Genomic DNA, 54,244 nt, shown 5'->3' on the forward strand with positions numbered 1-54,244 from the left:
GGCCGTCTAAACCAGCTCCCGTAAGAGCGGCATCGGAGATAATCTAACCTCTCCGCACGTCGCTGTTTACGCCAGAAGCTTCTCGATCAGTGCTGTCGCCGCTTCCGCAATCACGGTTCCGGGCGGGAAGATCGCGTCGGCGCCCGCTGCCTCCAGCGCCGCGAAATCCTGCGGCGGGATGACGCCGCCGACCGCAATCAGAATATTGCGGGCATGACGCCGGATGAGCGCCTCCTTCAATTCCGGCACTAGCGTCAGATGACCGGCGGCAAGCGACGATGCGCCGACGATGTCGACGCCTTCGCGCACGGCGACGTCGGCGACTTCCTCAGGCGTCTGGAACATCGCGCCGACGACGACATCGAAACCGAGATCGGCAAAGGCCGTAGCGATGACCTTCTGGCCGCGATCGTGTCCATCCTGGCCCATCTTGGCGATGAGGATGCGGGGCTTCTCGCCCCGCGCCCTGCGGAACGCCTCGATTTTGGCCACTGCTGTATTGAAGACTGGATCTTCGGAGCCGACTTCCTTGCGGTAGACGCCGGAGATGGTCCTAATCTCGGCGACATGACGTCCATAGGCTTTTTCGAGCGCCAGCGAGATTTCGCCGACGGTGGCTCTCGCCCTCGCAGCCTTGACGGCAAAATCGAGCAGATTGCCGGTGCCGTTTCGCGCGGCATCCGTTAAGGCATCCAGGGCCGTTTCGACGACGGCCGTCTCGCGGGTGCCCTTCAGCTGCTGCAGCTTGGAAAGCTGGCGTGCCCGCACCTCGGAATTCTCGACCTTCAGGACATCGACTTCGATATCCTGCACTGGTTTGGAAAAATTCACGCCGACCACGGTCTGATGGCCGCTGTCGATGCGCGCCTGAGTTCGGGCCGCGGCTTCCTCGATCCGTAGCTTCGGAATGCCCTTCTCGATCGCCTTCGCCATGCCGCCGAGCGCCTCGACCTCCTCGATATGGGCAAGGGCGCGGGCCGCAAGATCATGGGTCAGCCGCTCGACATAGGCCGAGCCGCCCCAGGGATCGATGATGCCTGTAGTCCCCGATTCCTTCTGCAGCAGGATCTGCGTGTTGCGGGCGATGCGGGCGGAATGATCCGTCGGTAGCGCCAGCGCCTCGTCGAAGGAATTGGTATGGAGCGATTGCGTATGCCCCTGCGTTGCCGCCATCGCCTCGACCATGGTGCGGATGATGTTGTTCATCGGATCCTGCGCCGTCAGCGACCAGCCGGAGGTCTGGCTGTGGGTCCTGAGCGCGAGGGATTTATGGTCCTTCGGCGCGAAATTCTTCTGCATCAGCGCCGCCCAGATCAGCCGTCCGGCGCGCATCTTGGCGACCTCCATGAAGAAGTTCATGCCGACGGCCCAGAAGAAGGAGAGGCGAGGGGCGAAGCTGTCGATATCGAGCCCGGCTGCGACGCCCGCCCGCGCATATTCGATGCCGTCGGCGATCGTATAGGCGAGCTCCAGATCCGCCGTCGCGCCTGCTTCCTGCATATGGTAGCCGGAGATCGAGATGGAGTTGAACTTCGGCATCCGCTGGCTGGTGTAGCTGAAGATGTCCGAAACGATCCGCATCGAGGGTTGGGGCGGATAGATATAGGTGTTTCGAACCATGAACTCCTTGAGGATGTCGTTCTGGATCGTGCCCGACAGCTTGTCTTCGGAAACGCCCTGTTCCTCCGCTGCGACGATATAAAGCGCCATGATCGGCAGCACCGCGCCGTTCATGGTCATCGAGACGCTCATCTCGTCGAGCGGAATGCCATCGAAGAGCTGGCGCATGTCGAGGATGGAATCGATCGCCACACCCGCCATGCCGACATCACCCGCCACCCGCGGATGATCACTGTCATAACCGCGGTGGGTGGCAAGATCGAAGGCGACCGAGAGCCCTTTCTGACCGGCGGCAAGATTGCGGCGGTAGAAGGCATTGGATTCTTCCGCCGTGGAGAAGCCGGCATATTGGCGGATGGTCCAGGGCTGCTGCACATACATTGTCGGATAAGGGCCGCGCACAAATGGTGCAGCGCCAGGATAGGTGTCCAAAAACTTCAGGCCGGCAAGGTCGCTTTCGCGGTAGGAGCGCTTGACGCTGATGCCTTCGGGAGTTTCCCAGGCTGGGGCGTCGATTGTTGGCGCCGTTGCCCGTGGCTTGGCCCAGGGGATGGTGGTGAAGTCGGGGATACGGGTCATTGAACCGGTGCCTTCGTGAATATGGAGGCTGCGTTACCCCCCTCTGTCGCTTTCGCGACATCTCCTCCACATGGGTGGAGATCAGAAGCCTGCGGAGCGTTTCTGCCGCAGAAAAATACCGCATCTGCGACAGCGAAGGTTGTCATTCCCGCTGGGATTAAATTCAAGCGTGAAACGATCTCTCCCCTTGTGGGGGAGATGTCACGCAGTGACAGAGGGGGGTGCGCAGTCTCCGCGGATGCGATATTCATTCTCATCCCTCCACCCCCTCATCCAACCGTACCGGCATCAACCCCATCCCACCGGCAATCGAACCCAAAGACCCCAAAACCGTCACCGGCGGTTCGGTCTTCATCGCAAACAGCGTCGTCCCCACGATCGGCTTGGCGATGCGGCTCTCGCGCGCCTCCGCAACCATCGCCGCCAGGCGACCGCTGGAAATGACCTTCGCCAATCCACCCTGGCCTTCGATCTCGATAAAGATATCCCAGGCCCGCTCGGCCAGTGCGTCGGTCAGCGTCTCGATGCCACCGGCTCCAGCGGCGGGATCGATGACATGATCGAGGTGGCTCTCCGCCACGAGGATCGTCTGCGTATTGCGCGCCAGACGCCGCGCCAGTGGATCGGGAATGCCGTGTGTCAGGCTGTGCGGCAGAACGGAGATCTCGTCGGCGCCGCCGACGCCGGCTGAAAAGACCGCGATCGTATTGCGCAGAATGTTCGTCTCCGGATCGAGGCGGGTCAGCATGCGATAGCTCGTCTCCGCAAAGAGATGCGCCGGCTGTGGATTGGCGACGCCGCAGGCCTCGGCGATCCGGGTAAAGATCAGCCGTGCGGCGCGCATCTTCGCAATCGTCGTGAACTGGTTCTGATCGGCCGAAAGGCAAAGGCTGGTTGCCGCAAGCGCTGCTTCCGGCGAAAGGCCGGCCTCTTCGAGCAATCTCAGATGACCGACGAGGCTTGCGGCCATGACCGCCAACTCCTGCACTTCGGTCCCGCCGGCATTATGCACCATGCGACCGTCTGCATTGACGATCGTCTCAGCCGGCTTCACTTCTTTGAAGTATTTGATGTCGCTCGAAAAATTGGCAAAATTTTCAGCTGCCAAGAAAGCGTCGAGTCCAAGATGCAAACTTTGGGAACCCCCATCAACAATCGAGGCTGCCATCATTTTCGCGACGCTGGAAGAAAAGCCATCGAGGCGCAGAGTTGTCGTCTTGGCGGATGCTGCCGCCAGCACTTCGGAAAAGATTGGCAACTGAGCATCCATGCCGATGCCGAAGGCCGAAGGGGAGCTGCTGGAGACGAGGCTGATACCGCTTGCGCCATTGGCAAGATCATCGCTGAGCTGCACCATTGCCCGCTCGAGGTCCGGATCGTCCATGCGCTGCATCACCGTCCAGGGCAGCTCGGCCCGCTGACGCGAGAGCGGAGCATAATCGCGCCGCCGCTCGTAAAGCGGCTGGATGGCGATGCCATCGTCCGTTCGCGATACCAGCGCTTCCTGGAAATCCTTGCCTTTCAACGCCCGTTCCACCAGCTTCAGCCAGGTCTTTTGGTCGGTGTGGCCGAAGATGCTCGGGTCGAGACTGTCGATATTCATGCGATCCTCCGTCCAACAATGATCTAGCTCATGATGCCGCATGGGAAAACAGAAGTTTGGTCGATCCGTGCAATATCTTCGCTCGCGCTATCTGGTGCTCGACGCCAGCCTCGCTCCAGCCGCGGCGGTCATTATGCGGCCGATCCGATGTGTCCCAACTGGTTTCCGAGAATGGTCGATCTGCTGCCCGTTTCCTATCGCCTGCTCGCTCTTGCCTCTCTGGCAGCATTGTCCGCCTGCAGCATCATTCCTGACACGGGCGCCACCGACCCTGATCGTTTCGTGCAGGAAACCACCCCGGTCTTCTATCGTCCCGAGGGTATCGAGCCGAACAGGGTAAAACGTCTGCCGGTGCAGCCTGTGCCGCAGGCGCGCGATCTCTTCCAGACGCAATTCCATCAGACCTATGGTCTGCCGACCTTCAATCCGGTGCATCAGGCCATGTATGCGCAGCGCAGCGAGGACGATTTCACGCTGCCGGCCATCCCGTATAAGCGCATCGACACGCGCTTCCTACGGCAGGAAGTGGACTACCAGACCAAGGAGCGCCCCGGCACTATCGTTGTCGATACGCGCGACCATTTCCTGTATTTCGTCGAGCCGGGTGGCAAGGCAATGCGCTATGGCGTCGGCCTCGGTGCTGCTGGATATGCCTGGCATGGCAGGGGCGTGATCCAGTGGAAGCAGAAATGGCCGCGCTGGACTCCGCCAGCCGAAATGGTCGCGCGCGACCCGCAGATCAGGCCGCTATCGGCCGAGCGCGGCGGCATGAATCCGGGGCCGACCAACCCGCTTGGCGCGCGTGCTCTGTACATCTATCAGGGCGGCCGGGATACGCTTTATCGGGTTCACGGTACGCCGGATTGGCAGTCGATCGGCAAGGCCGCATCCTCTGGGTGCGTTCGTATGCTCAACCAGGACGTGATGGATCTCTACAATCGAGTGCCTGAAAAGGCGGAAATTGTCGTTCTGTAGCAGTATTTTACCACAAATTTTCGTGATGTTGCATAAGTGCGATAGTCGGGATGATTAGCGCTCTTTAGTTTTGCCTCTGTCTCTGCGAACCTCTCGGGGAACCGAATCAGCCTGTTGATGCGGGTTTTCGCTTCCTCCACCAAAGGAACTATGCTGTCGACATGAGCCTTCCTTCATCCTTATCCCGACGTAATTTCCTCGCTCTTGCTGGTCTCGGCGCTGTTTCGACGCTTGCCAGCTGTGCCTCCACCATCAACAGCGGCCCCGTCGTCAGCCCGGTTCAATATACCGGCTCGCCGAGGCCGTTCCGCACCTGGTTCTCCAGCTATGACGGCGAGCAACCCGATCCGGCCGTAATCTACGCTTCCGTCGAGGATGGCGGCTTCATCATTCCGGCGGTTCCCTACCAGCAGATCGATCCGCGCTTCTATCGTCAGCGGGTGGTCGACCCCACCGGCGAGGCACCCGGCAGCGTGATCGTCAACACAACCCAGCGCATGCTCTATGTCACAGAGCAAGGGGGCACGGCGATGCGCTACGGCATCGGCGTTGGCCGCGAAGGCTTTGCCTGGCAGGGCCGGGGCGTCATCCAGTGGCGCAAGAAATGGCCGCGCTGGAATCCGCCGGATGAAATGGTCGCCCGCCAGCCGGAGCTTGTGAAATATTCCATCGCCAACGGCGGCATGGACCCGGGCCTGAAGAACCCGCTAGGAGCGCGTGCTCTCTATATTTTCGAGGATAAACAGGACTCGCTTTACCGCCTGCATGGCAACCCCGACTGGCGCTCCATCGGCAAGGCCGTTTCCTCTGGCTGCGTCCGTCTGCTGAACCAGGATGTCATCGATCTCTATGATCGCGTTCCAGAGCGGGCGCCGATCCTGGTCACTGCCTGATACCGCATCATTGAAAAAAGGGGCGTCACTGGCGCCCTTTTTTGTTTGCCGCCCTGACCGGAATTACCCGGTGCCCCAAAACCGCTGCCAACTTGACCCTCGGCTGCAGGCGCTGGTCGCGTAGACCGGCTCTCCGTTATATCACGCCATCGCTATCCTCGTATTGACGACATTGTCGCATTCACTTTCTCGAAACAATTGCAAAATATATATTGCGCGCGATTAAATCGCGATGTATATGAAATCCATCCAACCGAAGGAGACATGACATGCCTATTCTCTATACGACCAAAGCTTCCGCCACCGGTGGCCGCGCCGGCCATGCAGTTTCCGAAAATGGCGTCCTTGACGTTACGCTTACTGTTCCTAAGGAGCTCGGCGGTGATGGCGCTACCGGCACCAATCCGGAGCAGCTTTTTGCAGCCGGCTATTCCGCCTGCTTCCTGGGCGCTTTGAAATTTGTCGCAGGCCAGCAGAAGGTCAAGATTCCGGAAGATGCCAAGGTCACGGCCACTGTCGGCATCGGCCCGCGCGCAGATGGCACCGGCTTCGGCATCGAAGTGTCTCTGGCCGTTCATATCCCCGGCATGGACAAGGCCGAGGCTGAAAAGCTCGCCGCTGCCGCCCATATCGTATGCCCCTATAGCCACGCCATGCGCACCTCGACCGAAGTGCCGGTTGCTGTTGTTTGACGCGAAACGCGCCGCCGGTCGATTGAAGGCCGGAAATACGGAGCATATTGAAAAGGAGCGGCAGTTTGATCTGTCGCTCCTTTTCTTTTGCAAGAAAAATGCTATATCTTTTCTTAAGAAAGGAAGTAGCCATGATGAAAACCCAGGCAATAGGCCAGACGATGCCCGGCGAAGCACTCGTCATGACCAAGGCCGTCGTCAATGCTGCCGAAAGGCTGGGATTGAACGCCCGTATCCTGGCGGCCATCATCGGCGTGTCGGAGGCGACGGTGTCGCGCATGAAGCGGCAGGATCATCTGTTGGAGCGCGATAGCAAGCCTTTTGAACTTGCCGTGCTTCTTGTTCGTCTCTTCCGTTCGCTCGACGCTATCGTCGGCGGCGACGAGGCTGTGGCGCGGCAATGGCTGCGTAACGGCAATATCGCCTTTGGTGCAGCGCCGATCGACAAGATCGTCTCGATTTCTGGTTTGACCGATGTCCTTGCCTATCTGGACGCCCGCCGCGCTCTCGTCTGAGGCAAGGGCTATTTCCGGCCAATATTGGCGGCTGGTGGAATCGCAGCATCAGGTCTCGACGCTGAAGCTCGTGGACACGTTGGAGGAGCAGGCGCTCCTAGAAAGCATCCTGGAAGAAAGCAAGCCGGTTCTACCGCCTGAATGCGCCGGGCTTGACTATCTCCTTGCCACGCCCTTCCGCTATGGCGCGATCTATCCCCACGGTTCCCGTTTCCGTCGCGCCGGCCGCACGCTCGGAGTCTTCTACGCCTCGGAGCAGGTGGAGACGGCCCTGGCTGAAATGAGCTTCTATCGGCTGCTCTTCTTCCGTGATTCCCCCGATACGCCGTTGCCCGCCAATGCCGCCGAATATACCGCCTTTGCTGCTGCGATTGCGACGAAGGCAGCGATCGATCTGACCGCGTCTCCCTTGGATCGCGATCGGAAGCTGTGGACCGATCCGATCGACTACGAGGCTTGCCAGTCGCTTGCAGAGGCTGCGCGAGCCGGCGGCATCGAGGCAATCCTCTATCGTTCCGTCCGCGATCCCCGCGAAGGCATGAACATAGCGCTGCTGACGGCCAGAGCCTTCTCTGCCCGCGAACCCGTTGAACGCCAGACCTGGCGCATCCGGCTGTCGCGCGTCGGGGTACAGGCGCTGTGCGAATTCCCACGCCGCCGCATCGGCTTCGAAAGACAGGATTTCGAGGGCGATCCACGGCTATCTGAGGCGCAATTCAAAGCAGAATAGCAAGATCGCTGCGCAGGCGGTCACCGCTGCCGTCGGGCAGCCGCTCTTCGAGCGCGGCGTGCGTCGTCTTCCAGATTGGCACGGCGGCGGCGAGTGCTGCCTTGCCGGATGGGGTGAGGCTGAGCAGGCGGGCGCGTCGATCTTTTGGATTCGGCATGATATTGACCCACCCCCGCCGTTCCAGTGGCTTTAAGGCGGCCGTCAGCGTCGTCTGGTCTATTGCCAGGAGTGCTGTGACCGATCCCATGGATGCCGGCACGGGCCGGTTCAGGGACATCATCAGGGAGAACTGGCCGTTGGTAAGGCCGAACGGCCGCAGCGCCTCGTCAAAGCGACGGGCAAGAGCGCGCGCTGCTCGCTGAACATGCAGGCATAGGCAGGTGTCGCGCACTAACAGCGTGGTTTCAAAGGGGATTTCGACTGCGTTTGACATGATTCATTAATATTGATATCAATATATTTGTCAAGATTTGGGAATGAAAACGCCGGAGGAGGGCGCGGACAATGAACCAGGTCGTTTCCAGGGACGTGTGGCTGGATGCCCGCCGTCAACTGCTCGCCAGGGAAAAGGAGGCCACGCATCTTCGCGATCGCGTCAATGCGGAACGCCTGGCCTTGCCTTGGGTAAAGGTCGAGAAGGACTATGTTTTCGACACATCGGCCGGCAAGAGGACACTTGCAGATCTCTTCGACGGCCGCAGCCAGCTCATCATTTATCACTTCATGCTCGGCCCGGACTGGGATGCCGGATGCACCGGCTGCTCCTTCCTTGCCGATCATTTCGATGGAACGCTTCCGCATCTCAACCATCACGATGTCACGCTGGTCGCCGTTGCCCGCGCGCCAATCGAAAAGATAGAGGCCTACAAGAAACGCATGGGCTGGAAGTTCCCATGGGTGTCGTCCTTCTCCAACGATTTCAATTTCGACTATCACGTCTCTTTCACCAAAGAGCAGCTTGCCGGTGAAAAGGTGTTCTATAATTTCAACGATATGAACGCCGCCGACGGCAACGACGAGTTGCCTGGTCTCAGCGCCTTCTACAAGGATGAAGCCGGCAATATCTTCCACACCTATTCCAGCTATGCCCGCGGCGGCGAGGAAATGATCGGTACGCTGATGATCCTCGACAATGCGCCGAAGGGCCGGAATGAAGGCCACACCATGGATTTCGTGCGACGCCACGACGAATATCAGGAGGCGGCGAAGGCGGGCTCCTGCTGCCATTGAAGCATGACGAGACTGCCAAATTTACGTCATGCGGCGCAAGGGGTCGAATTATTTCTCCTTGCGCCTAGTTAAGACCTGGAGCCTGCTCGCCAGGAAGCGACGGATCAACCGATTGACCATCGTTCGGCCGTCACGTTCATCGGCCATCATGTACCTGCGTCGACATCAGGCTCAGGATGAGACGGATGACCGTCACAATCACAATAGGGAGAGAGATCATGGCAGAGAAGGGATATTTTGTCTGGTACGAGCTGATGACGACGGACATGAAGGCGGCGGAAGCCTTCTATACCAAAGTCGTCGGCTGGGATGCGGCGGATGCCGGCATGCCTGATGTCGGCATGGACTATACATTGTTCAGCGCCGGCGCCGGCCCCGTTGCCGGTTTGATGATCCTGCCCGACGAGGCGAAGGCCATGGGCACGCCGCCCTGCTGGACCGGCTATATCGGTGTTCCCAATGTCGATGAAGCCACCAAGACCGTTGTCGCCAAGGGCGGCAAGACCTATCGCGAGCCCATGGATATTCCGGGCGTCGGCCGATTCTCCGTCGTCTCCGATCCCTACGGCGCTGCCTTCTGCCTGTTCACGCCGCTGCCGGGCCAGGATTGGGAGCCGCCTGCTCCTGCGACGCCGGGCTATTTCGGCTGGCACGAGCTCTATTCCAACGATGGCCCGAAGGCCTTCGATTTCTATAGTGCGATGTTCGGCTGGGAGCTGAGCTCCGATTTCGACATGGGGCCGATGGGCAAGTATAAGATCTTCAAGATCGGCGATCGCGACTTCGGCGGGATCATGACCAAGCCCGCGGAAATGCCGATGGCTGCCTGGAATTTCTATATCAACGTCCCGGCGATCGACGCTGCAATCACCCGTATCACGGAAGGCGGCGGCAGGATCGTCAACGGCCCTATGGAGGTCCCCGGCGGCAGCTGGATCGTCCAGGCGACCGATCCTCAGGGCGCGTTCTTCTCGTTGGTTGCGCCGGTACGGTAGTTTTTAACCTCCTCCTTGAGGGGGAGGGTTCGCCCATAGGGCCGGGGTGGGGTGATCACCAAGTTTGCGGTGTGTCACCCCCACCCGCGGCGTCGCCCTCAAGGGGGAGGTGTTGACCTACCGCTTCAGGCTGCCGAGGATGCCGCGCACCAGCGCCCGCCCCACCTGCGTTGCCACCGTGCGGGCCATGCTTTTCATCGTCGCTTCCAGGATCGTCTCGCGCTGATAGCCCGAACGGCCGCGGCTTGCCGGCTTGCTGCTGTCGCCGCCGAAGCCGGGCAAGGTCCAGCCGTCGCCGGCACTCTCGCTCTCCGACGCAGCCGCTTTACGTGCCCGCTCGGTCAGGATCTCATAGGCGGATTCGCGGTCGATCGTCTGGTCATAGACGCCGGCAACCGGACTGCCGTTGATGATGGCCTGGCGCTCGCCATCGGTGACGGGGCCGATACGGCCCGATGGCGGGCGGATCAGCGTGCGTTCGACGACGGACGGCGCACCCTTGCCCTCGAGCATCGACACCAGCGCCTCGCCAGTGCCGAGCGTCGTGATGACGGTGGCGCAATCGAAGGCCGGATTGGGCCGGAATGTCGAGGCTGCTGTCTGCACGGCCTTCTGCTCGCGCGGCGTATAGGCGCGAAGCGCATGCTGCACGCGATTGCCGAGCTGCGCCAGCACCGTTTCCGGTACGTCGAGCGGGTTCTGGGTGACGAAATAGACGCCGACGCCCTTGGAGCGGATCAGGCGCACCACCTGCTCGACACGCTCGATCAGCACCTTCGGCGCGTCGTTGAAGAGCAGATGCGCCTCATCGAAGAAGAAGACCAGCTTCGGCTTTTCCGGATCACCGACTTCGGGCAATTCCTCGAACAGTTCTGAGAGCAGCCACAGCAGGAAGGTGGCATAGAGGCGCGGGTTCATCATCAGCTTGTCGGCTGCAAGCACCGAGACCTGCCCGTATCCGTCATTGCTGACCCGCATGATGTCGGAGATTTTCAGCGCCGGTTCGCCGAAGAAGTTTTCCGCGCCCTGCTGCTCGAGCACGAGCATTGCCCGCTGGATTGAGCCGACAGAGGATTTTGAGATCAGGCCGTATTTGCTGGAAAGCTCGCTTGCATTGTCACCCATATAGTTCAGCAGCGCCTGTAGGTCCTTGAGATCGAGCAGCGCCAGGCCGTTCTCATCGGCGATCTTGAAGGCGATGTTGAGCACGCCTTCCTGTGCCTCGGACGCATCCATCAAGCGCGCCAGCAGCAGCGGCCCCATCTCGGCGATGGTGGTGCGCACGCGATGGCCTTTTTCACCATAGAGATCCCAGAAGATGACCGGGAATTGATCGAATTCATAGGGTGAGAGACCGATTTCTTCGGCGCGCTTCAGCAGGAAATCCTTTGGCTCGCCCTTGACGGCGATGCCGGAGAGATCGCCCTTGATGTCGGCACAGAAAACGGGCACGCCGGCCTTGGAAAATCCTTCCGCCAGCACCTGCAGCGTTACCGTCTTGCCGGTGCCGGTCGCGCCGGTGACAAGACCGTGGCGGTTGCCGAATTTCAGCGTCAGGAACTCGTCCTTATTGATGCTTTCATCGGGGTTGCGGCTCGCGCCGACGAAAATCTGTCCATCCTGCTGCTGCATAGTGTCGTCTCCCTTAGAGCATGGTGCCGAAAAGTGTCACCGGTTTTCGGCTTTATGCTCTACCTATTTGATTCTAGTACCGGATGATTTTGGATCGAATCGATCCAAAATCATCCGGTACTAGGGCGGCGGCACAGCAGCGTTTCAAGGCTGCCAGGGCCATTCATCGATTTGTCCTGACACTGTTATAAGAACTCGCATGAAGAGGGACAACCATTCGCTTCAAGGTTCCGCTTCTGGTAGAATGTTGACCTCCGGCGCGGCTTGTGTCGGTTGCTTCATTCAGTTACGTTGACGTTAACGTTATAAAGGCAGGAGGCCACAGTGAACGAAGTTATTGATCAGATTGCGACCAAAGCCGGCATCGCTCCCGACCTTGCGGAAAAGGCCGTTGGCATGATTCTCGGTTTCCTGCAGCGCGAAGCTCCGGATGGTCCCGTCACCAAGATGATCGAATCCATTCCCGGCGCCTCCGATCTCGTTGCGCAATATAACGGCGAGGAAACGGGTGGCGGTGGCCTGCTCGGCGGCCTCCTCAGCGCAGTCGGCGGCGGTGGCGGCCTGATGGCGCTCGGCCAGCAGCTGATGAGCAGTGGTCTCAGCATGGGTGAGATCAGCTCGCTCGCCAAGGAAACGATCGCAACCGCCCGGCAGCACGCCGGCGACGAGGTAGTCGACCAGGTCGTCAATTCCGTCCCGGGCCTGCACCAGTTCATTTGAGGCCGCTATTGCCTTGAAAAGAAAGCCGCCGGCCAAATCCCGGCGGCTTTTTGTTGTTCAGAAAGCAGGACCGACCTCGCCACGCTGCGCCCCATAAAAGGCAGGCAGTCGGCCTCTATCCGCTGATCTTCTTCAGCGTTAGAATTTCCTGCCTTTCGGTATCCCATCGATCTCATGCCATTTGCGGCCGTCGCGTTCGATGAGTTCGTCGGCGCAGGCCGGGCCTGTGCTGCCGGGGGCGTAAGGATCGGGTTTGCCGCCTTCTGCCCAGAGGTCGAGGAAGGGCTGCACGGCCGCCCAACCGGCTTCGATGCCGTCGGCGCGCTGGAAGAGCGTCTGGTCGCCAACGAAGAGTTCGTAGAACAGGCTTTCGTAGCCGGTCTGCTTGCCGATGTCGAAACTGTCGGCATAGCGGAAATCGAGCGAAACCGGCGCGGTTTTCAGCACCAGCCCCGGCGATTTGATCGAGATTTCCATATCGAGCCCTTCGTCGGGCTGCACCTGGATGATGAGCCTGTTCGGCGGCAATTCGGGGCGGGATTCGTGGCGCGGGAACTGGGCGAAGGGCACCGGCCGGAAGGTGATGACCACTTCCGTGTCCCGCGCCTTCATCGCCTTGCCCGTGCGCAGGTAGAAGGGCACGCCGGCCCAGCGCCAGGTATCGACTAGGAGTTTCAGCGCCACGAAGGTTTCGGTGTTGCTGTCGGGCGCGACATCGGGTGTCTGGGTAAAGGCCGGCAGATCCCTGCCGGCAATCGGGCCGGCCGTATAGGCGCCGCGTACGCCGTTCTTGATTGCCTCATCCCGCGAGTACACGCGCAAGGCCTTCAGGACCTTGCCCTTCTCATTGCGGATGGATTCGGCATCGAAGCTGTTCGGCGGTTCCATCGCCACCATCGCCAGCAGCTGGAAGAGGTGGTTCGGCACCATGTCGCGCAGCGCGCCGGTCGCATCGTAGAATTTGCCGCGCGTGCCGACGTCCACGAGTTCTGCCGCCGTGATCTGCACGTGGTCGATATAGTTGTTGTTCCACAGTGCCTCGATCATCATGTTGGCGAAGCGCGTCGTCATGATGTTCTGCACCGTTTCCTTGCCGAGGAAATGGTCGATGCGATAGATCTGGCTTTCGGACACATGGTTCAGCAGCCGCGCATTCAAAGCCTGTGCCGAGGCAAGGTCGTGGCCGAAGGGTTTTTCGATCGCGATGCGACGGAAAGCCCCGGTTGCTTCATTCATCAGTCCGTTTTCGGAGAGTTTCTCGGCGATATCGCCGAAGAAGCGCGGTGGCACGGCGAAATAAAAGGCTGCGTTGGCGCTCGGCGCATGCGAGAGATAATCCGAAATCTCCTTGTAGACGCCGTTCTGGGTGAAATCGCCGGAGATGTAGCTGATGCGCTTGCGCAGGCTCTGCCATGCTGCCTGCCGCTCCGGATCGTCCATGTCGCCTGATGTCTTCAGGAACGATTCCAGACGATCGAGCAGCATGTCGGCGCCGCCGGTCTCGATGCCGACGCCGAGAATATGCAAGTCCTCGCCGATAAGCCCGCTGCGGGTCATGTTGATCAGCGTCGGGATCAGCAGGCGCCGGGTGAGATCGCCGGCGGCGCCGAAGATCACGAATGTCAGCGGCGGGGCCGGTGCGACGTCGGGGGTGCTCATGCGCGGATCTCCTTCTGGAGGCCATATTCGGGGCTTCTGGACGACATCGACTATCTCCTCGGAGCTGTTGTTGTTTCAGCTTTGGCTTGTCATGTTCTAGCTCGGGCTGGCGCCGGTTGTCGATGGGATCGACGCACCGCCGCCAACACGCATTTCGGGGCTGATAGATAACCTATTTCTTCACCGCGACCAGGAAGAGCCGCGGGAAGCGCAACAGCACCTTGCCGTCGACAAGCGGCGGATAGGCTTTTTCGATATGCTTCAGATATTCGGCGATGAACGCATCGCGATGCTCGTCGCCGGCATGGTCGAGATAGGGGCGCAGGCCCGTGCCCTTCACCCATTCGACGATCGCTGCTGCGTTTTCCAGCACGTGATTGTAGTTGGTGTGCCAGATATCGACCCGGACGGACTTGCCGATCAGCCTGTTATAATAGACCGAGGGCGCAGGCAGAGGATTGCGGCGTACGCTCCTCTTCGCAAAGGCCTCGCTCCAGGGACCATTCTTGGCCGTTTCCTCCATCATCAGATGGCTCTGTTCGGTCAGATTGTCGGGCATCTGCACGGCAAGCACGCCGCCGGGCTTCAGTCCGTCCATCAGATGATCGAGAATATTGAGGTGGTTCGGAAGCCACTGAAACACGGCGTTGGCGAAAAGCAGGTCCACGGGTTTTTGCGGCCGCCATGTGGCGAGATCCGCCTTGACGAAGCTTGTGCCGGGCAAGCGCTTGCGCGCCGCCTCCAGCATGTTGTCGTCGCTATCGAGGCCGGAGACGCCGGCAGCACCATAGCGCTCGATGATCAGCTCGGTCGAATTGCCGGGGCCGCAACCGAGGTCGATCGCGCGTTCGATACGATCCAGCGGCACCTGCGCCAAGAGATCGCGTGCCGGGCGCGTGCGGTCATCTTCGAATTTCAGATATTGGCCGGCAGACCATGCCATGAGCGTTTCCTCTTTCTGGATTGCCGTTTCCCCCGATGCGCATAGCACCGGGATATATCAGAACCGTGTAATGACGCTGATCCCCTTGCCCTCAGCCTTATCGAGCGACATCAGCGCCGGAACGGCTTCTTCCAGGCTGATCCTGCGGCCGATAAGCTTCTGCGGCGCGATCTTGCCCGCGGCGAGCATGTCGAGCATGGCATCATAGCGCCAGGCCTGCATGCCGTGGCTGCCGTAGATTTCCAGCTCGTGGCCGATGACCTGAGCCATCGGAATCTGCGGCGTCGCATAATCACCGAGCATGAGACCAACCTGCACATGCCGGCCGCGGCGACGCAGGTTTTTGATGGAATTGAAGCAGGTCGTGGGATGGCCGAGCGCGTCGATTGAGACATGCGCGCCGCCCTTGGTGATCTCGCGTACGGCCTCGGCCACATCGGCGACCTCGGCCGCATTGATCGTGGCGACAGCACCGCATTCGCGCGCGAAGGCGAGCTTCCCGTCGGAAATGTCGATGGCGATGGCGTTGGCGCCAAGGGCGCTCGCGATCATGATCGCCGACAGGCCGACGCCGCCGCAGCCATGAACGGCGATCCATTCACCGGGACGGGTCTTGGCTTGGTCGGCAACAGCGCGGAAGGAGGTGGCGAAGCGGCAGCCGAGGCTCGCCGCCGTTGCGTCATCGACTGTGTCTGGCAGATGGACGAGATTGGTGTCGGCATAGTCGATCGCGACATATTCGGCAAAGGAGCCCCAATGGGTGAAGCCGGGCTGGAATTGGCTCGGGCAGACCTGCTGGTTGCCGGAATGGCATTCGGCGCAATGGCCGCAACCCGACACGAAGGGAACGGTGACGCGATCGCCGACCTTGAAACGGACGACGCCGCGCCCGGTCGCGACCACCTTGCCGGCAAGCTCGTGGCCCGGCACATGGGGCAGCTTTATATCCGGATCATGCCCCATCCAGCCATGCCAGTCGCTGCGGCAGAGCCCCGTCGCGCCCACGGCGATAACCGCGCCATCTTCGCCCGGTGTCGGATCTGACAGGGTGCGGATTTCGGGCGTTGCCTCGAAGGCCTCGTAATACATGGCTTTCATGGGGTTCTTCCTGTCTCTTGACGTTTCCTACGGTTCATCACTTTTCCTGATGGATCTATTCGTCAAGTTGTTGTTTCGACGCATGAAAATTGCGTTATGAATGCGGTATCGGGCGCTTTGTTGCAAATGAATTTTACCGCGTAGTTTCCGCTTGACCCTAGGATTATGCGGCTATTTGGTCTTTGCCACCTAAAGCAATTCCAGGAAAAGCGCTGAGCGCTTTTCCTGGAATTGCGAGAAAACAAAAAGATGGAGCGGTTCCGCGATCCGGCGAAAGCTGAACCGATCAAAGGGAGGAAACCACCATGGCAGTCGATACGTCGCCCCGAACCACCACCTGGACCTATGTCGAAGGAGAATGGCTTTCCGGCAATCCGCCGCTGATCGGGCCGACTTCGCATGCCATGTGGCTTGGCTCGACCGTGTTCGATGGTGCCCGCTGGTTCGATGGCATCGCCCCTGATCTCGACCTCCATTGCCAGCGCATTAACCGCTCCGCCATTGCGATGGGCCTGAAGCCGGTGAAGACGGCTGAAGAGATCGAGGCGCTCGCCTGGGAAGGCATCAAGAAATTCGACGGCAAGACGCCGATCTATATCAAGCCGATGTATTGGGGCGAGCATGGTTCGCCGGGCAGCGTCGTTGCCGTCGATGCGGAATCGACGCGTTTCGCGCTCTGCCTGTTCGAGGCGCCGCTTGGTGGCAATGGCGGCATCACGCTCACCGTCTCGCCCTTCCGCCGCCCATCGCCGGAGACGGCGATGACCGACGCCAAGGCCGGCTCGCTCTATCCGAACAGCGGCCGCATGATCCTGGAGGCGAGGGGCCGCGGTTTCAACAATGCGCTCGTGCGCGACATGAACGGCAACGTCGTCGAGACGGCATCGTCGAACGTTTTCATGGTCAAGGACGGCATCGTCTATACGCCGGTCGCCAATCGCACCTTCCTTGCCGGCATCACCCGCGCCCGCGTCATCGGCCTGCTGCGCCAGGAAGGCTTCGACGTGCGCGAGGAAACCTTGTCCGTCGAGCAATTCATGGGCGCCGACGAAATCTTCACGACCGGCAACTATTCCAAGGTCGTCAGCGTCAATCGCCTGGATGATCGCGAATTCCAGGAAGGGCCAGTCGCCCGCAAGGCGCTGGAACTCTATATGGATTGGGCGCACGGACGCAGCGCCAGCGAAGAATAGTCAGGCCTGACAGGTTACAATCTATCGAGCTTCGAAAGCGTCCCTGGTCATCTGATAGGACGCAAAGGGCTGGCCGAGATACGTTGTCTCGCGCGTCGGGGACAGGCCGAGCTTTTCGGCGACGCGCATCGAAGCGGTGTTGCCGGGTGCGATATCGGCAATCAGCCGTTCGAGGCCAAGTGTTCCGAAAGCATGCGTGAGAACCGGCCTTGCCGCTTCCGTGGCATAGCCTTTACCCCAGGAGAACCTGTTTAACCGCCAGCCAATCTCGATGTCTGGCCCTACTGCGTCGACAGGGATCAGTAAAATCCAGCCGAGAAATTGCTTCGGATCCTCCTTGGCGAAGATTGACCAATAGCCGAGGCCATCACCGAAATCAGCCTCCATGCGGCTCGTCAGGAATAGTCGGTGTGCCTCCGGATCGCCCCACGGCCCCGGAATGAATCTCGTCACCTCCGGATCGCGATCCATGGCGAGGCAATCGTCGATGTCCGCCAAGGTGCGCGGGCGCAGGATCAGGCGGCCAGTTTCAAAAGTCGGAAGCACTGCTGTTCTCCAAGACTATCGAGATAAGGCGAAGATCCCAGACAGATATTATTGAAGCGCAAACCCAATCCAAATTAAACGGCGCGAAGGGGGCTTTTGTGATATTGTGATCTCGGTTGGCAAAACCCTTAAGGAGGCCGCCATGAAAATCTCTCTTCCTGCGTCTGTCTATCTCTTCGACTATTACAGGGCTTTCCTCCAGCTCTGCGTCGTGTTGGCGATTGCCTTCGTCGTCTATTCGACGCTGTTCGGATTGACCTGGTGAAGTCGGAAGCAATTGAAACCGTCGGCCTTAATCAGGCCGCCGGGTCCGTTTTGTTTAGAGGTAGTCGACGATGAGCCTGAGCTTTCCCAATCGCAGCCGCAGTTACGACGCTTCGGCGAGGCGTATCCGTTTCACCGGCTATGACGGCATGTTCGAGGTTTCGTTTCTGGTCGACGCGGATGTTTTCCCGGGTTCGCATACCGAAGCCGGATATCTTGCCGCCTTCGATGACGGACGAGACGCGATCCAGAAGGTCGCCGCCAGAGCCTACGGCCATGCCCGACGGCGCCTGTACGTCCTGACCGCTAGCGATTTTCGCTGACGAGACTATTCCGCCTCTTTCTTCGGGCTGACCCACCAGCAATAGACCGCCCCGATCGCCAATAGCACGCAGGTGCCGAGGAAGACGGCGCGCATGCCGATATGGCCGCCGACGAAGCCGCCCAGGACCGGGCCTGCCACCTGACCGACATATTGCGAGGAGATGGAGAGCCCGAGAATGCTGCCCGTCGCCGCATCGGGTACGTTATGCCGGATAACGGCGGTGATGCAGGGCAAGAGGCCGCCGAGCGCCACGCCCATCAGGAAGCGCAAGCCGATCAACTGCCACGCAGAAGTGACGAAAGCCTGCGGTATCAGCAGCAGCGCAGCGGCGGCGAGGGCAGCCATGATGACGCTCCAGTATCCGATGCGATCAGCGAGCTTGCCGAGCCACGAGGACGACAGGATGCTGCCGAGCGCCGCAGCGGCCATCACAACGCCCGATACCATCGTCACCCTGGCGTCGCTAACGAACTGCGCGACATAGACCGTGATGATCGGCTCGATCGACATATTGGCGAGCATCAGCAGCAGGCCGAGCGACAGCATGGCGATGACGGGGCGCTTGTCCGGAATGGAGGCCCAGCTGCTGCTGGCCTTCGCAGCCTTCTTGCGCGCGGTGGATTTCTCCTCCTTGATCAGGAAGGTCGTTGCCAGGAAGGTCAGGAAGATTACGCCGCCGGCCAGCAGGAAAGTACCGCGAATACCGATGACAGGCGGCAGCGCGCCGCCGATCAGTGGCCCGACGAGATTACCCGCCATGATACCAGCCGAAAGCGTACCCAGCGCCCAGGCCGAGCGATGCTTCGGCGTCTGCGCGGCCACCAGCACCATCGAACCCGAGGCATAGCCGCCGGCGAGACCGGTGAACAGGCGCAGCGCCACCAGTTGCCAGACATTGCCGGCCATGCCCATCAGAGAGATGGCGACCGTCATGCCGAGGCTGGCGCGGATCAGCATCAGCTTGCGGCCATAGATATCGCCGAGCCGCCCCCAGAGCGGCGCGACGAAAGCGGCGGCGAAGAAGGTCGCGCCATAGGCAATGCCGGACCATTGTACGATCGCGGCCTTGTCGCTGACACCGAGTTCCTCGACATAGAGCGGCAGGAACGGGAGCAGCAGCGTCATCGCGACGATCGTCGTGAACGAGCCGGCGAGGCAGATGATCAGGTTCCGCATCCAATGCGCGGTTTCCGGCTCGGCCGGTGCGGCTGCATCCCATCTCGTCTCGGTCATTTCGCGGCCTTTGCATTCAATGTGTAAAACAGTTCCTGGCTGCCCGATGCGAGGATATGACCCTTCGCGGCGGCGATGAGATCGGCGCGGGTGAAGAGATCCGGAAGGTTCAGTCGGTCGACATCCAGCGCATAGACGGTGACGTGGTAGCCATGAACACGCTCGTCGTTCCAGGGCGGGCAGGCGCCCATATAACCGCCATGCGGCCCGTCCTTCAAGTTGCCGCCACCGGCGCCATTCTGGCCGCGTCGCCCATAGGCCGTGCGCTCGAGCGGCAGGCCATTGGCTGAGGGACCGCTTCCGTCCGTGCCTTCGGCAAGGCTGGTGCGCGATGGGGGAATATCGGCCAGCACCCAGTGAACGAATTCCATCCGCTTGAAATCCTTCGGGATGGTTTTGTCCGCCTTATTGAACAGCGAGAAATCGGCGGGCACGTCGGGATCGACCATCGTCAGCGCATAGGATCGCGTGCCCTTCGGCCCTTTCGACCAGGAGACGGCAAGGCTCTTGTTCGGACCGGGTGCCGACTTTTCAGGCCCTGCCGAAATGCAGGAAGCATTTTCGGGCAGCAGCATCCGGCCATCGCTCTTTGCAAATGTCACCTTGAGGTCGGCCGATAGGGCTGGGGTGGCGACAACTGCTGCGATGACGGTGGCATTCAGAATTTTGAGCATGGTTTTCATGATGTTGCCCTTTCATGTTGCAGCTCCTATGAGCCTTCGAGGGCAGGATGTAACAAATTCGTGCCGAGCGGCTGCGCACGCAAACGCTCAAAATGCTGTCGCAAACGCTCACGCGCTGCGAAGTCGATCGGCGAAACGGCGCGGCGAGCGATAGCCTGTCGCAAGCGCGGCTTCCCGCAGCGACAGCCCGTCCTCCGCGAGAAGGGCCGTTGCCAGCGCCACACGTTCGCTTGCCAGTACCTCTCGCAGGGAAGCGCCCTCGCGTGACAGGCGACGGCGTAATGTCGCGTTGCTCGTGCAGAGTTCGGCGGCAATGAGATCGGCTGTCCAGGCACGGTCCGGCTGCCAGCGCACCAGCGCCCGTACCGCCTCGGCGGTTGTCTCCGGCAAACCGGGCAGGGCACCGCGCATGCCGAGCACCATGAGTACTTCCACGAGTCTGTGCTCGATCAGTGGGATCGGCAGGCTTCCACTGGCAATGCCTTCGCCGGCATGGCCGATGGCAGCGGCCAGTAACGAATCGAGCGGCAGGTCGATCTGCGATGCGGTTTGGGCTGGCGGAAAGGCTTTTGCCGCCCGCCGTGTCAATTCCTCGGGAAAGGTGATGAAGATCGCCCGATAGACGCCGGTCTGCGGATCGGGGTCGTTGACGACATCGCCGCTCCACCCGGCCGGCAGCACGAGCACCGTACCGGCCGAAAAATGCCGCTGCCGTCCCATGCTGACGATTTCCTTGGAACCTTCGAGGATGGCGACGATTGAAACCTGAGAAAAGGCCGAGCCGGCAATGCGCTCGCGTTCGCGCGTGACGAAGGTAAAAAGCGTCGAATAGCTGCCGATGCCGGTTGGCTCGACCGCCGGACGATTGTCTTTGGCCGCCAGCCGATGCAGCTTTTCCAACATGTGGTGATGAGCCTCGGACACTTGCGATGGCTTTCTGCTGATTGGGATGCTTGAGGAGTTTGGACCACGCGGGCGGCAATGCCAAGTCTGCAAAGCGCCTTGTTGGTTCGCCGGGCTGATGTTATAAACTGATTGCATTATAAAATCAGTTTATGGTTGGCGGATCAAAGCCCGTCCTGATGCAAAGGAGGAGGCAGATTATGAACTCTCTCGAAAATGCCCGTTGCGATACGGTCAAGCGGCTGTTTGCAGCCTATGTCGCTCAGCATCCCGATATTGTCGACCCGATGCTGACCCGGGATTTCACCTTTTCCAGCCCGCGCGACGATCACATCGACCGGAAGCGGTACTTCGAACACTGCTGGCCGAAGGAGAAGGTGTTTCGCGATATTCATATCGAACATCTGGTCGCGGATGGTGACGATGTGATCGTCGGCTATCGCGCCGAGAAGATGGATGGCGCCAGCTTTCGCAATGTCGAGCTGATCCGCTTTGCCGGCGACCGCATAGCCGAGGTGAACGTCTATTTCGGGCGGAATTTGTAATGCTTCAGCTGCCCGTAATCTTCGCCATCGCGGCTGCAAGTGCGGTCGCCGGACCAGTCATAGGTTGCGGGCAGTTTTCCGGAAGAAGGTGAACTGCATCCGTCATCGAGGCTTGAGCGAAAGCGATCGTGACAGCGCTTTCGCCGCTGAACGCTTTCATCGCATCGGCAATAGCCGCAAGATAGGCCGAGAGATCCCCGGCCCGGAAGTGCGTCCATGCGCCCGGCACCAGCCGAACCTCGATTTCGGCACCCGTCGCCTTAGCCGCTGCTTCGAAAAGTGCAGTCGTCGGGGCGATGGTCGTTTCGACGGTGCACAGCACGATAACCTTACCGCCCGCCTTGACCGCCTGCTCTGCCAACACTGCATCTGCCTGGATGATCGGGGCTCCGGCGCCGGCCGCGATCTTCGACGCTGCTGGGCCTAGTGTCGAGCAGTTGAGCACGACGGCATCGGCATCCTCCGCCAGATGCCAGAGAAGCGCTGCCGTTTCGGCCGAAATCTCATCCGTCAGGCGTCCCACCTTTTCGGCGGCGAGAAGGAGATCAGCGCGGACATGATGACGCAGCATGCCATCAGGCAACCCGAGCGCTTTCGCCGCCGCTTCATAGACGGTGATATTGCTTTCGGCGGTGTGCAGGCAGGCGATCGTCACAGATGTTCCTCATCACGACAGGAGATCCGTAAACTAGCCTTGGGGCTATGCCTTGTCGATGTTTTGCCGCGGCAGCCCGCCCTGTATCGAAACATCATCATATACAATAAGGTAAACTTCTAAGCCGATGCTATACCTATTTGAAAAGTAGGGCAATTTTTGCTCCTACGTGCAACTTTTTTGGCATGTCGCCGGTTGCTCTTCCAGGCGACGGCTCCTATGTTCCGCTTCACCTGCCGACGCAATTTTTTGCCAAGAGGAGATATGACCATGGCTTTCGAATTGCCTGAACTTCCTTATGATTACGATGCACTTTCGCCCTTCATGTCGCGTGAGACCCTCGAATATCACCACGACAAGCACCACAAGGCCTATGTCGACAACGGCAACAAGCTCGCTGCAGAAGCAGGTCTTGCCGATCTTTCGCTCGAAGAAATCGTGAAGAAGTCCTTCGGCACCAATGCCGGCCTCTTCAACAATGCTGCCCAGCACTACAACCACATCCATTTCTGGAAGTGGATGAAGAAGGGCGGCGGCGGCAACAAGCTGCCGGGCAAGCTCGAAGCAGCGTTTGCTTCCGATCTCGGCGGCTACGACAAGTTCAAGGCCGATTTCGCTGCTGCCGGCGCAACGCAGTTCGGCTCCGGCTGGGCATGGGTTTCCGTTAAGAACGGCAAGCTGGAAATCTCCAAGACCCCGAACGGCGAAAACCCGCTCGTTCACGGCGCCGACCCAATCCTCGGCGTCGACGTATGGGAACATTCCTACTACATCGACTACCGAAACCTGCGTCCGAAGTACCTCGAAGCCTTCATCGACAGCCTTATCAACTGGGATTACGTCCTGGAGCGCTACGAAGCCGCTACGAAGTAAGTTCGCCGCACAGGCTGGCTTTCGCACCCGGCGTCTTTCTGGCGTCGGGTGTTTTCTTATGAGCAGCCTTATTGATATATCCGTGTGCCGCTTGGCGGCCCAGGAGATCGCCACAGGAGGCTGAATGCCATCAGCACCGCTCTTCCGCTTTGGTGTCATCGCCGATCCGCAATATGCCGATCTCGCGCCCAATCTCACCCTCAATCGCTATCCCGCGAACAGTCTCGACAAACTTCGAGCGGCGATCGAGGAGTTCAATCGGCACGATCTCGCCTTCGTCGTCACGCTCGGCGATATCATCGACCGCGAATGGAAGAGCTTCGACGCCGTTTTGCCGGTCTACCAAGCCTTGCGTCATCGCAAGCATTTCCTGCTCGGCAACCATGATTTCGCCGTTGCTCCGCAACATCTCGGCACGGTGCCGGCGCGGGTCGGCATGCCGTCGCCCTATTACGATTTCAGCCTTTCCGGCTATCGCTTCATCGCGCTTGACGGCAATGAAATCAGCGTCTTTGCCCCGCCGGAAGGCGATCCGCGGCGGCAGGAGGCGAAGGATCTGATGAAGGCGCTGGAGATCGCCGGCGCGCTCAATGGCCAGCGCTGGAACGGGGCGATCGGCGACACACAATATGACTGGCTCGCCGCGAAACTCAAGGAAGCAAAGGCGGCAGGCGAGAAGGTCATCGTCATGAACCACTATCCCGTCTTCCCAGAGAATGGACATAATGCCCTGAACAGCGACCGCTTGCTGGCCCTTTTGGCAGAGCATGGCCATGTCGTCGCTTACCTTAACGGTCACAATCATGCCGGCAATTTCGGCGTGTCGGATGGCACTTACTTCGTTAACTTCAAGGGCATGGTGGACACCGAAGACACGAGCGCCTACGCGATTGTCTCGGTCTGTGAGGACCGGCTCGAAATCAGCGGCTTTGGCCGCGAGACGAGCCGAACCCTGGCGCTACGCTGAACCTATTCCGCTGCGGCATGCGGATGGGAGATGAGGTTGTCTGGTTTACAGGATCTGGCCTTGCGATCGATGTTGCCAACGCCTCAGCCGGCGGCGGCTGGGGTGTTTGTCTGCCAGCCATTCACCCAGATCTGCCTCAAACCGTCGCCTTCGCCCTTGAACCATAATCCCGTCGCCTCGCAGCCTTCGATCCGATCGCTGCGGAAGTTGCGGATAGCCTGGCGCAGCTCGCACCAGGCGACGACGTTGGCCGTTTCGGCATAATAGATCAACGCGATCGGCCGGATGATGCGTTCCGTGGCGCGGCCGAGCTCGTCACGATAGGCAAGGTCCAGCTTTTCCTCGTCGCGAATGGCGCGACGAACCAGCGAGAGGTCGATCGCCGCGGCCGAAGGCGCGGCAAAGCCCCAGGCATGCAGCGCATTGGCATCGAGGGTCTGACGTAGCGGTGGCGGCACGACGCCGGCGATCTTGGCGGTGACGCGCTTGGCCGCCTGCTTGAGCTCGGCATCGCCGGTGCGTTCCAGCAGCGCCAGCGACAGCACGATCGCCTCCATCTCCTCGATGGAAAACATCAGCGGCGGCAAGTCGAAGCCGGGCCGCAAGATGTAGCCGATGCCGCGCTCACCCTCGATCGGCACTCGCATCGCCTGTAACGCGGCGATATCGCGATAAACCGAACGCACCGTCACCTCCAGCCGGGCGGCAATGTCGGCCCCCGTCACCGGCCGCTTTGCCAGCCGCAGGATCTGGATGATCTCGAACAGGCGCGATGCCTTACGCATTTCTTGTCCCAAAGATAAGGCTACTGACAATACCCCGTCAGTTGGCTCGATTTATAAAGCCGCCTATTCACTTGAAAATCAACCATTTCCTCTCCTGTTTCCATGGAGAGCTCGATAGGCAACTGACATGGGTTACGCAGAAAATCTCTGGCTCTTCTTCATCCTTCTTTTGGGCATCATAATCGTACCGGGCATGGACATGCTGTTCGTGCTCGCCAATTCCCTCGCCGGCGGCAGCAACCGCGGCCTTGCCGCGACGGGCGGCATCATGCTGGGCGGCGCGGTGCATTCGCTGAACGGTGCCATCGGCATCGGCCTGCTCACGCATTTCGTGCCCGTTCTCTTCAATCCGCTGCTTGTGATCGGCGGAGCTTACATGGCTTACATCGGCTATACGCTGATGCGCAGCTCCATAACCGTTGGGGAGAGTGGGCCTGCTGGCAGCCGCTCCGCCTGGAAAGCCTTCCGGCAGGGGGCATTGACTTGCCTCATCAATCCCAAGGCCTATCTCTTCATCTTTGCCGTGTACCCGCAATTCCTGAAGCCGGATTACGGCCCGATGTGGATACAGGCCGTCATCATGGGAGCCATGACCATCGCAACGCAATTTGCCGTCTATGGCGGACTTGCCATCACGGCAGGGCGCAGTCGCGAGCTGCTGGTTGCCAATCCCAGAGCAACTGCCTTTGCGGGCCGCGCAGCCGGGCTGCTGCTTGTCGCAGTTTCGGTGTTTACTGTCTGGGAGGGCTTGAAATTAGCGTGAGGGCTGAAGCGGCGAATGAGTGTGTCGGTAGCATGACACTGATTTCACTTGCATCTCACTACTTTGTGACTTCATTGCCGGAAAGGAAACCGGCAAACATGTCGCCGTAATCATGCGCCCGGCCGCGCAAGCGGTCCGAACCATTTGCGAAGAGGTAGGAGAACGAAATGAAGTGGAAAGCGATTGTGATGGCGACGGCTCTGGCCGGCATCGCATTGGGTTCGGTCGTCGCGGCCGACGGCACGCATGACACCCGCATCGGCATGATGAAGAAGATCGGAGGCGCAGCGGGTGCTCTCGGCGCGATTGCCAAGGGCGACAAGCCCTATGACGCCGACATCGTCAAGGCATCTCTGACGACGATCGCCGAAACCGCCAAGGCGTTTCCGGATCAGTTCAATCCGCAGAGCGACAAGACCGATCCCGAGGTCAATCCGAAGATTTGGGACAATCTCGATGACTTCAAGGCGCATGCCGCCAAGCTTTCCACCGATGCCGAGACGGCGCTCGCCCAGCTCCCCGCCGATAAGGCCGGCGTCGGCGCGACGCTGAAGACCCTCGGCGGCAGCTGCGGCGCCTGTCACCAGGCCTATCGCATCAAGAAGGACTAGCGGTAGGTCGGCCTAGTTTGAATATCGATTTTGGCCTCCGCACAATTCTACCGCTGCGGAGGCTTTTGGCTTTGGAGCTGGGCTAAGGGGTGGAATGATGGCGCGGTTTATTCGGTGGCTGCTTTGCCTTTTTGGCGTGATCATTCTCGGCGGTGGTGCATTCTATGTCATCACCGCGCCGTCGCCCTTGCCCGCCAGCCATTGGGCCAATCTCGGTGACCCAGATGTTAAAAACGGTCAGCTGGTCTTCTGGGCCGGCGGCTGTACGAGCTGTCATGCGGCACCCGGCGTCCAGGGCGATGCCAAGCTGGTGCTTTCGGGTGGTCTCGCCCTTACCAGCCCATTCGGAACCTTCCATGTCCCGAATATCTCGCCGGATGAGAAGGCGGGGCTTGGCAGCTGGACGCTGGCCGATTTCGGCAATGCCATGAAGCGCGGCGTCGGCAAAAACGGCGAGCACCTCTATCCGTCCTTTCCCTACGGCTCCTATACCCGCATGAGCGACAAGGACATCAACGATCTCTGGGCCTTCCTGAAGACGCTGCCGAAAAGCGACAATGTCGTTCCGCCGCATGAGCTGCCCTTTCCCTTCAATATCCGGCTCGCGCTGGGCGGCTGGAAGTTCCTATATCTCAACGATCAGCCGCGCATCGTGCTTGCCAGTGCCGACGAGAAGGTCAAGCGTGGTCAGTATCTTGTCGAAGGGCCGGGACATTGCGGCGAATGCCATACGCCACGTGACAGCCTCGGCGGCTTCGTGAGCGGCCAATGGCTGGCGGGCGCGCCCAATCCGGAGGGCAAGGGCCAGATCCCAGATATTACCCCGGGCTCCAAGGCAATCGGCAACTGGAGCGCCGGCGATATCGCCAACTACCTCGAGACCGGCTTCACCCCGGACTATGACTCGGCCGGCGGTTCCATGGCCGAAGTCCAGCAAAACATCGCCCACCTGCCTGCGACCGACCGCGAGGCGATCGCGGCCTATCTCAAGGCGCTACCGGCGAAGTAAGCCGCAAGATGCTCAAACCGCGCCCGCGCGTCTGGCGAGATAGAGATGCGTTTCGTAATGCAGCTCGAATTTGCCGCCGTGTGTGTTTATCGCATCGGCAAGCTCGAAAAGCAGCGCTTCTCTCCGATCCTCGCTCAAAAGCCGGTAGCTGGAGAGCGTTCGCAAGAGGTCCGTATAGCTCTGCGCAGTGTGCGACCGACCCCAGGAATAATGGTGGTGTACCGGAGCTTCAAAGTGGTCTGATTGCTTCAGCTCCCGAGCAAAAGGGCCATCAGGCAAATACCAGGCCTCCACGGGCGGGCCGGCAAGCTGTGGGGCATGGCGAGCGTAGATCCCCGCGAACTTTTCTGACAGCGGCGATTCCGGCTTCATCGGCACATTGCCGAAGACGGCGAGTGTTCCTTCCGGCGCGAGGAGGGCGGCCGTCCGGGCGAAGCGCAGTTCCGGCGAAACCCAATGGAAGGATTGTGCCGCGAATATCAGCCTGAAGCTCTCCGGCTCGCCCGGCCATGCTTCGAAGGTGGTTTGCTCGAACCGCACTCGCGGAAATTCCGCCAATCTTTCCTGCGCAACTGCGATCAGTTCTGCGCCGGGATCAAGCGCGAGAACGGAGAGGCCACGGCGAGCAAAGCTCTCTGTCGCTTGTCCGGTGCCGCAGCCGATTTCGAGGACCTGATCCTTGGCTTCCAGCCTGGCAAAATCGATGACATTGGCAAAAAGCGCATCGGGATAGAGCGGGCGGGAAGCATTGTAGAGGCCGGCGACGCCATCGAATGTGAACCGCTATTCCAAGTCGCATCTCCAGTTGCAGATCGAAGTCGACAGCCATTTTTCTAGCGCATTTCCGATCAAGCTTGTAGCCATGGGATTCGGCAACAGGAGAGGGTGGTCGTGGACGCAAGGGTGGCGCGGAAGGTTCCTTATTTCAGCCAATGGGAAACGCCTGACATGACGCTGGCGGTCGTCGCCGAGGGTGCACAATCGGCCTTGCTGAAGGACCCGCTCTGGGCGTCATCCGGCGCAAGCAGCGTCGAGGATTATGCCCGCTGGGCCGGCAATCTCTGCGGCATGGCCTGCCTGAAGATGGTGCTCGCCGCCCGCACCGGCAAAACCATCCCTATCATGGATCTGGCCATGGGTTGCTGGGAATATGGCGGCTATGTCGAGGAGGCGGATGGCCGGATCAAGGGATTGATCTATGCGCCGTTCGTCCCATTCGTTCGGGATCGCTTCGGTCTGAATGCTCGCGTCGTCACCGGCATTTCCGTCACTGACATCGCCGATATCCTCGCGCAATCGGAGTATTTCATCGCGTCGGTGCATCATTCGATCCGCTGGCCCGAGACCGAACCGCCGGCCAAAGGTGGCCATCTGGTGCTGGTGACGGCCATCGACGGCAATAATATCCGCTTCCACAATCCATCCGGCCACATCGATGCGACGCGCGAGAATGCCGAAATGCCGCTGGAGATATTCGAGAGGTTCTTTGCCGGCCGCGGGATCGCCATCGATCGCTAACATCGAGCGTCAGACGGCGATCCTCTTAAAGGCCGGCATCAGGCCAGAGCCTGAAGGTAGCGCATGCCGGTGACCGGACGCGGCTTGAAATCCATGTTTTCGTAGAAGCGGTGGGCCTGGAAATTCCCCGTCGCAGCGCCGACCGAAAGATAGCTGCAGCCCGCCTTGCGGGCGATATCGCGGGCGCGGTCGACGAGATGCTGCCCGACGCCATGGCCGCGATGGCCGTCGCGCACGAAGAGATGGTGCAGATCCATGCCTCGCTGTCCCTCTTGCGCCTTGTAGAGCGGCACGAGGATGGCGTAGCCGATCAGCCCCTGTTCGCCTTCGGCAACAAGCGCCGTGATCCACGGCATAGGACCGAAGAGATCGCGCTCGAGCTGTTCGGGTGTCGTGCCGGAGGGGTCGCCATGATGGGCGGCCAGCAGCCGGATCATGTCGTTGAGCTCAGGCAGGTCGCGTGGCTGGGCATTGCGGATGGTCAGAACCGGAGGGCGGAGAAGTGAGATGTCGCTATCGTCTAGCATGGCATTTTGCGTCCTTGTTTTTTGAATGAGCCGTCAGGACGCTGCCGATACAACAAAGCCGCCTGACGGCGGCTTTGTTGACAATATGATCTGTCTTGGCCGCCCGTTACAGGTACAGCCAAAAATACGAGCAATTATGGAGCGCGTTCGTGATCATGGGCGCATCAATGATCCGGTTCAGCGTATTTGTCAATGGGGGCTCAGTGCTCGTGTTCGCATAGGCCGTGATCGGAAAGCGCGCGGATCACATAGCAGTCTTCGATGCTATGGCCGTCGCAATGCGAGACGATGCGCTCCAGCTCGTGCTCCAGCTTCTTCAGCCGTGCGATCTTGGTGCGAACGTCATCCAGATGTTCCTTGGCGATACGGTCGGCGCCGACGCAGGGGCGGTCCGGATGTTGGCTGAGCGAGATCAGCTCCTTGATGGCATCGATCGTCAGACCCAAGTCACGGCCATGTCTGATAAAGGCGAGGCGTTCAAGATCGGCTTTGGAATAACGCCGCTGATTGCCTTCGCTGCGTTCCGGTTCCGATATCAGGCCCATCTGCTCGTAATAGCGGATCGTCGGTACTTTAACGCCGGTATGTCTCGATAGATCGCCGATGGTCAGCATTAAGCGGCTCCAATACCTCTAGTCTCTAGAGCAATATATGCGGCCATCATCGCAAAAATGCAAGGCCAGGTAGGGGCTAATCATTCCAGGATAGTCCTCCGGCTTTCTCATTGCCCAGGCAGTCGCCGCAAGAAGGTGCTTCCAATTTGCCATCATAGATACTATACCCCCCTATATTATAATCGAGGCCACGATGTCCCATACCATTCGTCAGCAAGCCAAGCTCCTCTCACGCGTCCGCCGCCTCAAAGGGCAGATGGAAGCGGTGGAGCGGGCGCTCGAGGCCGAGCGTCCCTGCGGAGAAGTCTTGCAGTTGCTCGCCTCCATTCGCGGCGCCCTGACGGGGCTAACCGGGGAGGTTCTGGAGGACCATCTGCAGGAGCATGTGCTCCATGCCGAAAGCGAAGAGGCCCGCCGGCAGGCAGTCGATGAGATAGCCGACGTGCTGAAGACCTATCTGCGGTGACAGCGTCAGACGAACAACGAGAAAGTAAAGTCATGAGCATTTCCTCCGAAATGGGCCACAGCCACGTTTTTCTGGGCTCCGATCATCAGCGCAATGAGCGCCGTATCTGGCTCGTCATCGCGCTGACCGCCGTCATGATGGTGGTCGAGATCGGCGCGGGCACGATTTACGGCTCGATGGCGCTGCTCGCCGATGGCTGGCATATGTCGACCCATGTCAGCGCCATGCTGATCTCGGCGCTCGCCTATCTCTACGCGCGCCGACATGCGCACAATGCACGCTTCACCTTCGGCACCGGCAAGTTCGGCGATCTCGCGGGCTTTGCCAGCGCGATCGTGTTGGCGCTGATCGCGCTGATCATGGGCTGGGAGAGCATACTGAGATTGCTCGATCCGGTGGCGATCAATTTCCGCGAGGCCATCGCAATTGCTGTTGTCGGCCTTATCGTCAATCTCGTCAGCGCATGGCTTCTGCGCGACGACCACAGCCATCATCACCACGGTCACGCCGGCCATGGGCACAGCCATGGCCACGCCCATACTCACGATCACGCCCATCATCATGAGCATCATGACGATCACCATCACGACCATGGCCAAAAAGGTGGCAGGGACAACAATCTGCGCTCGGTCTATGTCCATGTCATCGCCGATGCGATGACCTCGGTTCTGGCGATCGCTGCCCTGCTGCTTGGCAGCCGTTTCGGCTGGACCTTCCTCGATCCCGTCATGGGCATCGTCGGCGGCCTGGTCATCCTGCAATGGGCCTGGAGCCTGCTGCGCGCTTCCGGCGCCGTTCTCCTCGATTTCATTCCGCAAGGCGAGGATCTGCCTGAGGAGATCCGCGAGGCGATCGAAACGGACGAGGATCGGATTACCGATCTGCATGTCTGGCAGGTTGGGCCCGGGCATCATGCGGCCATCGTTGCGGTCGCAACAGCCGTCTCGCGCGAGCCCTCTTTCTATAAGGCGCGGCTTGCCAGTATTCACGAGCTCTCGCATGTAACGGTCGAAGTTACCGTCGACAAGGCTGCATAAAATCCGCTAGCAATCGGTAAGGTCAGAGGCTTGCCATATTCCTCGCATAGCCCAAAATCTGCCCGATTCTGCTGGAGGCCTCTCGCATGCCCACATTGCTAACCCGCCGCCGCCTCATGGTAGGCTCGGCGCTGCTTCTTCCCGCCTTGACGCTCGGCCCCGATGCGCTTTTTGCACAGGATAGCGGCACATCACCCCAGACGCCTGTGACAACGGATAATTCGGCGGCGCCCGGCGCCGGCAGCCAGGGAATGGAAAGCGACCGCGCAGCGCCGGATAATTCGCAGCTGTCCGACGATGTCGACAAGCAGCTTGCCGATCTGGAAAAGAAGACCGGCGGCCGCCTCGGCGTCTCCGTACTCGACACTGAAACCAATATTTCTCTCGGCCATCGCGAGGAGGAGCATTTTCCCCTGTGCAGCACCTACAAGGCGCTTGCTGCCGGCTTTGTGCTGGCGCGCGTCGATCAGGGCACGGAAAAGCTCGACCGCCGCGTCACCTACGGCAAGGACAAGATCGTCACCTATTCGCCGGAAACAGAAAAGCACGCCGACGGCGATGGGATGACCATTGCCGAGCTGTGCGCAGCCGCAATCACGCTGAGCGACAATACGGCTGGCAATCTTCTGCTCGAAAGTTTCGGCGGACCCGCCGCTTTGACCTCGTGGCTGCGCACCACAGGCGACACCGAGACCCGCCTTGATCGCAACGAGCCGGATGTCAACCAGGCCGTCAAGGACGACCCGCGCGACACGACGACCCCGGATGCGATGCTGGATTCGATCGGCCTTCTGACACTCGGCAATACGTTGTCGGAAACATCGAGGGAGCAGCTGGTCAACTGGCTCGTCGCCAATACGACGGGAAATAATCGCTTGCGGGCCGGCCTGCCGAAGGAATGGAAGGTCGGCGACAAGACCGGTACCGGCAATAACGGCTCCTATGCCGATATCGCCGTCATCTGGCCGCCGGACCGAGGTGCGATCCTGGTCACGACCTTTGTTGCCGAGGCGACTGCGCCTGCAAAGGACGTCGAGGCAGTGTTTGCTGAGATCGGCAAGATTGTCGTCGACATGGTCGGACAATAGCGAGATATCGATAATGAAAACAAGACGATAAGAGAGAGATGTGAATCAGGTCCGTATCGTCTTCAAGTGGTTTGGCAATTGACTTAGACCAGCGCCAATGCCGCAGCTGCGCTGTCCGTTTCCTGATCGCTATCATCATCAGTGTTGCCGGCTCCGAGCTTCTGCTTGATCTCATCGGCAATCTGGTCGTTGATTGCCTTCTGCTCGTCGGCCGGCAAGGACTTGAACGAATCTTCCGTCAGGCCATGCGCCTCGAGATATTGCGCGCGGATCTTCTGAGCCGGCGTCATGTTCGCCCATTTGGCAAACTCGTCGAGAATGTCCTGATCGGATTGCCCGCTTGACGATGCCGAGCTGCTTCCGTCCGCGGCCGCCACGCTATCCTGCTCGCCGCCGTCGGCCGAGGTCGAAGACGACGTGCTGCCGAACTGGCTGAGCCAGAAGCCGGATGAAATCGAGGAGGGGACGCCGCTGGACGAGATGGACGGTCCCTGCGAATCCTCCTGCTGGCCGTCGCCGTCGTCCGGCAGCGAGAAGGGTGTGCTGTCGTCACTGTCGCTGCTTTGCTGGCTGCGGATCGGCGTGCTGAAATAATTTTGGGTGCTGCTGTGCACTTTCATCGTCATATCTCCCGATGGGTTGCGGGGACGATGACTCTGCAAACCTGTCCGGAGCTTATGTGCTCAAGCTTTCTCAGGTGCCGCAAAAGGTTTGGAGCACTCGTTCCGCCGGCAATGGCGGTTCGGCATAAGGCGCAAAAGCAGGCTGATCCTGGTAAGGAGTTGCCAGCACCTTCAGCAGGGCCTCAAACAACGAGAAGTCACCATCCTCAACGGCAGCTTCGATGGCCTGCTCGATTCGGTGATTGCGGGGAATGAAGGCCGGATTGACCTTGCGCATCGCTTCAGCTCGCGCTGCCGGCGCCTGCGGATCGCGAGCAAGCCGCTCGCGCCAGCGTTCCAGCCATGGCGCAACAGATTGCGGATCGTTGAAAGTGGCGGCGAAATCGCCGCCGTCCCCGTCCCCGTCCCCGTCGCCGGCAAGTGCGGCTAGGCGGCGAAACGCCAGCGTGAAATCCGCATTCTGCTGCTGCATCGTCGCCAGCAGCGACTGGATCAGGTCCAGATCGCCGTCCTCTTCGCTCACAAGCCCGATCTTGGCGCGCATGCCGGCAAGCCAATAGGCCTGAAAGCGTTCGCCATAGGCTTTGATGACCGTGTTTGCCAGGTCGATCGCCGCATCGACGGACGAGTCGATCAGCGGGATCAGCGTCTCGCCGAGGCGCGCAAGATTCCATTGGCCGATAGCTGGCTGATTGGCATAGGCATAGCGGCCGTTGCGGTCGATGGATGAGAACACGGTCGCCGGATCGTAGGCATCCATGAAGGCGCAGGGACCGAAATCGATCGTCTCGCCAGATACGGTCATATTGTCGGTGTTCATCACCCCATGGATGAAGCCGACATGGAGCCAGCGCGCGATCAATGAAGCTTGCCGATCGGCCACGGCTTCTAGCAGTGCAAGATAAGGGTTCTTGCGGTCTCTGATTTCCGGGTAATGCCTGGCAATGACGTGATCCGCCAGGGTCCGCACGCTCTCCGTATCGCCCCGCGCCGCAAAGAACTGGAAAGTGCCGACGCGGATATGGCTCGCCGCCACGCGGGTAAATACCGCACCGGGCAATACTTCCTCGCGATAGACAGGCTCGCCTGATGTCACGGCCGCGAGCGCCCGCGTCGTCGGAATGCCGAGCGCATGCATGGCCTCGCTGACGATATATTCGCGCAGAACCGGGCCAAGCGCGGCGCGTCCATCGCCGCGGCGGGAAAACGGCGTCGGTCCCGGACCCTTGAGCTGAATGTCCCGGCGCTTGCCGTTGCGATCCTTCACCTCGCCAAGCAGGATCGCGCGGCCATCGCCAAGCTGCGGAACGAAATTGCCGAACTGGTGGCCGGCATAGGCCATGGCGATCGGTTGCGATCCCGGCAGCAGCTCGTTGCCCGAAAAGATTGCCGCCGCATTTTGCTTCAGCGTCTCCACATCCAGCCCGAGTTCCCGTGCCAGCACCTCGTTGAACTTGATCAACTGCGGCGCAGCAACCGGCGTCGGCGCCTGGTCCGCAAAGAACTGCGGCGGCAGGCGCACGTAGCTGTTGTCGAAGGCGATCGGAGGCGCCCGAAGCGCGGTGTCATCGTGAAGAGGAGAGCTCATGCTCCTAAGGTAGGGCCGGTGCGTGGGAGGCGCAAGGCGGATATCGTAATCGGCTTTGCTGTTGCCGATTTCAAAGTCCGCTGTCCTCCAGCTCCCGTGCCATCTCCGCAAGCTTGCGCACCGTATTGAGATTTCTGGACGTGCCCGCCTTCAAGGCCGGCAGCTTCAGCTTCGAGCGCCCGGAGCCATCGGGGTAATGCACGTAGATTTCGCGGCCGGCGATATGCACTTCCTCGCCCCCGGGTGCGACGAGCTTGGTGAGTGCATCTTCCGGTGCCGCCTCCTGCAGGAAAGTCACCAGCAGGTAGTTCGGCTTGGCATGCGGGAAGGGCGAAGTATCAGCCGCCCTTTCCAGAGCCTCGCGGCTGCGTAGGATCACGCCCGGAGACTTGCCCATCTTGTCCGCCAGTGCCTTTTCAAGCCGAGCCTGCACCGTTGCCTCGTCCTCGTCGGCGCGGAAGACCACATTGCCGCTCTGGATGTAGGTGCGCACATCCTTGAGGCCGATCTCTTCGCAGAGCGCCTTGAGATCGGTCATGGACAGCATGCCGGTACCGCCGACATTGACGGCACGTAGCAGGGCGACGAAGATGGTCATGATTTCCTCCCGCCGTTCCGTTTACATCTTTTCAGCGACCTTGACGGCGAAGGCGTATTCGAACGCCACTTCCTCCAGCCGCTGGAAGCGGCCGGAAGCGCCGCCATGGCCGGCATCCATGTTCGTCTTCAGGAGAATAGGCGCATTGCTGGTGGTTTTCTCACGCAGCTTGGCGACCCACTTGGCCGGTTCCCAATAGGTGACGCGCGGATCGGTGAGGCCGCCGAGCGCGAGGATCGGCGGGTAGGGCTTCTCGCCGACATTGTCGTAGGGACTATAGGCGGCGATCTGCTCGTACTCTTCCTTGCTCTCGATCGGATTGCCCCATTCCGGCCATTCCGGCGGCGTCAGCGGCAGCGTGTCGTCGAGCATGGTGTTCAGCACGTCGACGAAGGGCACGGCGGCGATGATGCCGGCGAACTTCTCCGGCGCCATGTTGGCGATCGCCCCCATCAGCATGCCGCCGGCCGATCCGCCCTCGGCAATGATCTTCGCGTAAGAAGTGAACTTCTCCTGATTCAAATAGTCGGCGGCCGCGATGAAGTCCTTGAAGGTATTGGTCTTCTTTTCCATCTTGCCGTCTTCGTACCAGGCAAAGCCCTTGTCCTTGCCGCCGCGGATATGGGCGATGGCATAGACGAAGCCGCGATCGGCGAGCGACAGGCAATTGGTATTGAAGCCGGCCGGGATGGTAACGCCATAGGCGCCATAACCATAGAGCAGACAGGGGGCCGAGCCGTCGAGAGGCGTGTCCTTGCGATAAAGCAGCGTTACCGGCACGGTCTCGCCATCCCAGGCGGGTGCGAAGACGCGGCGCGTCACATAGTCTTCCGGATTGTGGCCAGAGGGCACTTCCTGCGTTTTCAGCAGGGTGCGCTCGCGCGTCACCATATTGTAGTCGTAGAGCTGGCTCGGGGTTGTCATCGAGGAGTAGGAGAAGCGGATGACATCCGTATCGTATTCTGCCGCACCCTGCAGGCCGAGCGCATAGGCCTCCTCCTCGAAGGCGATCGCGTGTTCCTCGCCGGTACGACGGTCGCGGATGATGATGCGCGGCAGGCCGTCCTTGCGCTCCAGCCAGAGGAGATGGCGGGCATAGGCGAGATGGCTGAGGATCAGCGTGCCCGGCTTATGCGGCACGACTTCACGCCAGTTTTCCTTGCCTGGGTTCTTCGCCGGCGCTTCCATGATCTTGAAATCCTTGGCGTCGCCGTCATTGGTGAGAATGTAGAAGACGTCGCCGCCTTCGCTGATCTCATATTCGATCTCGGTTTCGCGCTCGGCCACGATCTTGGGCTCGGCGGTGAGATCCGAGGTCGGGATGATGCGGTATTCGCTGGTCTCGTGATCGTGGATATCGATGAAGATGTAATCGTCGAGCAGCGAGCCGCCGACGCCCATGAAGAAGCCCGGATCCTCCTCCTCGTAGACGAGCCGGTCGTCCGACTGCGGCGTGCCTATGATGTGATGGAAGATCTTCGAGGGGCGATGGTTCTCGTCCTGATGCGTGTAGAAGAAGCTCTTGCCGTCGGGCGCCCATACGGCGTCGCCACCGGTATTCTCGATCACGTCGGGCAGATCTGCGCCGGTCTCGAAATTGCGGATTTTCAGCGTGAAATATTCCGAACCCTTGTCGTCATAGCCCCAGATGCCGAGGCTGTGATCGGAGGAATGATCGAGGCCTGAAAGACGGAAATAGGATTTTCCCTCATTCTCCTTGTCACCATTCAGCAGCAGCTTGCGTTCGCCGCCGTTGCGCGGTTCGCGGAAGAAGTGGGGCTGCTCGCCGCCGGTGACGAAGAGCGTGCCGTAGGCATAGGGGCCATCCTTCATCGGTATCGAACTGTCGTCTTCCTTGATACGGCCCTTCATTTCGCCGAAGAGAACCTTCTGTAGCTCTTTCGTGTCCGCCATCGCCGCGTTCATGTAGGCGTTCTCCGCCTCCAGATGCGACCGGATTTCCGCCGCCAGGATCGACGGGTCCTTGAACATGGCCTGCCAGTTGTCGGCCCGCAGCCACGCATAATCGTCGGTGCGGGTGATGCCGTGACGTGTATCCGTAAACGGCTTCTTCGGAGCGGCAGGCGGGGTGGGAAGATTCTTGAAAACTGACACGAGGGGCGCTTTCTCTGGAGTGAAAGTCGGATGTGAAGTGAAGAGAGAAATAGAGGGCAGCGACGTGAGGTTCAAGCGGCAAGTCTGTTCCTCAAGCTCCATGCAAGCAGCCGATATTAGTCTTGCTGAACCGTGCAGCGTGTGGGAGGCCGCATCGGGGCGTGCCTTGATGAGACCACATTCTTTCTCGAAGTCGGCATACAGTGCGTCGACACGAAGGCAACCAGCCTTCTCCGATGGAGCGAACGCACTCAAATCCAAAACAATGCAAGGGACCGGTCTTCATGCTGAAACTCTTCGCCATCCTGATTCCATTGGCCAGTATTGCCACCTCCGCCTTCGCGGTCGATGCGGCTATCAAGAAGCAGTTGGAGAAGCTCGATCCCTCGGAACGAATGGAACAGGCGTGCGACGCAGAGGCCATGAAGCGGATCGGCACGGACAAGACGGGTTTCAAGCCGGACAAGGTGATCGCCTATACATTCGGCGATCCGGATATGCAGCCGGATGCCATGAATGCGCCCGGCGCCGTCTTTCGCAGCAAGGGTGACTGGTATCACCTCTCATATACGTGCGTGACCGGGCCGCAGCATATTCATGTCCGCGATCTGAGCTATCAGATCGGTGACAAGGTGCCGCGCGACGCCTGGCAGGAGCATTATCTTTACGATTGAGCGTCCGGGTGAGACACCAAGGGCCTCCGGACATCACTTCATGGCGGCCATGTTCTATCCTGAGCTAGCTCGCTGCCTTATCGCCGTCTCAGCGATTCCTCACGGGTTAGCTCCGCTAGGATGTGGTCCTGCACATCGGGCGGCTGCCGGCATACGGCATCCGTCAGGTCGCGTAATGTCGCCCTGAGGCTGTGAAGCTGATCGACTAGATCCATGACGACATCGACGCCCGGCTCATTGACGCCCATCGCGCTGGCGAGATCGAGGATGAGCCGGCCGCGGGCAATGTCGGCGTCACGGAAGTTGCGGCCCTGATCGGTGACTTCGGGGACAACCCAGCCCTGAGATATCCAGACTTCCAACACCGTGGTTTCGATCCGGAGGTGAAGTCGAAACTCGTTCTCGTTCATCGCTTATCCTCCCATGGTCTTTCTGGGATCTTGCGCCTTGCCTGCCTCCCATTCGGAAACGAAGCGCGTCAGCTCGGGGTCCGGCGCCTCTGGGAGGACGATCTTCAGCGAGACATAGGCATCGCCATTGTCTTTGCCGCGGACAGGGGCACCCTTGCCCTTCAAACGCAGTACTTTGCCCGTATTGGAGTTCGGCGGCAGCGTCACCGTAACTGCGCCGGATGGCGTCGGAACCCGGATCTTGCCGCCAAGCACTGCCTCGCTCAGCGAAATCGGCACTTCCATCCGGATATCGTCGCCATCGCGAGTGTAGACGCTGTGCGGGCGGACACGCACCGCAATCAGTGCGTCTCCGGGCTTGCCACCGTTGAAGCCTGGATCGCCCTTGCCCTTTAGCCGAAGCGTCTGCCCATCACGTGTTCCCGGCGGGATTTGAACGTCCAGGGCGGGGCCGTCCGGCAGACTGATCTGCTTCTTGGCACCGTTGATGGCGTCGAGAAAATCGACCTCCATCGTGTAATGACGGTCTTGACCCTGCATTTGCGATTGGCCCCGGCTGCGCCGCGAGAAGAAGCTGGAAAATATATCGTCGGCATCGCCGAAATCGGCAAAGCCGCCCGCATTCTGATAGGGACCGCGATGGCCTTCCTGTGCCGCATAATCACGGTAGTAGTTGCGCGGCGCCTGTTCGGCGCCGCTGTTGTCGATTTCACCGCGGTCGAATCGTGCACGCTTCTCCTCGTCGCCGAGGATGCCGTAGGCTGAGGAGACATCCTTGAACTTGTCCTCGGCTTGCTTGTCGCCGGGGTTGAGGTCCGGATGCAGCTTCTTGGCAAGCTTGCGATAGGCGCTTTGAATATCCTTTTGCGGGGCGTCCCGCTTTACGCCCAAAACTTCATAGGGATCGCGACTCATACATGTCTCTCTTTGGGAGCACGGAAAAATATGCAGATAGTGTCACGCCAATCTCATATCAATCGTAGCATAGACGCGATGAGGTTGAAGCCCGTTTCACGCCTGATGCATTTCCGATGTGAAATGGCATAATCCCGCCAGTCTGCCATATTTCCGGCGTGTTGCCGGATGATGGCGGGCATTGCGGCCGGGAATGGCATCATCTTCCTGCCGCCAGATTTCGTTTGCTTGATCGATCCGGTGGCCGCCTGATGAAACGCCTTTTGCTGACATCCATGCTCTTGTTTGCCGCAAAGCTTGCTTTTGCCGCCCAGCCGGAGCAGCCGCCTGCCGGTTGGCCGCAATTGCCGCCGAAGGCCCCGGTTTCGAAGGTCAAGCTCGTCGAGCCACATCTGCACGTCGATCGTGCAGGTAAGGGCACACCCCGCATTGCGCTTACCTTCGATGCCTGCATGGGCAAGACGGATCCGCGCATCTTGAGCACGCTTGTCGATCAGCGCATCCCGGCAACCATCTTCGTCACCGCGCGCTGGCTTCGGACCAATCCGGACGCATTGAAGGTTTTCCTTGCCCATCCTGATCTCTTCGAACTGGAAAACCACGGGCAGAACCATATCCCGGCTGTCGATGTCCCGACCAAGGTCTATGGCATTGCTGCCGCCGGTTCGCCGCAGGCGGTTGCCCAGGAAGTTCAGGGCGGCGCCGATGCGATGACTGCCGCAGGCATCCCGCAGCCGCGCTGGTTCCGCGGCGCGACCGCGAAATACACACCCGCTGCCATCATGCAGATCCGCGGCATGGGCTATCGGATCGCCGGCTATTCCGTGAATGGCGACAGTGGGTCGCTGCTGCCGGCCAAGATGGTGGAAAAGCAATATGCCTCCGCGAGGGATGGCGATGTCATCATCTCCCATATCAATCAGCCGACGCACGCGGCGGGTGAGGGGGTAGCGGCCAGCATCCTTACGCTAAAGGCAAAGGGCGTTAATTTCGTTCGCCTGCAGGATATCGCTGAAAAAGGCGATGACGACACGACGAACTGATCGCCAGACCGGCCCGAATATTTCCAGGAATAGTGCGCGGCACTTTTCCGTGCGGAGCGGCAAAAGACAATGCTCTAACCCGGCAATTGCGGCTGGGCTTTTTCCTCGATGAAAAGCTCGTCGATGACCGTCATGACGATCAGAGACAGTGGCAGGGCCAGCATGGCGCCGACGGCGCCCCACATCCATGTCCAGAAGATAATGGCAAGGAAGACGATAAAGGGATTGAGCTCCAATTGGCGTCCCATGATTGCGGGAAAGACGAGGTTTTCCACGGCCATATGCACCCCGAAGAAGGCTACGGCCGGTGCCAGACCGAAAATGATATCCGAATGGGTGACGATGCCCGCGATCGCGAGCGAGAGCGTCATCGTGGTCACGCCAAGGAACGGAATGAAGCTGGATACAAAGGCGAAAACGCCCCAGAGAATCGGCAGGCTCATGCCGCCTACATAGGCGATAACAGTCATGGCCACGCCGATCCCGACATAGATCAACGAAGCGGTTGCGAAGTAAAATCCGAGCACCCGCTCTACGGCATTGATGATGCGGATTGCAGCGAGGCGGGATGCTCTCGTAGAAAAGGTCATGATGATGGTCTTGCGCAAGCTCACCCTGCCGGCGAGGAACAGCAGCAAGGCAGCAAAGAAGATCAGGATCTGTACGATTGCGGGCGTGAGGCTCGTGGATACGAGGTGCAGCACATTGCCGCTGTTTTCGAGCACGGTGCTGATCGAGACAGGGCTGCCCTGAAATGTTTCGGACGAGATATGCAGCCATTTGAAACGGCCGAGATAGGGCATCAGCCGGTCGGAGGTCCGTTGGACGAAATCGGGCAGCTCCTGTGCGAGCGTGGCCACAGGTCCGGCAAGCGCATTGACAATGAGGAAGATAGTCAGCGCGACGCCCGATGAAAGGAGGACAGCGTTCAAAACGCGAGGCACGCCGAGCTTGCTGAGCTTTTCTGCCGCAAGCCCAAGAATCATGCCGACGACGACCGCCAGCGTCACCGGAATGAGGATCAGCGACATCATGTAGACGCCCGCCAAGGCGAACATGAGGAAGATGCCTATGGTAGCCCAGGAGGCGGCGACATCAAGCCTGCTGCGCCTCCAGCCATGGGACATGCCGAAAATACTGTCCTCGCCGCCGTCATCGTCGGATGCATTGCGTTCCGCGTCGGGCCTGCCTTCGCGTACAATTGTTGCTTCCGATCGCTGCGTGACGAACTTATCGACTTCCATGCCCTGCGGGTTCCTGAAGGCACGATTGCCTCACCATTTAAACGCGGAAAGGCTTGTTCCGGTTCCGTAACGGGCATGAAGCGATAGCGAATAGAAGCAAATCAGGCGATCAGGTTCAGCCCAATGCCCCAGGGGTCGCGCAGCGATATGCCGCCATCACGTTTCTCGGTCTTGATTTCGTGCTTCTCCAGAGCCGCTGCTGCCTTATCGAGCGCAGCTTTGTCGTTGAACCGCAGCGTATAGTCGGAAAGGCCGGTCATATGTTCGCTGCGCACGCCGGCGCCCCGGCTGTTCCAGGTATTGGCGCCGAGATGATGGTGATAGCCGCCGGTGGCAAGGAAGGTCGCGCCCGGATAGCGCGCCGCCATGACCTTCATGCCGAGCACGTCGCGATAGAAGGCGTTCGCTTCGGCCACGTCGCCGACCTGCAGGTGGATATGGCCGATGGCCGAGCCCTCTGCCATGCCGTCCCAGCGATCCTGCGGGGCGCTTTCGTAGAGCTTCTGCAGATCGAGCCGGAGCGTTGCCATCTCGACCGTGCCGTCATCGTGAAACGTCCATTGCTCATGCGGCCGGTCGGCATAGATCTCGATACCATTGCCTTCCGGGTCGGACAGGTAAATGGCTTCACTGACGATATGGTCCGAAGCGCCTTCCAGCACGACATTGTTTTGGGCGGCATGGCGAAGCCAGCGCGCCAGCTCGATGCGGCTCGGCATCAGGAAGGCGGTGTGGAACAGGCCGGCGGCCGTTGCCGGTGCACGCGTCGCGGCCCGATCCGTCGTCAGCGTCAGAAGGGGATGACCGGTGACGCCCAAAACCTCGCCGCTTGCCGTCTTCTCGATGACCTTCAGGCCAAGCATATCCTGGTAGAAGCGCGACACGAGCGGTAGATCGGTAACGACAAGATGGGATCCGCCGACATAGGCGGGACGGGTCAAGGCGTAGGAGGGGGCGGCTTCGGTCATGGCGTAAGTTCCAACCTCGATAATCTTGAAAAAGGCAACCGGCGTCGGCGGCAATGGCCGCCAGCGGCGGGCAGGAGGGTTTCGCCGGTTGATATGCCTCTTTGATCCCCTGGCCCGCTGTACTTGCACATTCATATGGCGGATTTCGATTGTTCACAGAAGGCCATAAATTGCGGATTGAGCGTTCGCTTTCCATTGACGGGGGCGAGCAGACCGGCAGCACGCCATTCACGAAGATTGATCGATGCGCGCGTTTGGCGCAGTTGCGTCCTCTTCGCTCCGGTGCAAGGATCGATGCGCTACGGAAACGGAACCGGATGAAATGACCGAGTACAGAGGCATCCGTTGGGCCTATGACCGATATGAGATTATCGCGGACGGCATCGTCAATGGCGTCGGCGTGGTCTTCGCGCTGATCGGCGCCACCGTATTGATCTTCTATGCGACGGTTTGGAGCTCCTATGGCGGTATCGCCGCCGCCTGGATCTACGGCGTCGGTCTGGTGCTGACGCTCGGGATGTCCTTCACCTACAATTTATGGCCCGTGTCTAGGACGAAATGGTTTCTCCGCCGCTTCGATCATTCCTTCATCTATGTCCTCATCGCCGCCACCTATACGCCTTTTCTGGAGCGGGGGGCCGAAGATCCGCTGCTTTTGGGCGTGCTGATCGCCGTCTGGGTCTTTGCGGCCTTCGGCATCATCCTGAAGGTCCTTTTTCCGGGACGCTTCGATCGGCTGGCGATCCTGCTCTACCTTGCGATGGGCTGGAGTGGCATCCTCGTCGCCAAGCCCGTTTCCATGCATATCCCGTTTGCCTCGATGCTGCTCATCGTCATCGGCGGCGTGATCTATTCGCTCGGCGTGGTCTTTCACGTCTGGGAAAGGCTGCGTTTTCAGAACGCCATCTGGCATGGCTTCGTCGTTACCGCGGCCGCCGTACACTATTCTGCGGTGCTGACCTGTTTCAGCCTGTCGCCGGAAAATTTTTGACGATCTCGGCTGTGGGCGCGCATTTCTTCGTCGAACGCAGGCTGCGCACCAGGCGCATGACGACGGCGTCGTAGCGCTGCATATCAGCCTTTGAATAATCCATCTGGAAGAAGGCGGCGCCTCCGTTGCAGAGCGCGACCCCACGCACATAAACGATGCGCCCCTGCCTCGTGCCGGAAAAGCTGATGCCGCGCGAGTTCGATTTCGAATAGGAAATTTTCCAGCCCTGGTCCCTGGCGAGCGCCACGCGCCCATTCGCCTCTGAAATGAAATCGCCATTGGCGATCATCGTGCCGAAGACCTGCAGCGAAGCCGAGCGATCTGCCGGCGATAGCGAAAGCCGGTCGGTATCCTCGGAAGGGGCGGTAAGACGGAATTCCGACGGCAGCTCGATCGCATAGCCAAGACCTGCATTGTCATAGGACCACCAGTCCGCGGCAGAGACCGGGATGGTCGAAAGGAGCAGGAGGCTAATGACGCGGGTGAGCATTGCGGTTTCCGGGAGGCAGGGTCTGCAAACCGGTCAAGAGTAGCGCTTTTTTGAGCGCAATTTCCATAGCGGTTCAGAAAATACCGATAAATTAGCGCAAATTCATTACAACTTCATTGCGAGCCATGCAGTAATGACGGGAATTCGGCAATGGTGCGATGTCCAAACCGGCATCGTGGGCTTCCGGACGATCCGTTATGTCCCGCAACCGCTAAGGCCGCTGGCAGCAAAAATCGATTTCAGTGGTTTAAGTCCGGTTTTCCCTCGGCAGGGCTTGAGGCCATGTGCCCTTTCGCCTATCCCTTCAAGACCGCTACGGCTTTGCCGGATTCTGCATAAACGTTCAGTTTGGGGGGAACATGGCCGCCGCCGCCGCGGGCCTGACATTCCTGGCTCTATGCCTGCCCTTTCTCGGTGCGCTGATCGCGCCGGTTGTCGTTCGGCGTTTGGGCCACAATGCAGCGTGGCTCCTGGCGCTGCTTCCCGGCTTCGCCTTCCTTCATTTTGCGAGCCTCCTTCCCACTGTCGCCGCCGGTCGCGTCCAGCTTGGCGGTTTCGATTGGGTGCCGAGCCTTGATCTTAGGTTTTCCTGGCTGATTGACGGCCTGTCGCTCACTTTCGCTCTGCTCATCACCGGCATCGGCACGCTGATCGTCCTCTATGCCGGCGGCTATCTGAAGGGGCATGTCGATCTCGGCCGATTCTTCTCGTTCATCTTTCTTTTCATGGGCTCGATGCTCGGGCTCGTGGTTTCGGACAGTTTCCTGACGCTCTTCGTCTTCTGGGAGCTGACCTCGATCACCTCCTTCCTGTTGATCGGCTTCGATCATCATCGGGAAGCGTCACGGCGGGCGGCGCTGCAGGCGCTCGTCGTCACTGGCGGCGGCGGGCTTCTGCTGCTGGCTGGCCTGCTGCTGATCTGGCAGGCGACCGGTATCGGCGCAATGTCCAATCTCCTGAAGGCCGGCGATATCATGCGCGCAAGCCCGTTCTATCTTGCAGCCCTCATTCTTGTGCTCGGCGGCGCCTTTACCAAATCGGCGCAGTTCCCATTTCACTTCTGGCTGCCGAATGCCATGGAAGCGCCGACCCCGGTCTCGGCCTATCTGCACTCCGCAACCATGGTAAAGGCAGGCGTCTACCTTCTCATGCGGCTCAATCCGGTCATGGGCGGGACAATGGCCTGGCAGACGATCCTGCCGGCCTTCGGCGCGGCGACACTGCTCGTCGGAACTCTACTTGCCATTCGCCAGACCGATCTGAAGCTGAAGCTTGCCTATACGACAGTCTCCTCGCTCGGCCTGCTCGTGATGCTCACCGGTTTCGGCACGGATTATGCCGTCGAGGCCGCCGTCCTCTATCTCGTCGCGCATTCGCTGTTCAAGGGCGCCCTGTTCATGGTCGCCGGCATCGTCGATCATGAAACCGGGACGCGCGATATCACCCGGCTTGGCGGCCTGCGTTCGGCCATGCCGCTGACCTTTGCAACCGCGCTTGCTGCGGCGGTGTCGATGGGTGGTCTGCCGCCGGCTTTCGGCTTCCTTGCTAAGGAAGAAATCTATGCCGCGCTGGCGCAGTCATCGCCGGCTGCGATCATCCTCGCCATCATCGCCGTGGCCGGCAATGCGCTGATGTTTGCCATCGCCTTTGCCGTGGCGTTGAAGCCCTTCATAGGGCCGCGAACCGAAACGCCTCACCGGCCGCATGAGGCGCCACCATTGCTCTGGCTGGGGCCGGCGGTGCTCGCTCTTCTCGGCCTCCTGTCGGCTTTGTTTTCGGCCCCTTGGCACGCGTATGTCTCTTCGCCAATGGCGAGCGCCGTTGGCGGTAAGGCACTGGAAATCTCTGTCTCTTTGAGCCCGCATATCGGCTTGCCCCTTGCACTTTCGCTGGTCACCGTGCTGATCGGTATCCTTGTATATTGGCAGCTCGATCGCGCCCGCTTCCTGATGTCCGTTGTCCTGCGCGCATTCGGGCCGGGACCGGATCGCGGCTTTGACGGCTTCATTTTCGGCCTGGTGCGGCTGTCGCATGGCGTCTCCCGTCTCCTGCAGCCCGGCCGGCTGGAAATCTATGTCACCGTCACCTTCCTCTGCCTGGCGGCAATGCTGCTGATTCCTCCTATGATCCATGGCGAACTGCCCGCCATGCCAGCCTGGCCGAATCTGCAATGGCATGAGGCGACGATCTTCCTGATCGCGGTCATCGGCGTTACGGCGGTGGTCTTTGCGCGCGACCGGCTGACGGCGATCGTTTCGCTCGGCATCCAGGGCTTTGCCGTCGCCGTCATTTTCCTGCTGTTCGGCGCGCCGGATCTTTCCTTCACGCAGTTCATGGTCGAGACGCTTGCGGTGGTGATTCTGGCGCTTGTCATGACGCGCCTGCGGCTTTCGCCTTCCGATCGCCGGCCACCGCTCGCCAGGATCGCCCATGCCGTGCTTGCCACTGCCTGCGGCAGCGGCTTTGCACTCCTGCTGCTGAAGGTGACCCAGGCGCCGTTCGATCTGACGCTGACCGCCTTCTTCAATCAATATTCGAAGCTGATCGCGCATGGCGACAATGTGGTGAACGTCATCATCGTCGACTTCCGCGGCACGGATACGCTCGGCGAAATCGCCGTCGTCGCCATAACCGGTCTTGCGATCCTGGCGCTGATCCGTATCCGGGCGGGCGGCGAACGCAAACTGGCGACGAATGACCCTGATCTTGAGGAGAAGCTCGGCTTCGAGGAAGGGATGGAGGCCAAGCGCTAATGAATACGCTGATCTTCCGCACCGCCGCGCCGTTTTTGACGGCCCTGATGTTGCTCTTCTCCGTCTTCGTGCTGCTGCGCGGCCATAACGAGCCCGGTGGCGGCTTTATCGGCGGCCTGATCGCGGCTTCGGCGCTCGCGATCTATGGCATCGCCTGTGGTGTGACCGCGGTCCGGCGCGCGATTGTCTTCCATCCGCTGTCGATTGCCGGCTTTGGGCTGCTTGCGGCCACCATCGCAGGCATCCTGTCCTTGTTGGCTGGCGTGCCGTTCATGACGGGGCTGTGGATCTATCCGCATCTCTTCGGTGTCGAAGTGCCGCTTTCCACCGTCATGCTCTTCGACACAGGTGTCTATCTGGTCGTCGTCGGCGCCATCACCTCGATCGCGCTCGCGCTCGAAGAGCGGGAGGTGGATTGATGGAGGCCGTCTTCGCCGTCGTCGTCGGCATCTTCTTCACCGCTGCCATCTATCTCATGCTGTCGCGGTACTCCATCCGCATCATGCTCGGCATCGCGATCCTCGGCAATGCCGTCAACCTTCTGCTGTTCACGGCAGGCCGCGTCACGCCCGAAGTCCCGCCCATCATCCAAAGAGGGGCAACCACGCTCGATCTTGCAGCCGCCAATCCGCTGCCGCAGGCCTTGATCCTGACGGCGATCGTCATTTCCTTCTCGTTCCTGGCCTTTCTGCTTGTCCTGACCTATCGGGCCTATCAGGCCTTGAAAACCGACGACACGGACGAAATGCGGCTCGCCGAACCGGAGAAGCGGCCGCTGCCGCCCTTGGGGTACTGACGCCATGGCCGGACCCACGGATACCGCAGTTGATCTCTCCCAAGCGCTGGTTGCCGCGCCGATACCGATGGGACATTGGCTAGTCATTTCGCCGATCGTCTTGTGCATCGGGCTCGGTGCGATCCTTCTGATGCTGCGCAATCGCACCGAATGGCAGGCGGCGGTCGCCATTCCCGGCCTTGTGCTGCTGGTTCTGATCGATGCCGCCTTGCTCTATAGGGTTGTCAGCGACGGCGCCGTGACCATGGTCATGGGGCGATGGCTGCCGCCCTTCGGCATTGCCTTCACCGTCGATATTTTCGGCGCGCTCATGGCCTTGACGGCGGCGGTCGTCGCGCTCGCGGCAAGTTTCTATTCGCTTGGCGAAATCACCGGGAGCAGCCGGCGATATGGCTTCTTTCCATTCCTGATGCTGCTGCTGGCCGGCGTCAGCGGCGCCTTTCTGACAGGCGACGTCTTCAATCTCTACGTATGGTTCGAGGTGCTCCTGATCTCTTCCTTCGGCCTGCTGATCCTCGGCTCGGAGCCGGAGCAGATCGACGGCGCACTGAAATATGCCGTATTGAACCTCATCGCGACCACGCTCTTCCTCGTTTCCGTGGGTTATCTCTACGCTGTTTTCGGCACGCTCAACATGGCCGATATCGCGGTGAAGGTGCGGGCGGGTGACAGTAACGCGCCGCTGATGACGCTCGCCGGCCTGTTCCTGCTGGCTTTCGGCATGAAGGCCGCCGCCTTCCCGGTCAATTTCTGGCTTCCGGCCTCCTACCACACCCCGCGCATCACCGTTTCGGCTTTGTTTGCCGGCTTGCTGACCAAGGTGGGCATCTATGCGCTGATCCGGATTCTGGTCATGCTGTTGCCTGTCGAGCGGGCAGGGCTCGGCCCGCTTGTTACGATCATCGCCATCGTGACCATGCTTGTCGGGGTGATGGGTGCGCTGGGTGCAAATGATATCCGCCGAATGCTGGGCTACATCGTCATAGCCGGCATCGGCACGATGCTGGCGGGCGTGGCTCTTGGCAGTGTCGACGGTCTCAGCGGAACGATCTTCTACGCCTTGCATTCGATGGTGTTGATGACGGCGCTTTACCTGATTGCCGGGCAGGCGGCGCATCTCGGCGGAGGCTTTTCACTGACAGTTCTTGGCGGCCTCTATCGCCAAAACGGTTGGTTTGCCGGCCTCTCGCTGGTCCTGTTCTTCGCCATTAGCGGCCTGCCGCCATTTTCAGGCTTCTGGCCTAAGGTCGTACTCGTCAAGGCGGCGTTTGCGGCAGGGGCCTGGTGGCTCGCCGCGGCAATCCTTCTGGTTGGATTCCTGACGACCATCGTTTTCGGGCGGGTGTTTCTTCTTGCCTATTGGCGTTCCGCCGCAGCCAGCGCCACGGCGGAGCGGATGAAATGGCATGCCGCGCTGCCGCTTCTTGGTTTGACCCTGCTTGTCGTGGGCTTCGGCTTGTTTCCGGAATGGCTCCTGCGCTTGACGCATGCGGCCGCTCTCGGCCTCGAGCAGCCGACGGCCTATCTTCAATCCGTCTTTCCGGCGGTGGGAGGCGCTCAATGATCCTGTTTATCTTCAACCTGCTGCTTGCCATTGTTTGGGTGGCCATCACAGGCAGCGCCTCTTTCCTCAACCTGCTGTTCGGCTTCGCCCTTGCGGCAGTTGCCCTGTCGATCGTCCGGGCGTCCTATGGAGGCGGACTCTATCTGGGCCGGGTGCGCAAGATAATTTCGCTGTTGCTGCTGTTTCTGGGTGAGCTTGCCAAATCGGCCTGGGCGGTCGCTGTGGCGGTCATGAGCCCGAAGATGGACGTGAAGCCTGGGGTCTTTGCATTTCCGCTGACGGTCGACCGCGATTTCGAAATCACTCTACTTGCCAATCTGATCACGCTGACGCCCGGCACCCTATCCGTCGATGTTTCCGACGACCGTAAGATACTCTACGTGCACGCGCTCGATTGCTCCGATCCGGAGGCCATCCGGCGCAGTATCGCGGATGGTTTCGAACGCCGGATCATGGAGGCTTTCCGATGATCGCCGCATCCGTTGTTTCGGCCGGTGCCATGGTGGCGCTCGGCATTCTGAGCGTGGCGTTCCTGCTGACCGTCTATCGTGTCGTTGCCGGCCCGACATTGCCGGACAGGGTCCTGGCACTCGACATGCTGGTCGCGATCGCCATCGGCTTCATCGCTGTCATTGCCATCAAGACCGGGTTCACGCTGTATATCGATATCGCCATTTCGCTCGGTCTTGTCGGCTTTCTCGCCACCGTCGCCTTCGCGCGGTTTATCCTGACGCAGGCACAATCGAATGCGGCCGAACGGGTCGGCGCCGTGCAGAGTGCGGACGTCGCTGCCGAGGGCAGGAAGATACGAAGGCGCAAGCGAAAGAAGGGGGGCCGATAGTGGATATGCTTTGGGCCGTCATAGTAACGGCGCTTCTACTTTCGGGTGCGTTGTTCTCGCTTATCGCGGCGATTGGCATCGTGCGCCTACCCGATCTCTACAGTCGCATGCATGCCGCGTCGAAGGCGGGCACCGTCGGCTCCGGCCTGTTGTTACTTGCCGTCGGCGTCCACTCGCAGGACATGTCTATTCTGGCGCGGGCATTGGCCGGGTTTGTTTTTTTCATCTTGACGGCGCCCATTGCGGCGCATCTTCTCGCGCGTGCGGCACACAAGGCAGGCCATCGGCTAACGCCGCCTTCGGTAAGGGATGAACTCCTCGCAAGAGAGCAAATCGCAGTACGAGGGTATAGAAAAAAGGGCTAACAAACGCGGAAATTGTTCTATTAGGAATAACTTTTCGCGTTATTAGTTACCTGCTTTTTAATAGATGAATTTTTTGCAAAGAAATGTAGGGATTAAAAACTGGACATTTGGGTAAAGAGTGCTAATTCAGATTCAAGTAGAGTTCTGATGTTAAGTTAGTCTCGACCGGGTTTAAGCTCTCGATGCTTTTATCTTTCTTTGATGAAACGCTGAGCAAAACTTTCTTCCGGTAAGCGATTAAAGATCACTATCGCGGGTCACTAATTTTGATATCAGGCGGCAAGGGGCGGTTTTCTCTCGCATGAGGTCTAGGGGTGGATTTCATGCTGCGGGAAATTTGGCTTTATCCACCGTTTTCTTGCTGTCGACTGCTACGAATACGGGCAGTGCGTTCGCGCGGATTGCTCGGCGCTGGGAGATAGCGAAATCAACAGATTTCTTTAGCCAGGCGCAAAATCATTTTAGCAACGTTGCGTCCTGCGTGCTCTTCGTAGGCGTGGACGCAGCAGGCAAGCCGATGAACAGGAGAACACAATGACAGATGCGGCCCTCGGCAACGGGCAGGAGTTACTGGTTGAACTGACTGCCGACATTGTTGCGGCCTATGTCAGTAACCATGTCGTACCGGTCAGCGACCTTCCGAATTTGATTTCCGACGTACATTCCGCCTTGAGCAGCACCTCGGCTCCGGCACCTGCCGTAACCGTGGTCGAAAAGCAGAAGCCGGCCGTATCCGTTCGTAAATCCGTACAGGACGACCAGATTACCTGCCTCGAATGTGGCGGCAGCTTCAAGTCCCTGAAGCGCCATCTCATGACTCATCACGGCCTCTCGCCGGAAGAATATCGTGAAAAGTGGGATCTCGCTGCCGATTACCCGATGGTAGCACCGGCTTATGCGGAAGCCCGTTCACGCCTTGCAAAGGAAATGGGCCTCGGCCAGCGCCGTAAGCGCGGCGCCCGCTAAGGTCTTCATGACAGACTGAAGATAATCCGGCTTTCGGGCCGGGTTATCCGCAATGATTGCTGGAAATCCAACCTACGCCGCGGTCCTGACCCGAGCCTCTTCGCGAATACGCTTGATCATCGAGCGCAATCCATTGGCGCGCTGCGAGGAGAGATGCTCCACCAAGCCGATCTTGCCGAAGACGTCGAGTGCGTCGAGAGCGGCGATTTCCGAAGCCGGCTTTCCGGAATAGGTTGCAAGCACGATCGCCACCAATCCCCGTACGATATGCGCGTCTGAATCGCCTTCAAAGGTCAATATCGGATTGTCCGGATCGCCAGACGCATGCGTGACGAGCCAGACCTGGCTCGCGCAACCCTGGACCTTGTTTTCAAGCGTCCGCTTTTCCTCCGGCAGATCAGGCAAAGCCTTGCCGAGCTCGATCACAAAGCGATAGCGGTCCTCCCATTCGTCCAGGAAGGAAAAGTCTTCGATGATCTTCTCAAGCGGTGTCATTGCAGCAGTCCAGATTGTCCATTGTCTTGGATATAGGCGAAACGGTGCCCGATTTGAACCCAGCACGACAAAGAACGCCACCGACCATAGGGATCGGCGGCGCTGAAGTTGGGGCCAATGGAAGAAATGTCAGATATGTGGGCGCGGCATCGGCAGCGGAATAGAGGACGGCAGCTTGACCGTGCCGGTAACGACGACGTCAGCCGTTTCTGTACCAGTGACGCGCTTGGCCGGCAGCGGCTGCGCCATGGCAGCGACTTGATCGGTGTTAGCGCGAGGCGCCGCGACATTGGCTTCGGCGGCAGACTGCTGATCCTTGAAGTGACGGCCGAGCATGTCGTAGGCGACGCGAGCGCCGTCGCCAACCTGATAGCCGAGCGCCGTCAGTGTTTCGCCGCCCTTGGCGCAGACATCCGGCTTCTCATTGCACATGGCGCCGACATATTGCACGACACCGGAGGCGGCTGAAATCGCATCGGAAACCTGTAGCGTCGTTTCACCTGCCGGCCGGGGAGCACCCTCGGGCTTTGCAAAGATCGGCAGGAACATGAGAACCAGCGAAAACCAGAACCCTGCTCTAATCAGAAACCACATCGCCTAGCCCATCCTCTCTGTCGATCGGCTCGATCGCCGATTCGGACTTGCCCGCCCGATCTGGTTCGAACCTACCCGGCAGAGGACAACAGCGCTTTTCAAAACTCGGCAGCATTTTCTGCAATTTTGATTCAAATTTTAGCTTTCCGACTTTGAAGAACACTTTGGTTCAAATTGTAGCAATTGATGTTAAGCATGTCTCGCCCGATGCCGTTGATATGCAGGGCTTTGCGGAGGCCGGCCTCGTCACAAAAGTTAACGCGCAGCGGAAATATGAATAAAATCCGTTGCTTACCTGCTGTTAACCACAAAAAGCAAAGGTCGCTCGTTCTGCGCCAAAACGGGATTTTGAAGGCTTTTCGGCCGCCTGGCCCGTTCCTTCTTTATTCTTTCCTTAAGCCGGCGGAGCCTATTGTTCAGTCCGATAAGTGACCGTTTTGACGGGTTGTAGCGTGCGCGTATTGAGTGACATTTCTGTCGGGGCTGAAGCTCTCGTGGACCGGGTAGGCCGAAGCTGGCTCTCCCGGACGAGCGGGAATGGCGAAGTTCGTGGGCAGGAACTGGCGATCCTGCGCCGGCTTGCGCTTGCCTCTTCCGTCGCGCTGTTTGCTGTTCCGGCCGGCCTTTCCTTTATTACCAGCCCGGCCGTGGCGCTGCCTGCCGGTGTGGCCACAGTCTGCGCGGCCTTCCTCTTCTCGGCCGTCGGCAGCATCGCGCTGTCGCGCCAGCGGCCCGAATCTCGTCCGGCCGAGGCCGTTGTCGTCGAGCACCGCGACCTGATGCTGGAGTCGGCCTTCGGTCTCGTCCTGCTCTTCGATTCCCAAGGCAATGTGACGACGGTCGGCGGTCGGGACCGTGCAGAGTTCCTGAGCTGGATGCGCGATCCCACAGGGCGTGGTTTCGTCGAGCAGATTCATGTCTCGGACAGAATCGTCTTCCTGCAGGCAATCGATGTGCTGCGCCAGGGCAGGGATGCCCATGGCGCCGATTTGCGGCTGGAGCGCTCCGCGGTCGTGGGTGGCGATCAACAGTTCGTCCATGTGCGGATGGAATTGAGTGCACGCCGCGACGCCGAAGGGCATCTGACGGCGATCATCGGGCAATTGCGCGATATCTCGCAGGACCAGCAGCTTCGCGATGATGCGGCGCGCAAGGCGGCCGAAGCGGAATCCGCCAACGACGCCAAGTCACGCTTCCTCGCTGCCGTCAGCCACGAACTGCGCACCCCGCTCAACGCCATCCTGGGCTTCTCCGATATTCTGAGCGGCGAATATTTCGGCAAACTGGAAAATGACCGCCAGCGCGAATATGTCGGCTTGATCCGCCAGTCGGGCGCCCATCTTCTGTCGGTCGTCAATACCATGCTCGACATGAGCAAGATCGAGGCCGGCCGCTACGAACTGCTGCTCGAATCCTTCGCGATCGAGGACACCATTGCGACGTGCGAAGCAATGCTGGGGCTGCAGGCGAAGGAGAAGGGGTTGACGCTGACAAGCCGTATCCAGCGCGGTCTCGGCGAGATCATCGCTGACCAGCGGGCGATCCAGCAGATCCTCATCAACCTTATCGGCAACGCCATCAAGTTTACCGATGCCGGCGGCGCGATCACCATTGACGCGGCGATGGCCGATGGCATGCTGAAATTGTCGATCGGAGACACGGGCATCGGCATTGCCAGCGAGCGCCTTGCCTCGCTCGGTCAGCCCTTCGTGCAGATCCAGA

General features: G+C 60.0%; 61 protein-coding genes (2 of these 61 running past the window's edge). 34 read left to right on the plus strand and 27 right to left on the minus strand.

What is annotated here, in order from left to right:
- Positions 1-10: the end of an alpha/beta hydrolase family protein gene (locus tag FHT85_RS10220; RefSeq protein WP_112412378.1), read on the plus strand. Its footprint begins 974 nt before the window's first position; 10 of the gene's 984 nt are visible here — the last part of the coding sequence; its start codon lies beyond the left edge, outside the window; it ends in the stop codon at positions 8-10.
- Positions 11-66: 56 nt separating this feature from the next.
- Here the strand turns inward: FHT85_RS10220 and scpA are convergent, their stop codons facing one another.
- Both scpA and FHT85_RS10230 read right to left on the minus strand, forming a co-directional pair.
- Positions 67-2,199 carry a methylmalonyl-CoA mutase gene (gene scpA, locus FHT85_RS10225; RefSeq protein ID WP_112412377.1) on the minus strand — a complete coding sequence of 711 codons (2,133 nt, stop codon included), beginning with the start codon at positions 2,197-2,199 and terminating at the stop codon, positions 67-69.
- Positions 2,200-2,452: 253 nt separating this feature from the next.
- On the minus strand, positions 2,453-3,802 hold the full coding sequence (locus tag FHT85_RS10230) for a methylmalonyl-CoA mutase family protein (protein WP_112412375.1): 1,350 nt from the start codon (positions 3,800-3,802) through the stop codon (positions 2,453-2,455).
- A 171-nt stretch (positions 3,803-3,973) separates the two neighbouring features.
- On the opposite strand from FHT85_RS10230, the gene FHT85_RS10235 reads away from it, so the two are divergent.
- The 5 genes from FHT85_RS10235 to FHT85_RS10255 all read left to right on the plus strand — a co-directional run bounded on the left by FHT85_RS10235 (position 3,974) and on the right by FHT85_RS10255 (position 7,607).
- Positions 3,974-4,777: a L,D-transpeptidase gene (locus FHT85_RS10235; RefSeq protein ID WP_041677288.1), complete on the plus strand. Its 804-nt coding sequence runs from the start codon at positions 3,974-3,976 to the stop codon at positions 4,775-4,777.
- 161 nt (positions 4,778-4,938) lie between these two features.
- Positions 4,939-5,670 (plus strand): L,D-transpeptidase family protein, encoded by a 732-nt coding sequence (locus FHT85_RS10240; RefSeq protein WP_015339157.1) that lies wholly within the window; start codon positions 4,939-4,941, stop codon positions 5,668-5,670.
- A 269-nt stretch (positions 5,671-5,939) separates the two neighbouring features.
- On the plus strand, positions 5,940-6,362 hold the full coding sequence (locus tag FHT85_RS10245) for an organic hydroperoxide resistance protein (RefSeq protein WP_069613858.1): 423 nt from the start codon (positions 5,940-5,942) through the stop codon (positions 6,360-6,362).
- A 131-nt stretch (positions 6,363-6,493) separates the two neighbouring features.
- Complete coding sequence (locus tag FHT85_RS10250; RefSeq protein ID WP_112412374.1) at positions 6,494-6,877, plus strand: MbcA/ParS/Xre antitoxin family protein; 384 nt, start codon at positions 6,494-6,496, stop codon at positions 6,875-6,877.
- Complete coding sequence (locus tag FHT85_RS10255) at positions 6,837-7,607, plus strand: RES family NAD+ phosphorylase (RefSeq protein WP_112412373.1); 771 nt, start codon at positions 6,837-6,839, stop codon at positions 7,605-7,607. The genes FHT85_RS10250 and FHT85_RS10255 overlap by 41 nt, the downstream gene beginning before the upstream one ends.
- Here the strand turns inward: FHT85_RS10255 and FHT85_RS10260 are convergent.
- Positions 7,594-8,040: a MarR family winged helix-turn-helix transcriptional regulator gene (locus FHT85_RS10260; protein ID WP_112335582.1), complete on the minus strand. Its 447-nt coding sequence runs from the start codon at positions 8,038-8,040 to the stop codon at positions 7,594-7,596. The two genes, FHT85_RS10255 and FHT85_RS10260, sit on opposite strands and share 14 nt — an antisense overlap.
- Positions 8,041-8,111: 71 nt before the next feature.
- On the opposite strand from FHT85_RS10260, the gene FHT85_RS10265 reads away from it, so the two are divergent.
- Positions 8,112-8,837 (plus strand): DUF899 domain-containing protein, encoded by a 726-nt coding sequence (locus tag FHT85_RS10265; protein ID WP_112412372.1) that lies wholly within the window; start codon positions 8,112-8,114, stop codon positions 8,835-8,837.
- Between the two features lie 218 nt (positions 8,838-9,055).
- Positions 9,056-9,832 carry a VOC family protein gene (locus tag FHT85_RS10270; protein WP_112412371.1) on the plus strand — a complete coding sequence of 259 codons (777 nt, stop codon included), beginning with the start codon at positions 9,056-9,058 and terminating at the stop codon, positions 9,830-9,832.
- Positions 9,833-9,949: 117 nt separating this feature from the next.
- On the opposite strand, the gene FHT85_RS10275 is transcribed toward FHT85_RS10270, so the two are convergent.
- Positions 9,950-11,464: a helicase HerA-like C-terminal domain-containing protein gene (locus tag FHT85_RS10275; RefSeq protein WP_112412370.1), complete on the minus strand. Its 1,515-nt coding sequence runs from the start codon at positions 11,462-11,464 to the stop codon at positions 9,950-9,952.
- 324 nt (positions 11,465-11,788) lie between these two features.
- On the opposite strand from FHT85_RS10275, the gene FHT85_RS10280 reads away from it, so the two are divergent.
- Positions 11,789-12,184, plus strand: a complete 396-nt coding sequence (locus tag FHT85_RS10280) for a hypothetical protein (protein WP_112398226.1) — start codon at positions 11,789-11,791, stop codon at positions 12,182-12,184.
- Between the two features lie 138 nt (positions 12,185-12,322).
- Here the strand turns inward: FHT85_RS10280 and zwf are convergent, their stop codons facing one another.
- The 3 genes from zwf to FHT85_RS10295 all read right to left on the minus strand — a co-directional run bounded on the left by zwf (position 12,323) and on the right by FHT85_RS10295 (position 15,884).
- On the minus strand, positions 12,323-13,843 hold the full coding sequence (zwf, locus tag FHT85_RS10285; protein ID WP_112412368.1) for a glucose-6-phosphate dehydrogenase: 1,521 nt from the start codon (positions 13,841-13,843) through the stop codon (positions 12,323-12,325).
- Positions 13,844-14,015: 172 nt separating this feature from the next.
- Positions 14,016-14,786 carry a trans-aconitate 2-methyltransferase gene (gene tam, locus FHT85_RS10290; RefSeq protein ID WP_112412367.1) on the minus strand — a complete coding sequence of 257 codons (771 nt, stop codon included), beginning with the start codon at positions 14,784-14,786 and terminating at the stop codon, positions 14,016-14,018.
- A 57-nt stretch (positions 14,787-14,843) separates the two neighbouring features.
- Complete coding sequence (locus tag FHT85_RS10295; protein WP_112398223.1) at positions 14,844-15,884, minus strand: zinc-dependent alcohol dehydrogenase family protein; 1,041 nt, start codon at positions 15,882-15,884, stop codon at positions 14,844-14,846.
- Positions 15,885-16,189: 305 nt separating this feature from the next.
- Between FHT85_RS10295 and FHT85_RS10300 the strand changes: the two genes are divergently transcribed.
- On the plus strand, positions 16,190-17,077 hold the full coding sequence (locus FHT85_RS10300; protein WP_112412366.1) for a branched-chain amino acid aminotransferase: 888 nt from the start codon (positions 16,190-16,192) through the stop codon (positions 17,075-17,077).
- A 21-nt stretch (positions 17,078-17,098) separates the two neighbouring features.
- Here the strand turns inward: FHT85_RS10300 and FHT85_RS10305 are convergent, their stop codons facing one another.
- Positions 17,099-17,623, minus strand: a complete 525-nt coding sequence (locus tag FHT85_RS10305) for a GNAT family N-acetyltransferase (RefSeq protein WP_112335591.1) — start codon at positions 17,621-17,623, stop codon at positions 17,099-17,101.
- A 142-nt stretch (positions 17,624-17,765) separates the two neighbouring features.
- Between FHT85_RS10305 and FHT85_RS30815 the strand changes: the two genes are divergently transcribed.
- Together FHT85_RS30815 and FHT85_RS10310 are read left to right on the plus strand one after the other, a co-directional pair.
- A complete protein-coding gene (locus FHT85_RS30815; RefSeq protein ID WP_281409860.1) occupies positions 17,766-17,888 on the plus strand; it encodes a hypothetical protein in 123 nt (40 codons plus the stop codon).
- 70 nt (positions 17,889-17,958) lie between these two features.
- Entirely contained in the window at positions 17,959-18,210 is a 252-nt protein-coding gene (locus FHT85_RS10310) for a DUF1488 domain-containing protein (RefSeq protein ID WP_112335592.1), read from the plus strand.
- Positions 18,211-18,215: 5 nt separating this feature from the next.
- Here FHT85_RS10310 and FHT85_RS10315 read toward each other — a convergent pair whose 3' ends face one another.
- The 3 genes from FHT85_RS10315 to FHT85_RS10325 all read right to left on the minus strand — a co-directional run bounded on the left by FHT85_RS10315 (position 18,216) and on the right by FHT85_RS10325 (position 21,052).
- Complete coding sequence (locus tag FHT85_RS10315) at positions 18,216-19,445, minus strand: MFS transporter (RefSeq protein ID WP_112412365.1); 1,230 nt, start codon at positions 19,443-19,445, stop codon at positions 18,216-18,218.
- The gene (locus FHT85_RS10320) at positions 19,442-20,128 is read right to left on the minus strand and encodes a YbhB/YbcL family Raf kinase inhibitor-like protein (RefSeq protein WP_112412364.1); all 687 of its coding nucleotides are present in this window, start codon (positions 20,126-20,128) and stop codon (positions 19,442-19,444) included. The genes FHT85_RS10315 and FHT85_RS10320 overlap by 4 nt, the downstream gene beginning before the upstream one ends.
- Before the next feature lie 108 nt (positions 20,129-20,236).
- On the minus strand, positions 20,237-21,052 hold the full coding sequence (locus tag FHT85_RS10325) for a helix-turn-helix domain-containing protein (protein WP_112412363.1): 816 nt from the start codon (positions 21,050-21,052) through the stop codon (positions 20,237-20,239).
- Positions 21,053-21,231: 179 nt separating this feature from the next.
- Here FHT85_RS10325 and FHT85_RS10330 point away from each other — a divergent pair, with 179 nt between their 5' ends.
- Entirely contained in the window at positions 21,232-21,576 is a 345-nt protein-coding gene (locus tag FHT85_RS10330; RefSeq protein ID WP_112412362.1) for a nuclear transport factor 2 family protein, read from the plus strand.
- A 4-nt stretch (positions 21,577-21,580) separates the two neighbouring features.
- Here FHT85_RS10330 and FHT85_RS10335 read toward each other — a convergent pair whose 3' ends face one another.
- Positions 21,581-22,231 carry an aspartate/glutamate racemase family protein gene (locus FHT85_RS10335; RefSeq protein WP_112398218.1) on the minus strand — a complete coding sequence of 217 codons (651 nt, stop codon included), beginning with the start codon at positions 22,229-22,231 and terminating at the stop codon, positions 21,581-21,583.
- 270 nt (positions 22,232-22,501) lie between these two features.
- On the opposite strand from FHT85_RS10335, the gene FHT85_RS10340 reads away from it, so the two are divergent.
- Complete coding sequence (locus FHT85_RS10340; RefSeq protein WP_015339177.1) at positions 22,502-23,104, plus strand: superoxide dismutase; 603 nt, start codon at positions 22,502-22,504, stop codon at positions 23,102-23,104.
- 124 nt (positions 23,105-23,228) lie between these two features.
- Entirely contained in the window at positions 23,229-24,071 is an 843-nt protein-coding gene (locus FHT85_RS10345; RefSeq protein WP_112412361.1) for a metallophosphoesterase, read from the plus strand.
- 83 nt (positions 24,072-24,154) lie between these two features.
- Here FHT85_RS10345 and FHT85_RS10350 read toward each other — a convergent pair whose 3' ends face one another.
- Positions 24,155-24,856: a helix-turn-helix transcriptional regulator gene (locus FHT85_RS10350; RefSeq protein ID WP_112412360.1), complete on the minus strand. Its 702-nt coding sequence runs from the start codon at positions 24,854-24,856 to the stop codon at positions 24,155-24,157.
- Between the two features lie 127 nt (positions 24,857-24,983).
- Between FHT85_RS10350 and FHT85_RS10355 the strand changes: the two genes are divergently transcribed.
- The 3 genes from FHT85_RS10355 to FHT85_RS10365 all read left to right on the plus strand — a co-directional run bounded on the left by FHT85_RS10355 (position 24,984) and on the right by FHT85_RS10365 (position 27,239).
- A complete protein-coding gene (locus FHT85_RS10355) occupies positions 24,984-25,619 on the plus strand; it encodes a LysE family translocator (RefSeq protein ID WP_112412359.1) in 636 nt (211 codons plus the stop codon).
- A 167-nt stretch (positions 25,620-25,786) separates the two neighbouring features.
- Positions 25,787-26,230: a c-type cytochrome gene (locus FHT85_RS10360; RefSeq protein ID WP_112412358.1), complete on the plus strand. Its 444-nt coding sequence runs from the start codon at positions 25,787-25,789 to the stop codon at positions 26,228-26,230.
- A 94-nt stretch (positions 26,231-26,324) separates the two neighbouring features.
- Entirely contained in the window at positions 26,325-27,239 is a 915-nt protein-coding gene (locus FHT85_RS10365; RefSeq protein WP_112412357.1) for a c-type cytochrome, read from the plus strand.
- 12 nt (positions 27,240-27,251) lie between these two features.
- Here the strand turns inward: FHT85_RS10365 and FHT85_RS10370 are convergent, their stop codons facing one another.
- Positions 27,252-27,944: a class I SAM-dependent methyltransferase gene (locus FHT85_RS10370; protein ID WP_312861338.1), complete on the minus strand. Its 693-nt coding sequence runs from the start codon at positions 27,942-27,944 to the stop codon at positions 27,252-27,254.
- Between the two features lie 186 nt (positions 27,945-28,130).
- Between FHT85_RS10370 and FHT85_RS10375 the strand changes: the two genes are divergently transcribed.
- Positions 28,131-28,757 (plus strand): C39 family peptidase, encoded by a 627-nt coding sequence (locus tag FHT85_RS10375; protein WP_312861334.1) that lies wholly within the window; start codon positions 28,131-28,133, stop codon positions 28,755-28,757.
- A 38-nt stretch (positions 28,758-28,795) separates the two neighbouring features.
- Here FHT85_RS10375 and FHT85_RS10380 read toward each other — a convergent pair whose 3' ends face one another.
- Both FHT85_RS10380 and FHT85_RS10385 read right to left on the minus strand, forming a co-directional pair.
- The gene (locus FHT85_RS10380; protein WP_112340329.1) at positions 28,796-29,284 is read right to left on the minus strand and encodes a GNAT family N-acetyltransferase; all 489 of its coding nucleotides are present in this window, start codon (positions 29,282-29,284) and stop codon (positions 28,796-28,798) included.
- Positions 29,285-29,484: 200 nt separating this feature from the next.
- A complete protein-coding gene (locus FHT85_RS10385; RefSeq protein ID WP_112412355.1) occupies positions 29,485-29,898 on the minus strand; it encodes a MerR family transcriptional regulator in 414 nt (137 codons plus the stop codon).
- Positions 29,899-30,091: 193 nt separating this feature from the next.
- Here FHT85_RS10385 and dmeR point away from each other — a divergent pair, with 193 nt between their 5' ends.
- The 3 genes from dmeR to bla all read left to right on the plus strand — a co-directional run bounded on the left by dmeR (position 30,092) and on the right by bla (position 32,489).
- Positions 30,092-30,364: a Ni(II)/Co(II)-sensing transcriptional repressor DmeR gene (gene dmeR / locus FHT85_RS10390; protein WP_112412354.1), complete on the plus strand. Its 273-nt coding sequence runs from the start codon at positions 30,092-30,094 to the stop codon at positions 30,362-30,364.
- 32 nt (positions 30,365-30,396) lie between these two features.
- Positions 30,397-31,401, plus strand: coding sequence for a CDF family Co(II)/Ni(II) efflux transporter DmeF (gene dmeF / locus FHT85_RS10395; RefSeq protein WP_112412353.1), 1,005 nt, complete (start codon positions 30,397-30,399; stop codon positions 31,399-31,401).
- An 86-nt stretch (positions 31,402-31,487) separates the two neighbouring features.
- Positions 31,488-32,489 (plus strand): class A beta-lactamase, encoded by a 1,002-nt coding sequence (gene bla / locus FHT85_RS10400; protein WP_112412352.1) that lies wholly within the window; start codon positions 31,488-31,490, stop codon positions 32,487-32,489.
- 83 nt (positions 32,490-32,572) lie between these two features.
- Here bla and FHT85_RS10405 read toward each other — a convergent pair whose 3' ends face one another.
- From FHT85_RS10405 to FHT85_RS10420, 4 genes are all read right to left on the minus strand, one after another.
- Positions 32,573-33,109 carry a hypothetical protein gene (locus FHT85_RS10405; RefSeq protein WP_112398207.1) on the minus strand — a complete coding sequence of 179 codons (537 nt, stop codon included), beginning with the start codon at positions 33,107-33,109 and terminating at the stop codon, positions 32,573-32,575.
- Positions 33,110-33,182: 73 nt separating this feature from the next.
- Positions 33,183-34,700, minus strand: coding sequence for a protein adenylyltransferase SelO (locus FHT85_RS10410; protein WP_112398206.1), 1,518 nt, complete (start codon positions 34,698-34,700; stop codon positions 33,183-33,185).
- A gap of 70 nt (positions 34,701-34,770) precedes the next feature.
- Positions 34,771-35,298 carry a DUF1697 domain-containing protein gene (locus tag FHT85_RS10415; RefSeq protein WP_112335611.1) on the minus strand — a complete coding sequence of 176 codons (528 nt, stop codon included), beginning with the start codon at positions 35,296-35,298 and terminating at the stop codon, positions 34,771-34,773.
- 21 nt (positions 35,299-35,319) lie between these two features.
- A complete protein-coding gene (locus tag FHT85_RS10420; protein ID WP_112398205.1) occupies positions 35,320-37,413 on the minus strand; it encodes a S9 family peptidase in 2,094 nt (697 codons plus the stop codon).
- Between the two features lie 284 nt (positions 37,414-37,697).
- Between FHT85_RS10420 and FHT85_RS10425 the strand changes: the two genes are divergently transcribed.
- The gene (locus FHT85_RS10425; RefSeq protein ID WP_112335613.1) at positions 37,698-38,087 is read left to right on the plus strand and encodes a DUF930 domain-containing protein; all 390 of its coding nucleotides are present in this window, start codon (positions 37,698-37,700) and stop codon (positions 38,085-38,087) included.
- Positions 38,088-38,164: 77 nt separating this feature from the next.
- On the opposite strand, the gene FHT85_RS10430 is transcribed toward FHT85_RS10425, so the two are convergent.
- Together FHT85_RS10430 and FHT85_RS10435 are read right to left on the minus strand one after the other, a co-directional pair.
- Positions 38,165-38,497, minus strand: a complete 333-nt coding sequence (locus tag FHT85_RS10430) for a chaperone modulator CbpM (protein WP_112398204.1) — start codon at positions 38,495-38,497, stop codon at positions 38,165-38,167.
- Between the two features lie 3 nt (positions 38,498-38,500).
- Positions 38,501-39,412: a DnaJ C-terminal domain-containing protein gene (locus FHT85_RS10435; RefSeq protein WP_112412351.1), complete on the minus strand. Its 912-nt coding sequence runs from the start codon at positions 39,410-39,412 to the stop codon at positions 38,501-38,503.
- Between the two features lie 251 nt (positions 39,413-39,663).
- On the opposite strand from FHT85_RS10435, the gene FHT85_RS10440 reads away from it, so the two are divergent.
- The gene (locus tag FHT85_RS10440; RefSeq protein WP_112412477.1) at positions 39,664-40,455 is read left to right on the plus strand and encodes a polysaccharide deacetylase family protein; all 792 of its coding nucleotides are present in this window, start codon (positions 39,664-39,666) and stop codon (positions 40,453-40,455) included.
- Between the two features lie 74 nt (positions 40,456-40,529).
- Here the strand turns inward: FHT85_RS10440 and FHT85_RS10445 are convergent, their stop codons facing one another.
- Positions 40,530-41,699 (minus strand): AI-2E family transporter, encoded by a 1,170-nt coding sequence (locus FHT85_RS10445; protein WP_112412350.1) that lies wholly within the window; start codon positions 41,697-41,699, stop codon positions 40,530-40,532.
- Positions 41,700-41,800: 101 nt separating this feature from the next.
- Positions 41,801-42,667 carry a VOC family protein gene (locus FHT85_RS10450; RefSeq protein ID WP_112335617.1) on the minus strand — a complete coding sequence of 289 codons (867 nt, stop codon included), beginning with the start codon at positions 42,665-42,667 and terminating at the stop codon, positions 41,801-41,803.
- 322 nt (positions 42,668-42,989) lie between these two features.
- Here FHT85_RS10450 and trhA point away from each other — a divergent pair, with 322 nt between their 5' ends.
- Positions 42,990-43,658 (plus strand): PAQR family membrane homeostasis protein TrhA, encoded by a 669-nt coding sequence (gene trhA, locus FHT85_RS10455; protein ID WP_112335618.1) that lies wholly within the window; start codon positions 42,990-42,992, stop codon positions 43,656-43,658.
- Here the strand turns inward: trhA and FHT85_RS10460 are convergent.
- Positions 43,633-44,148 carry a hypothetical protein gene (locus FHT85_RS10460; protein ID WP_112335619.1) on the minus strand — a complete coding sequence of 172 codons (516 nt, stop codon included), beginning with the start codon at positions 44,146-44,148 and terminating at the stop codon, positions 43,633-43,635. The two genes, trhA and FHT85_RS10460, sit on opposite strands and share 26 nt — an antisense overlap.
- A 359-nt stretch (positions 44,149-44,507) precedes the next feature.
- On the opposite strand from FHT85_RS10460, the gene FHT85_RS10465 reads away from it, so the two are divergent.
- The 8 genes from FHT85_RS10465 to FHT85_RS10500 all read left to right on the plus strand — a co-directional run bounded on the left by FHT85_RS10465 (position 44,508) and on the right by FHT85_RS10500 (position 51,433).
- Positions 44,508-46,901, plus strand: a complete 2,394-nt coding sequence (locus FHT85_RS10465; protein WP_112412349.1) for a putative monovalent cation/H+ antiporter subunit A — start codon at positions 44,508-44,510, stop codon at positions 46,899-46,901.
- The gene (locus FHT85_RS10470) at positions 46,901-47,320 is read left to right on the plus strand and encodes a Na+/H+ antiporter subunit B (RefSeq protein ID WP_112335621.1); all 420 of its coding nucleotides are present in this window, start codon (positions 46,901-46,903) and stop codon (positions 47,318-47,320) included. The genes FHT85_RS10465 and FHT85_RS10470 overlap by 1 nt, the downstream gene beginning before the upstream one ends.
- Positions 47,320-47,697, plus strand: coding sequence for a Na+/H+ antiporter subunit C (locus tag FHT85_RS10475; RefSeq protein ID WP_112412348.1), 378 nt, complete (start codon positions 47,320-47,322; stop codon positions 47,695-47,697). Before FHT85_RS10470 ends, FHT85_RS10475 begins: the two co-directional genes overlap by 1 nt.
- A 4-nt stretch (positions 47,698-47,701) precedes the next feature.
- Positions 47,702-49,261, plus strand: coding sequence for a Na+/H+ antiporter subunit D (locus FHT85_RS10480; RefSeq protein ID WP_112412347.1), 1,560 nt, complete (start codon positions 47,702-47,704; stop codon positions 49,259-49,261).
- On the plus strand, positions 49,258-49,731 hold the full coding sequence (locus FHT85_RS10485; protein WP_112412346.1) for a Na+/H+ antiporter subunit E: 474 nt from the start codon (positions 49,258-49,260) through the stop codon (positions 49,729-49,731). Before FHT85_RS10480 ends, FHT85_RS10485 begins: the two co-directional genes overlap by 4 nt.
- On the plus strand, positions 49,728-50,102 hold the full coding sequence (locus FHT85_RS10490) for a cation:proton antiporter (RefSeq protein WP_112335625.1): 375 nt from the start codon (positions 49,728-49,730) through the stop codon (positions 50,100-50,102). The genes FHT85_RS10485 and FHT85_RS10490 overlap by 4 nt, the downstream gene beginning before the upstream one ends.
- A 5-nt stretch (positions 50,103-50,107) precedes the next feature.
- Complete coding sequence (gene mnhG / locus FHT85_RS10495; protein ID WP_210293637.1) at positions 50,108-50,467, plus strand: monovalent cation/H(+) antiporter subunit G; 360 nt, start codon at positions 50,108-50,110, stop codon at positions 50,465-50,467.
- A 534-nt stretch (positions 50,468-51,001) separates the two neighbouring features.
- Entirely contained in the window at positions 51,002-51,433 is a 432-nt protein-coding gene (locus FHT85_RS10500) for a MucR family transcriptional regulator (RefSeq protein ID WP_015339209.1), read from the plus strand.
- Between the two features lie 72 nt (positions 51,434-51,505).
- Here FHT85_RS10500 and FHT85_RS10505 read toward each other — a convergent pair whose 3' ends face one another.
- Both FHT85_RS10505 and FHT85_RS10510 read right to left on the minus strand, forming a co-directional pair.
- Positions 51,506-51,928 carry a SufE family protein gene (locus FHT85_RS10505; protein WP_112335627.1) on the minus strand — a complete coding sequence of 141 codons (423 nt, stop codon included), beginning with the start codon at positions 51,926-51,928 and terminating at the stop codon, positions 51,506-51,508.
- Between the two features lie 129 nt (positions 51,929-52,057).
- Complete coding sequence (locus FHT85_RS10510) at positions 52,058-52,522, minus strand: DUF5330 domain-containing protein (protein ID WP_112412345.1); 465 nt, start codon at positions 52,520-52,522, stop codon at positions 52,058-52,060.
- Between the two features lie 452 nt (positions 52,523-52,974).
- On the opposite strand from FHT85_RS10510, the gene FHT85_RS10515 reads away from it, so the two are divergent.
- Positions 52,975-54,244, plus strand: the 5' portion of a protein-coding gene (locus FHT85_RS10515; RefSeq protein WP_112412344.1) for a sensor histidine kinase. The gene runs 284 nt beyond the window's last position; the window shows 1,270 of its 1,554 coding nt (coding positions 1-1,270); it begins with the start codon at positions 52,975-52,977; its stop codon lies beyond the right edge, outside the window.

It is taken from the genome of Rhizobium sp. BK312 (assembly GCF_014193605.1).
Taxonomy (GTDB): Bacteria; Pseudomonadota; Alphaproteobacteria; order Rhizobiales; family Rhizobiaceae; genus Rhizobium.

Coding starts and splice junctions, on each gene's coding strand:
- scpA (WP_112412377.1), bottom strand. CDS start 2,199: ATGACCCGTATCCCCGACTTCACCACCATCCCCTGGGCCAAGCCACGG.
- FHT85_RS10230 (WP_112412375.1), bottom strand. CDS start 3,802: ATGAATATCGACAGTCTCGACCCGAGCATCTTCGGCCACACCGACCAA.
- FHT85_RS10235 (WP_041677288.1), top strand. CDS start 3,974: ATGGTCGATCTGCTGCCCGTTTCCTATCGCCTGCTCGCTCTTGCCTCT.
- FHT85_RS10240 (WP_015339157.1), top strand. CDS start 4,939: ATGAGCCTTCCTTCATCCTTATCCCGACGTAATTTCCTCGCTCTTGCT.
- FHT85_RS10245 (WP_069613858.1), top strand. CDS start 5,940: ATGCCTATTCTCTATACGACCAAAGCTTCCGCCACCGGTGGCCGCGCC.
- FHT85_RS10250 (WP_112412374.1), top strand. CDS start 6,494: ATGATGAAAACCCAGGCAATAGGCCAGACGATGCCCGGCGAAGCACTC.
- FHT85_RS10255 (WP_112412373.1), top strand. CDS start 6,837: ATGTCCTTGCCTATCTGGACGCCCGCCGCGCTCTCGTCTGAGGCAAGG.
- FHT85_RS10260 (WP_112335582.1), bottom strand. CDS start 8,040: ATGTCAAACGCAGTCGAAATCCCCTTTGAAACCACGCTGTTAGTGCGC.
- FHT85_RS10265 (WP_112412372.1), top strand. CDS start 8,112: ATGAACCAGGTCGTTTCCAGGGACGTGTGGCTGGATGCCCGCCGTCAA.
- FHT85_RS10270 (WP_112412371.1), top strand. CDS start 9,056: ATGGCAGAGAAGGGATATTTTGTCTGGTACGAGCTGATGACGACGGAC.
- FHT85_RS10275 (WP_112412370.1), bottom strand. CDS start 11,464: ATGCAGCAGCAGGATGGACAGATTTTCGTCGGCGCGAGCCGCAACCCC.
- zwf (WP_112412368.1), bottom strand. CDS start 13,843: ATGAGCACCCCCGACGTCGCACCGGCCCCGCCGCTGACATTCGTGATC.
- tam (WP_112412367.1), bottom strand. CDS start 14,786: ATGGCATGGTCTGCCGGCCAATATCTGAAATTCGAAGATGACCGCACG.
- FHT85_RS10295 (WP_112398223.1), bottom strand. CDS start 15,884: ATGAAAGCCATGTATTACGAGGCCTTCGAGGCAACGCCCGAAATCCGC.
- FHT85_RS10300 (WP_112412366.1), top strand. CDS start 16,190: ATGGCAGTCGATACGTCGCCCCGAACCACCACCTGGACCTATGTCGAA.
- FHT85_RS30815 (WP_281409860.1), top strand. CDS start 17,766: ATGAAAATCTCTCTTCCTGCGTCTGTCTATCTCTTCGACTATTACAGG.
- FHT85_RS10310 (WP_112335592.1), top strand. CDS start 17,959: ATGAGCCTGAGCTTTCCCAATCGCAGCCGCAGTTACGACGCTTCGGCG.
- FHT85_RS10315 (WP_112412365.1), bottom strand. CDS start 19,445: ATGACCGAGACGAGATGGGATGCAGCCGCACCGGCCGAGCCGGAAACC.
- FHT85_RS10320 (WP_112412364.1), bottom strand. CDS start 20,128: ATGAAAACCATGCTCAAAATTCTGAATGCCACCGTCATCGCAGCAGTT.
- FHT85_RS10330 (WP_112412362.1), top strand. CDS start 21,232: ATGAACTCTCTCGAAAATGCCCGTTGCGATACGGTCAAGCGGCTGTTT.
- FHT85_RS10340 (WP_015339177.1), top strand. CDS start 22,502: ATGGCTTTCGAATTGCCTGAACTTCCTTATGATTACGATGCACTTTCG.
- FHT85_RS10345 (WP_112412361.1), top strand. CDS start 23,229: ATGCCATCAGCACCGCTCTTCCGCTTTGGTGTCATCGCCGATCCGCAA.
- FHT85_RS10350 (WP_112412360.1), bottom strand. CDS start 24,856: ATGCGTAAGGCATCGCGCCTGTTCGAGATCATCCAGATCCTGCGGCTG.
- FHT85_RS10355 (WP_112412359.1), top strand. CDS start 24,984: ATGGGTTACGCAGAAAATCTCTGGCTCTTCTTCATCCTTCTTTTGGGC.
- FHT85_RS10360 (WP_112412358.1), top strand. CDS start 25,787: ATGAAGTGGAAAGCGATTGTGATGGCGACGGCTCTGGCCGGCATCGCA.
- FHT85_RS10365 (WP_112412357.1), top strand. CDS start 26,325: ATGATGGCGCGGTTTATTCGGTGGCTGCTTTGCCTTTTTGGCGTGATC.
- FHT85_RS10380 (WP_112340329.1), bottom strand. CDS start 29,284: ATGCTAGACGATAGCGACATCTCACTTCTCCGCCCTCCGGTTCTGACC.
- FHT85_RS10385 (WP_112412355.1), bottom strand. CDS start 29,898: ATGCTGACCATCGGCGATCTATCGAGACATACCGGCGTTAAAGTACCG.
- dmeR (WP_112412354.1), top strand. CDS start 30,092: ATGTCCCATACCATTCGTCAGCAAGCCAAGCTCCTCTCACGCGTCCGC.
- dmeF (WP_112412353.1), top strand. CDS start 30,397: ATGAGCATTTCCTCCGAAATGGGCCACAGCCACGTTTTTCTGGGCTCC.
- bla (WP_112412352.1), top strand. CDS start 31,488: ATGCCCACATTGCTAACCCGCCGCCGCCTCATGGTAGGCTCGGCGCTG.
- FHT85_RS10405 (WP_112398207.1), bottom strand. CDS start 33,109: ATGAAAGTGCACAGCAGCACCCAAAATTATTTCAGCACGCCGATCCGC.
- FHT85_RS10410 (WP_112398206.1), bottom strand. CDS start 34,700: ATGAGCTCTCCTCTTCACGATGACACCGCGCTTCGGGCGCCTCCGATC.
- FHT85_RS10415 (WP_112335611.1), bottom strand. CDS start 35,298: ATGACCATCTTCGTCGCCCTGCTACGTGCCGTCAATGTCGGCGGTACC.
- FHT85_RS10425 (WP_112335613.1), top strand. CDS start 37,698: ATGCTGAAACTCTTCGCCATCCTGATTCCATTGGCCAGTATTGCCACC.
- FHT85_RS10430 (WP_112398204.1), bottom strand. CDS start 38,497: ATGAACGAGAACGAGTTTCGACTTCACCTCCGGATCGAAACCACGGTG.
- FHT85_RS10435 (WP_112412351.1), bottom strand. CDS start 39,412: ATGAGTCGCGATCCCTATGAAGTTTTGGGCGTAAAGCGGGACGCCCCG.
- FHT85_RS10440 (WP_112412477.1), top strand. CDS start 39,664: ATGAAACGCCTTTTGCTGACATCCATGCTCTTGTTTGCCGCAAAGCTT.
- FHT85_RS10445 (WP_112412350.1), bottom strand. CDS start 41,699: ATGGAAGTCGATAAGTTCGTCACGCAGCGATCGGAAGCAACAATTGTA.
- FHT85_RS10450 (WP_112335617.1), bottom strand. CDS start 42,667: ATGACCGAAGCCGCCCCCTCCTACGCCTTGACCCGTCCCGCCTATGTC.
- trhA (WP_112335618.1), top strand. CDS start 42,990: ATGACCGAGTACAGAGGCATCCGTTGGGCCTATGACCGATATGAGATT.
- FHT85_RS10460 (WP_112335619.1), bottom strand. CDS start 44,148: ATGCTCACCCGCGTCATTAGCCTCCTGCTCCTTTCGACCATCCCGGTC.
- FHT85_RS10465 (WP_112412349.1), top strand. CDS start 44,508: ATGGCCGCCGCCGCCGCGGGCCTGACATTCCTGGCTCTATGCCTGCCC.
- FHT85_RS10470 (WP_112335621.1), top strand. CDS start 46,901: ATGAATACGCTGATCTTCCGCACCGCCGCGCCGTTTTTGACGGCCCTG.
- FHT85_RS10475 (WP_112412348.1), top strand. CDS start 47,320: ATGGAGGCCGTCTTCGCCGTCGTCGTCGGCATCTTCTTCACCGCTGCC.
- FHT85_RS10480 (WP_112412347.1), top strand. CDS start 47,702: ATGGCCGGACCCACGGATACCGCAGTTGATCTCTCCCAAGCGCTGGTT.
- FHT85_RS10485 (WP_112412346.1), top strand. CDS start 49,258: ATGATCCTGTTTATCTTCAACCTGCTGCTTGCCATTGTTTGGGTGGCC.
- FHT85_RS10490 (WP_112335625.1), top strand. CDS start 49,728: ATGATCGCCGCATCCGTTGTTTCGGCCGGTGCCATGGTGGCGCTCGGC.
- mnhG (WP_210293637.1), top strand. CDS start 50,108: ATGCTTTGGGCCGTCATAGTAACGGCGCTTCTACTTTCGGGTGCGTTG.
- FHT85_RS10500 (WP_015339209.1), top strand. CDS start 51,002: ATGACAGATGCGGCCCTCGGCAACGGGCAGGAGTTACTGGTTGAACTG.
- FHT85_RS10505 (WP_112335627.1), bottom strand. CDS start 51,928: ATGACACCGCTTGAGAAGATCATCGAAGACTTTTCCTTCCTGGACGAA.
- FHT85_RS10510 (WP_112412345.1), bottom strand. CDS start 52,522: ATGTGGTTTCTGATTAGAGCAGGGTTCTGGTTTTCGCTGGTTCTCATG.